Raw genomic sequence first — 57,671 nt, 5'->3', positions numbered from 1 at the left:
ATGATGATGACGTCGTGGATCGTGTCGCTCACTGTGAGATGCGTCCTTTACTGTGTGATTCTGCGGCTAAAGTCTGCGGCAGCGGTGGCCGCCGATCGAGCGGCCCTAGCTGCGCGTCAGTGTCTACCTCTGCCACCCTACCCAACCGGTGGGAAAGGCTTCAGTACGCGGGGCGTCCCGCTCGTGCCTTGGTATAACACCGTGCCGGTGTCGAGCATTCCCGTGCGCCGGTATGGCGGCGAGGTGGCGTCGATAAGCCTTGCGGCGGCTAGTTCGCCCCAGCGAGCAGATCCGCGATCTCTGCCGGGTCGCTGTAGAGCTGCTGCAGCTTGGTGCGGGCCCGTGCCCGCCGCGACTTCACCGTGCCCACGGCTACGCCCTGGTACTCGGCCACCCACTCCACGGTGTAGCCGGCGATATCGATGAGATAGAGCGCCTCCCGCTGTTCTGGGGAGAGCGTCCGCATGATCGCCTGCAGCGCCAGCCGCGAGAGCTCGCTGATGAAGGGATCGTGGCTGTGCCGGTAGGCAATGGCACGGGAATGGGTGTCATCGTCCATCACCGCCAGCTCGTGGCGCTGGTGTGGGCGCCGATTGGTGAAGTCATAGCCGGTATTCGACACCAGCTTGTGCAGCCAGGTGGACAGAGTGGCCTCGGCGCGAAAGGTGTGCATCCGCTGCGAGGCCTTGAGCAAGGCTTCTTGGACGATATCCCAGGCGTCGTGCTCGGTGCGGCTATAGCGGCGGGCGGTGAGAAAGAGCGTGGTGTGGTGCTGTCGCACGATGTGGCGAAAAGCCTTCTCATCCCCGGCCAGATGCTGGCTCACCAGCTCCACGTCGGCGCGGCCGGTCTCCCCCCGTGTGCGATGTGTGGACTGAATATCGGTTGGCATCGGTGTGTTCATGATCTTCTCCCCCAGATGAACGATGAACAGTAGAAGCGGTTAGATTCTTAGCGCGCGGTGCTGCGCGCAGATGTAGTGTGCGAAAAATAGATAGCTAAGCAAAAGGTCCGGTGCACACCGTGATGTGCACCGGACCTATATAGGGGGATAGAGCTGAGCTAGAGGGTTATATCTTGGGCTAAGGGTAGCCTCTACCGCGGCGTGACGATGCTACTCTGCACTTTTCTCCTTCACGGTATCCACGATCCCCTTGACGCGGATTTCCTGGATATCTGCGGGCTTCGGAGACTGCGCGCTGCCCGAGGGCATCGGTAGCCGCTCGATCCACACCACCATGCCGCGATAATAGGTGGGATCCTCGTTCGTTGTGAGCTTCGGGAGCGTCACCACCGTGGAGCCCGTGCGCAGCACCGCGCGGCCGAGTTCGGTGAGCTGATCGCGGGAGTCCACCTCATCGGAGTCCGCGGTGAATCCCAGGATGCTCACGGTGGTGCCACCGGTCTCGGCGAGGAACTCCACCTCCGCCGGGGAGGCCGGCTGGGCGAAGTCGATCTTTAAGCCCACCCCATTTTTGATCTCCTCGCCCTCGCCAAACTGGGCGCGATAATCATCGGTGCGCCAGCGGGTGGACACATCGCCGTCGATCACCAGCTCCGCCAGCTGCGGATTATCCGGCCACTCGGCGGGGCGGGTCGCGGGATCGCCCGGCTCCCATTCCTCGGCGCGGGTGAGCTTCACCTTGGTGGCTTTGAGCACCTTCTCCGGTGCGCCAGAAATGGAGTCCGAGTTCACTGGGCTATCGGCGCGGTTGCCGCCGACAATGCCGAGCAGATAGACGCTGGAGGCCGCCACCAGCACCACCAAGCCCACCGTGGCGATAGAGACCAGGGTGAGGCCGGCGCGGGTATATCCCTTGGAGCCGAAGCCCGGCGAGGAGGTGGGATCGGGCGCGGCATCCGCGGCCACCTCGAGGTAGTGTTCGGGATGATCCGAGCCCATACCGAACTCGTAGAGGTCAGCGGCCATCACCCGGGGGTTCACCGTGTCGGCATCATAGAGCTGAGAGGTGAGATACTTCAGATCCCGGCCGGCGCCCTCATCCTCCACGAGCTGCTCCACGGCCTTGGCAATATAGCGCAGATCTTGGCCATAATCGTTGCTCTCCAACACCGCTGGGAAGGCGAGCACGGCTCGGCCATCGGTGTTTACACGGATGCGATCAAAGTGGTCGAAGCCAAGCGAGATACCGGTCTCCTCGGCCGTGGCGGCGGCGTCGAGAAGCGAACTCATGGCATAGGCCACCGCGCGTGGATTGGCGCCGGTGAAACGCTGGCGCTGAGAGCCGGACTGGGCGCCGATGGTGAGCGAGTTCAAGGCGGTGCCCTCCACCCAGTCCGCCACCACGAGGCAGCCCGCGCGATAGGGCAACACGTGGATATTATCGGCGATCGCCGGATGGTTGAGCTCCGCGAGGGCACGGGTGGTGCGGGTGACCTCAGCGGCGCGCTGGGCGGCCGTGGCGGGGCTGACAGGAGCCGCGGGGATCTGCATGCCTTGGGTGTCCACGAACACGAGCGCCACCTGCTGGCCGGTGCGTTGATCGCGGGCGTGCCAGAAGCGAGCGCCCGGGACGCGACCATAATCCCGCAGGAGGCGGTAGCGGCCATTGGCCACAGCGGCACCCGGGACCAGGCGCGGGATGCGCACCTCGCCGGCCGACATCGGCGGCGGCACCGGGGAGGCAGTAAAGTGCTCCACGGTGACCAGCTGGGTGGATAGCTCGGCGGTGGTGGCGGCGGGCAGCCCCTCGTTCGCCGAGTCCTCCTCGTCCGCCTGCGGGGCGCGGAGCATGCGGTTGAGCACCGGCACCCGGCTGAGCTGGCGGGCGAAGGCACTGACCTCGGGCAGTCCCGAGCGGGAGAGCACGATGGCGGTGACGATGAGGAATACGGTGCCGGTGATCGCGGTGCGTAGCATGATCACCACCGAGGAGGCCGCGCCGAAGAAGGTCAGCTGCAGCAGCCAGTCCATAACGAGGCCCACGCCGGCGCCCACCAGCGAGGCACCAATCACCCACAAGGTGGAGGTCATGATTTCCTTGCCGCGCAGCGATCCCAGTTTGCGGCGCAGGAGGAACACACCGATCACCGCGCCGCTGACAAAACCAAAGCCATTGGCGGCGCCGAGCAGAATCACCACGCGCGAGGAGGAGGTAGCCACAAAGGGGGCGGCCGCCGAGAGCAGGATCTTCACCGTGGTGATACCTGCGATGATGAAGGTGGGTGTCCACGCCTCCTCGCGGGCATAGAACACGCGCAGGTGCAGCAGCACCAAGGCGTAGGGAATGAGGGTAAAGGCTGAGAAGCTCAGGGTCCAACCCAAGATATCGGCCTCGGAGGGAGTGAATTGGCCATAAGCGAAGAGCGCATTGGCGATGTTGGTGCCAAAGGCCATGAAGAACACGATCACCGGGATCAAGGCGGCGAAGGTGAGCTTGGAGGCCCACGTGAGATCCCGCACCACGGCCTGATCATCGCCCTCGGCGGCGTTGCGCGACAGCCGCGGCATGATAGCGGTCAAGAGGGTGACACCGATGACGCCATAGGGCACCTGCAGCAGCAGCCAGGCCTGCTGATAAATCAGCGGGGCGCGGGCATCGGCATTGGAGGCGATGCGGGTGGTCACGATGTAGCCCAGCTGCGAAATGGCCACATAGATAACGATGGCGATGGCCATCCCAGCGAACTCTTTGAGCCGATCATCGATGCCCCAGAGCGGGCGCAGATCGATGCCCTTTTTCCGCAGCGGCGGTACCAGCAGTAGCGCCTGCACCACCACACCCATGGTGGTGCCCAGACCCAGCAGCAGCACGTGCGGGTCTGTCACCGAGGCCTGTTCGGCGGGATCCAGCGCCCCCGGCACCATCCAGTAGAGGGCGAAGGTGGCCAGACACACCACGTTGTTCCACACCGGCGCCCACGCCCCTGGACGAAACACGCCCTTGGTGTTGAGCACCGCCATGAACAGCGAGAAGATGCCGTAGAAGAGAATCTGCGGCAGCACCAAATAGGCGAAAGAGGTGGCCTGAATGATATTGACCTTGCCCTCATCGTCAATGGTGAGTCGCGTCAGCAAGGGCGCGGTGAGCACCGCGAGCGTGGTGACGACGATGAGCAGCGTCAGCGCCAAGGTGAACAGCCGCCGAATGAAGGCCGCTCCCCTATCCGGATCTTCCTTCTCGGCGCGCACCAGCACCGGCACCACCAAGGAGGTGAGCACGGCGCCGAGCACAATCTCGGTAACGAGATTGGGCAGCGTATTGGCCACGGTGAAGGCCGAGCCCACCGCCGAGCCGAGGGTGGCGCCGATGGCGAGGTTGCGGAGAAAGCCGGTGATACGGCTAATCAGGGTGGCAATGGCCATGGAGCCGCCGGCGCGCACCACATCGGAGTCGCTGGTGGTTCCCTGCTCCTCCTCCTTGGTGGCCACCGGGGAGGACGTTCCGGCCGCGGTGACGGGCTCCTGCTGCGCCTCATAGAGCGCCTGGGCCGGTTCGGCGGCCAGCTGCGAGTGATCGCTGTGCTGGCTCTCCAGCCGCTGCTTCCGCTTTTCCTGAACGCTAGGTCTGGATTCGGGGAGCGGCGCGGGCGGCGCCGGCGGTACGATGCGGCCGCGTAAGCCGGGCCGCTGGCCCGCTGCTGGCGTGTGCTTGTCTGTCACTTCTCAACCACGTTTCGTCTTCTAGCTGTCCCTCGATCGGCGCGAGGAGCGGCTCTCATCCCCCGGTGTTCTCGGCGGCGGGGTTCGTCTCGGTCTGCGTTGTCTGCTGCGGGGTGGCCCAGGCGGGTCATCCCCGGGACTCGGCCCTGGGTGGTGGTGAGCATGACGACGCGGCAGATGCTGGGTGCGTCGCGCCGCCTCCTGGCGGCCCCGCCTATCCACGTCCCTGCGGTGGTGGCGCTGCTGGTTGTCGGTGCTGGCGGCCTCAGCGCGGGCCATGGCCCGCGCCGCCGCGGTACGCGGCTGGCGCGCCGATCGGGCGCGGCGACGCTTATTCGTGCGCAGCGCTATCAGCCCCACGAGCATCACCAAGAGCACTCCAGCGAGCCAGCGGTTGATGGTGGTGCCGCGGGTCTGCACCGAGATATCCACGGGATTACTGATCAAGGTGTCAGTGGGGGTGAGCAGGAAGAGTTCGAGATCCGTGCGCTGGTCATCGTCGGGGATCATGGCCGTCAGTTCCGTGGTGATGGAACCCTTGGCGGGGATGCGCAGCTGCGTGGGCAGCTCTAATCTCACATTCTCTGGAGCGGAATAGCCGATATGGGAATCCACCGGCAGCGGCAGGCCATTGCGGGCCACGATCAACAGCGGCGAGGAGTTGCTGGTGCGGGTGTAGACGTTGCCCGGCGGCAGCAGGGCCACGGCATCGCGCAATTCCATGAGCATCGCCCGGTTGCCCGTGATGCCGCGATCTGCGCGCTCGGTGGCGGCGGTATGGCGGCGCAGAGTATCGCGTTCGGTGCGGCTCAAGGCGCGCAGAATGCCTTGGCGTAGCGGCGCAGAAAAACCATAGGGGGTGAGCGCGATATTGGGATCGCGCACCATGAGGCGAGTGACCTCGTCGGTATAGCGCAGCTGCTGGCTGGTGGTGATGATCTCGCGGTCGCTCATTGCCGCCGGATCCACCACCTCCCGTGCCCCGGTCGGGGCGGCGGCGGTAGCCAGATAGTCCGTGATAGCCATGGGCGCGCTGATCCGCGCATTGAGCACAAACTGGGCGCTATCCAAGAGGCTATCGGCATCATTGCTGCTCAACTGCGCCGGAGGGAGCACCAGCAGCGGCTCTCCCGCCTGATAGGCGTTCATTGCGGCGAGCTCGAGGGCGGCCGCGGCGCTCTGGCGGCGGGCTGGGGTGGAGTCCAGGGTGTAATCGAAGCGGTAGCGCGGATCCGAATAGGCCGTGGTGACTGGGGCGCTGCCCATACGCGCCACGAGCGTGGCCAGGCCAGAGTTATAGCCCACCGGATGGATCCGCTCCCCCGCGGGTGCCGCGGTGGAATCTGCGAGCAGCACCTCGGCGCGGCCCAGAGTGGGATCGGGGATCTGCTCTTCCTGCGGAGCCTCGTCTTGGGTGAGCACATCTGGGGCTTCGTCATAGACATTCTGCTGGCCGCCCTGCCGCCGCTGCCGCACCCACGCCTCGTCGGGAGTGAGTCCTGAGGAGGCGGTGTGGATCACGCTCTCGGCGCGATCCGTCATATAGCCGGCAGTGGGGATCACCACCGAGCTAGTTACCGGCCGGTCGAGGATCTCCTCCACCGTCAGCCGGCCGCGGGTGACGGCCTCGCGGGCCAGCCACTGATTACCGGTGGACGCCACCGCATTGAGGTCGGCATTCGCCCAGGGCAGCGCCACCACGCAGTGATTCTCGGCGGCGCGGTGGAGCTTCGCGATCCACTCCCCCGCCACCACGGGGCTCGAACCCGCTGCAGACAGGCTCTCCTCGGAGGGGGTATCCCAACGGTCCCGCAGCCGCGCCGCCGGCGCCACCGGAGAGGGCCTGCTATCGGAGACGCGATACCCATCGCTCATGCGATCCACCGCGGCGAGCAGCTGCGGATCCACCGCCAGGCAGGTGGCATCCTGCAGCGCCGCATTGTTCGAGGTGCGCTCGATATAGGTATCGAGGAGCTGATCGAGGCGCCCACCCGAGACGATCGTGGAGGCTAGCTCATCATCACGCAGATACAAGGTCGGCTGGGCGGGAGCCTCCCCCGTTTCGCCCGGGGTGATGTCTGTGGAGGCGGTAATCGGCAGCAGCATGGTCAGGCCACTCGGCGGGGCCGGCTCCTCTGCATCAGGAGGAGACTGTTCCTGCGGGGCGGCGTCGACAAGCGCCGAGGCAGGGCTGAGCGGATCGGTGGGCACAAGAAAACGTTCCGTGGTGGAACTCGCCCCCGCTGGCCCCGTGGCCCCCACCCAGATCAGGAAGGGATAGACGCCGGGCCGGATCCGATCCGCGCTGGCGCCCGGGGGGACGGTGAGCGTGAGTTCGCGCTTCTCGCCGGCGTCGATGCGCAGATCCTCCTCCCCGGTGAGGGAATAAGGATAGGCCTCAAGGCCCACCGTCATCATGGTGGCGGCGTGCTCGGGGTCAGTCGTGGCGTCTCCTCGATAGAGTGTGAGCGAGACGTCCGAGATCGAGGTATCCGCGGTATTGGTGATGCTCACCCGCACCCGAAAAGGGCGCGTGGGATCCCAATGGGACTGCTCCAGCGGGGAGATCTCCACCCGCAGCGGCGAGGCCTTATCCTCGGCGCGAATATAGGGATTGACCCATTGTTGCGCTACCTGGGGATCGCTCGGGTCGAGCACCACCGGAAAAGCCGCAGCCTGCGGGGCAAGGGCGGGCGGCGTCGTGGCGGCCACCGCTGCTACCACCACAGACGCGGCTAGACGACGCGTACGACTCACCGTGGTGTTGTCCTTCCCTCGGCGTGCATGCGCACCGCGCATTCCCGCATCAGAGAATGGGCCGTGCGCGCCAATTTGCGCTCATCGGCATAGGCCAAGCGTTCGATCAGAGAATTCGCTGGTACCCACGATACCTCGGTGACCTCGGGGTCATCATCGTTTAAATCCCCGTCCACATAGGCCAAAAGATGATGGTGCACCGTCTTATGGATGCGCGTGCCATCGGAGACAAACCAATAATCAATCACCCCTAGCTCGCCCAAAACCTCGCCCTTGATGCCGGTTTCCTCCCACACCTCGCGTTCCGCAGTGGCGGTATGGGCCTCGCCATTTTCCACATGGCCCTTCGGCATCGACCACAACAGACGGCCGCGGCGATCCACGCGGCCAATCAACGCCACATAGATACGGGACAGATCCACTGCTCCGTTCTCATCCACGGCCTCCGCCAGACCGGAGGCCACCAAGCCGCCCGCCGAGGTTTCAATAGAGGTGGGCATGGAGTGCTGTCCGCCTCGGCCCTTATCGCCGCGACGCGGGCGGTGCGCATTCTGCGGGCGCTGGTTTTTGCCCCGCTTCTGCTTCTTCTGGCCCTGCGCGCCACCGCGCCCCCCGCGCTTGGCGGACGTGCCGCGCCGTCGCCGCGAGGAGCCCTCGCCGGACTGGGTGGATGCCTCGCCCTCGTTCTCTGAGGTGTGGGGGCGGGAGTTGCGGTGGGCATTCTGCCGTCCCCCACGGCCGCCGCGCTGGCGCCGGCGTCGCCGCCCGCCCTCCGAGCCGGAGCGCGCAGAATTCGAACGCGAGGAACCGGAAGCCTCGGAGTTAGCCTCGCTACCTGCATCGGCAGGGGGCGGGGTGTGCGCTGGGGTGTGGGTGCGGCGCCGCGATCGACGGGTGGAGGCACCACGAGACCGGCCCCTCGTCGTGCTGGGGCTCGTGTTTCCGCTGGAACCGGAGCCTGCAGTGCTGCTAGACTCGCTTGTTCGCTGCGCCGAATTTTCGGCGTTGCTGCTCGTGGTACTCATTCCCTTGATCGTATCGTGACCAGCCGCCGGTTGGTACTTCGACATCACGAGTAGACTCATCACACATATACGGTGACGCCAGGAGGGGGTCGCCGCACTGTGCAAGGAATCGGAGGAGATTCATGTCCGATGCACTGCCGGGATTTAACCGGCTGCGCGAAATTGGCCACAGATTTGCAGATCTTGCAGCGCTTTTCGACGCTCACCAGCACCCGCTGTACCTCGTAGGCGGCAGTGTTCGTGACGCTTTTCTCGACCGCGGTGGCATGGACTATGACTTCACCACCTCGGCGCGCCCGGAGCTGATCATGCAGATACTGCAGTCCTATGCCCCGGCGGTATGGGACACCGGTATCGAATTCGGCACCGTGTCTGCAGAGAAAGACGACGCGCAGATCGAGATCACTACCTTCCGTAGTGATACTTACGATGGCAGCTCCCGCAACCCGGAGGTGCGCTTCGGCGATAGCCTTGAGGGCGATCTGGTGCGCCGCGACTTTAAGGTCAATGCCATGGCCGTGCGCATCACCCCCGAGGGGGACGTGGAGCTGCACGACCCCATGGAGGGGTTGAGCGACCTCCAAGCGGGGCTGCTCGATACCCCAGCCACCCCGGAGCAGTCCTTCCACGATGATCCGCTGCGTATGCTGCGCGCCGCCCGTTTCGTCTCCCAGCTGGAGTGCACCGTGGCGCCGCGAGTACAGCAGGCGATGACGGAGATGAGCGGCGAAATTACGCGCATCACCGCCGAGCGGGTGCAGATGGAGATGAGCAAACTCATGCTCGGCCGCGCCCCATGGGCCGGTATCGACGTGATGGTCGAGAGCGGACTGGCCGATCATGTGCTCCCCGAGGTTCCCGCGCTGCGTCTTACCCAGGACGAGCACAAACAGCACAAGGACGTCTACGTCCACTCGAAGCGGGTACTGCGTAATGTCACAGAGCACGAGGGCGATGACGGCCCCGACCTAGTGCTGCGCTGGGCGGCGCTCATGCACGATATCGGCAAGCCCGCGACCCGCGAGTTCCACGAGGGCGGTGCCGTGAGCTTCCACCAGCACGAGGTCGTGGGAGCGAAGATGGTGCGCCAGCGCCTGCGCGCCCTGAAGTATCCCAAGCAGGTGGTCAAGGACGTATCGCAGCTGGTGTTTTTGCACATGCGCTTCTATGGCTACAGCGATGCGCCGTGGTCCGACTCCGGGGTGCGTCGCTATGCCAATGACGCCGGTGAACTGCTGCCGCAGCTCAATAAGCTGGTGCGCTCGGATTGCACCACCCGCAATAAGCGCAAGTCCCAGCGGCTCAAGCGGGCCTATGATGAGCTGGAACAGCGCATCGCTGATCTCGCCGAGAAGGAAAACCTAGCCGCCGTCCGCCCGGATCTCAACGGCAACGACATCATGGAGATTCTCGAGCTCCCGCCCGGACCCGAGGTGGGCCGTGCGTGGTCATACTTGAAGGAGCTCCGATTGGATCAGGGCCCCATGGAGCGCGACGACGCCATCGCGGCACTACGCTCGTGGTGGCAGGAACAGAACTAAAGGACACACCGCCATGGAACAGTATTTCGGAGATAATCTCTTCAGCGCTATGGAACGCAATCCCATCGAGGTGGGCGCCGTGCTGGTGCAAGATCACGAATCTGAGTTTGGGCCGCATAAGCGCGATGCTCTGCTCGTGATCGAATACTCCGAACAACGCACGATGGCGCTGAGCTTGACAATGCCCTCCGAGATGGCGGTGGCTAATGTGCTGCCGGAGTGGTCCGATCTGCTCTGCACTCCCCCAGTGTTCTATGTCGGCGGCGCAACTAGCCCAGAAGGGGCCCTAGCCGTGGCCGTGCTCCGGCCTGGCGTGAAGGCCGAGAAGGGCGATTTCTGGGATGTGCTCAGCAATCGCATCGTGGTACTCAATCTGCAGCATCCGCCGGAGGCCTTTGAACCCTATGTGGAAAGCGTGCGCTTTGTCGCCGGGCACAAGGTGTGGGAACCCGGTGAACTCAAGAAGGAGATCCAGCTCGGTCATTGGTTTGTCGCTCCAGCACTCCCCTCTGATGTCACTGCGGGACGTATGGTGGATGTTTGGGGCGATATCCTCAAGCGCCAAGACTTCCCGATGTCGGTATTTAGTACCTTCACCTCGGAGTACGAAGAGAATTAAAAAGGCCCGGATGTTTCACGTGAAACATCCGGGTTTTTCTTGTCTCGGAGTGGCTGCTCCGCGGCTACGAGGATCAGCGCTGCGACCAGTACTCCTCGAACTCTGCGGCAGTGAGCGGGCTGGCGACGATGTCTTCGAAGTTCCCATAGAGATTCGGGTGCGGTACCACCGGGTTCGGCGGAGCGTCCATGCCTTCAAGGGCGAAGCTACCCTCGGCGGTGAGCACGGCGGAGCCGGTGATCTCGTGGGTGCGATGGGAGCTATCCGCTGGGCCCTTGAGCTCGAGGACGCGCAGCATGCGGCACTGCTGGGTGTCGATCTCCTCCAGTTCCGCGACATGAGTGATCGCTTGGGCCTCGATGGCCATGCTGATGCGCACGTAGAGCGTCTGCGCGTCGCTGCCGCTCGGCTGTGGGCTGTGTCGGCTTTGCGAGCTCTGCGGGTGGGACATGGGGTGGAAACCTCCTCGATACGGGTGTGCGGACGGGGTTCTTAGCTGCTGTGCTGCCGAGTGCTCTCGGCGCTCTCGCCGCTGTCGCTCTCCTGCGAGCGGGCATAGCGGGCGGCCAGCCAGGAGCACATCATGAGCTGCACCTGATGGAAGATCATGAGCGGAACGATGAGCAAGCTTACTTCCACGGGGCCGAAGATCACAGCACCCATGGGTAGGCCCGTGGCAAGGGACTTCTTGGTGCCGCAGAACTGAATGGCCTTTTGATCCTGGGGATCAAAGCCGAGGCGCGCAGCGACCCAACGGGTAAGCCACAGCATGAAGGCCACCAGCACGATGGAGAAGCCGATGAGAAAGAGGATCTCCCCCACGTCCACGGTGTCCCAGATGCCGGAGACCATGCCCGCGGAGAAGGCCGAGTACACCACCATGGTGATGGAGCCGCGGTCGACGATCTTGGTGCCTGTGGCGGCGGCCCAGCGGCCGGTCCAACGCCGCGTGAGCTGTCCCGCCACGAAGGGCAGGAGAAGCTGCACGGCGATTTTGATGAATACCTCCGGCCCCACGGTGATGCCTGTGCCCTGGGCCATGATGAGCATGACCAAAAGCGGGGTGAGGACCACGCCCAGCAGATTGGAGAGCGAGGCGCTGACGATCGCCCCAGCGACGTTGCCGCGGGCAATAGAGGTAAAGGCCACCGAGGACTGCACTGTGGAGGGCGTGAGCGTGAGATAGACGATGCCCAGATAGAGCCCGGTCGACAGTATCGCCTTGAGCGGGGTGAGGGCGATTCCGATGAGCGGAAAGACCACGAAGGTAAAGGCGAGGATCGTCAGGTGCAGCCGCCAGTGCTTCAATCCAGCCAGTGCTTCTCGCGGCGAGAGCCGCGCACCATAGAGGTAGAAGAGCAGGGCGATGGCGAGCTGAGTGGCCACGGAAAAGGCATCGGCAAACCACCCGCGGGCGGGTAGGACGATCGCCACAATGACCGCGCACAGAATGAGTACGATCAAAGGGTCTGGTGGTCGCAGAGTGAATCTCGAGCGCATGCCCTTCAGCTTAGTGCTGCCACCTCAGCCGTGGGGGCCGCTGTGCCGGGAGCTAGGAAGCAGGATGTCGTGGGGAGCACCAAGAAAATAAAACCCCTGTACACGCCGGCTTGGTGCGGTCAGCCTTTGGGAGTGCCTACTATTGGTTGCCCCGATAGATGAGGGCTGGAACCTTTGGAATCGCCCGTCCTCGGGGCTTTCCAGTGGCATATGCGGGGCCACAGAGTTTTGTCACGTTATGAATAGCGCCCCTGTGCGTAGTATGCCCCAATTATAGCCCCTCGGGGCCGAAAAGAGCTAGAGGGGAGTGCCGTAGCACTCCCCTCCCCTAGCGTGAACTGCTTAGAAATTCTTGGCGGTGGCCGCCTTCATGCGGGAGACAAACTCGCCGAGTTCCTTCTTCAGTGCCTCGAGATCCGTGATGCGGCGCGGCTCGGGGTGCTCGCCCTCGCAGTACTTCTCGATGATGGCAGCAATGGCGGAGCCGGTGATCGCCCCGGCGGCGCCGGCGGAAATGGCGTCCGAGACGTGCTCGGGGGTGGAGATGCCGAAACCCAAGAGCGAAGGAGCGCCGCCGAAGCGTTGAATATTCTTCACGATCTCCGGCAGGCCCCCGGTTTGAGATTCGGACTCGGCACCCGTTACGCCGAGGCGAGAGACGGTGTAGATATAGCCCTTGGACACAGCGGCGACGCGTTCCAGGGTCTCCTCATTCACATTCGGCGGTGCGATGAACACCGGATCCACCTGGTGCTGCTTGGCGGCGGCGATGAAGGGGGCGGACTCGCGCACCGGGATATCCGGAATAAGCACGGAATCGGCTCCCGCCTCGTGGATCTGGGAGTAGAAACTATCCAGACCAAGAGAAAACGCCACATTGCCATAGCAGAGCAGGCCCATGGGAATCTCGGGATAGCGGGCGCGGATGCGGCGAATGATATCGAGCGAGGCGGCGAAGTCCATGCCGGCGTCGAAAGCGCGGATATCGGCGGCCTGGATGGTGGGGCCATCGGCCACCGGATCGGAGAAGGGCACGCCCAGCTCGAGGGCATCGGCGCCGTTCTCGATGAGGGTGGTGATCAGCTCCACGTTGGTATCGGGGTCAGGATCGCCAAGCATGATGAAGGGGACGAAGGCACCCTCGCGCCGTTCATCCAAGCTGGCGAAGAGATCGTCATAGCGGGACATGCTTAGTTCTCCTTCAGGGTGTACTCGGGGTGCTCGGCCAGGGTGCGGCGCACATAGTCAATATCCTTATCGCCGCGGCCGGAGAGGGATACCAGAATGGTGATCTCCTCGTTGTTCTCGGCGGCGAGGGCGGCGCGCTTCAGGGCATAGGCCAGGGCGTGGGAGGACTCCAGCGCCGGCAGAATACCCTCATAGCGGGTCAGCAGCTGGAAGGCCTCGAGCGCCTCGGCGTCAGTGATGCCCACATAGGTGGCACGGCCGGAATGAGACAGGTGGGCGTGCTGAGGGCCGACGCCCGGATAGTCTAGGCCAGCAGAGATGGAATAGGACTCCTCTACCTGGCCCTCAGCGGTGCGCATGAGATAGGACTTCGCGCCGTGGAGAATACCGATGCGACCAGCGTTGATGGGAGCGCCACTCTTGCCGGAATCCAGACCGAAGCCGGCGGGCTCGGTGCCCACGAGCTCCACCGAGTCCTCCTCGATGAAGTCGGCGAAGATACCAATGGCATTGGAGCCGCCGCCCACGCAGGCGGTCACCACATCCGGCATACCGCCGATGCGTTCCTCCATCTGCTTCTTGGCCTCGGTGGAGATGACGCGGTGAAATTCGCGGACGATCGTTGGGAAGGGATGGGGGCCGGCGGCGGTGCCGAGCAGATAGTGGGTGTCCTCGAAGGATTCCGTCCAATCGCGGAGCGCCTCGTTCACGGCGTCCTTCAGGGTGCCGGAACCAGAGTTCACGCTCACCACCTTGGCGCCCATCATTTCCATGCGGTAGACGTTCGGCTGCTGGCGCTCGACGTCCTTGGAGCCCATATAGATCACGCACTCGAGATCCAGCAGGGCGCAGGCGAGAGCAGTGGCGGTGCCGTGCTGGCCGGCGCCGGTCTCTGCGATCACGCGGTGCTTGCCCATGCGCTTGGCCAGCAGGGCCTGCCCGATCACCTGGTTGGTTTTATGAGCGCCGCCGTGCACCAAATCCTCTCGCTTAAGGAAGATGCGCGCATGGCCCTTGCCCTGTCCCTCGAGGGGCAGGTTGGAGCATTCGGTAATCGGTGTCGGCCGGCCGAGATAATCCCGGAAATAGGTTGCTAACTCCTCCATGAACGCCGGATCCTCCATGGCGTCCACGAAGGCCCGCTCGAGCTGATCTAGGGCGGGAATAAGCAGTTCCGGGACATATTGCCCGCCGAACTCGCCGAAATACGCGGGAAGGATGGTCTCCCGCTCTGTGTTCTGGGTGGTCTCTGTCATCGTTGATCGTGTCCTTGGTCGGTGATATCGGGGTGTTCTGCGGCCTCGCCCTGAGGGGCGGGAGGGGCAAAGTGGAAGTCCTTGATGGCGGCGAAGGCGCGGCGGATAGCGGCACTATTCTTTCGATACTGCCACGTTTCCCCGGCCGCGGAGCCATACTCCACGCCGCTATTGAGATCGACGCCGACGCAACCGGTGCCCAGCGCCTCGTCGATATTCTCTGGGGATACTCCGCCTGCGATGAGGGCGCGGTTTTTGACGTTATCGGGGATGGTGGCCCAGTCGAAGCTCTCGCCGGTGCCTCCTTCGCCATTGTCCAGCACGAGCTTATCCACCAGTCCCCCGCTGGCATGCGCCTCGGCCATCCGTGCCCCGTGCTCGGAGCTCATAGAGATAGCCCGCCACACCTGGACCTCGGGGCCGACTTCAGCGCGCACGGCGGAGATCAGCTGCTTCTCCCCCTCCCAGGTATCGGAGAGCGGCGCATGGATCTGTACGGCGTAGACGCCACTATCGGCATAGTCCCGATAGCCGGAGCGCTGGCGCGAGACCGCCACATAGCGCAACCCGGGCTCCGCGGCCATGATGGCCGCCGATGTTTCACGTGAAACATAGCGGGGCGAGGCGTGCTCGAAGATCAGCCCGCCGTAGACGGCGCCGGCCGCACAGGCGGCTTGGGCGGCCGCTGGGGAACTCAGCCCGCAGACCTTATTCTCGCCGTAGATGAGGGCGCGGGCGGCCGCGTCGATATCGGGCTGTGAGGTGAGTTGCGAGCCCACTAGGAAGCCATTGACCACCCCGCCCAGCTTCTCCACGGTGACATGGTCCTTAATACCCGATTCGGCTAGCAGCACCGCGTCTGTGGGGGCCAGAGGAGCCAATTCGGTCGAGCGGGAGAGGTCGATGCTGAGATCGTGGAGATTACGGTGGTTCACGCCAATAATGCGGGCACCTAAGGAGGTGGCGCGGGCCATCTCCTCCTCGTCGAGCACCTCAGTGAGCACATCGAGGCCGAGCCGTGCGGCCAGCGAGGAGAGTTGCCGGTACTCGGCGTCGTCAAGCACAGAGAGCATGAGCAGGATGGCGTCGGCCCCGAAATAGCGGGCGGCCACTACCTGCACTTCATCGATGATGAAGTCCTTGCACAGCACGGGGAGATGGGTGCTGGAGGCCACGGTGGCGAGATGGTCATAGTCGCCGCCGAAGCGATCGGGCTCGCAGAGCACGGAGATGGCCGCGGCATAGCGCGAATAGATCCGCGCGATATCGGCGGGATGATAGGACTCGCGAATCAGGCCCAGGGAGGGCGAGGAGGACTTGCACTCGAGGATAAAGCGGTGCGAGCCCTGCAGTGCGTTGTAGAGCGAGCGCTGCGAGGTGGGAAGAGACGCCGCCTCTACCCCACCAATGCGCGCGCGGATATCCGCGAGGTGGCCACGGCGGGCGCTGACGATCTCCTCCAAAATCGTGGGCAGCGAAGAGGACTTACTTGTCGTCATGGTCACTCCCTTCATAGGTGGCGAGCCAGTCCTGGACGGCGCCGCTAGAGATGACCTCCTTGGCGCGGGCGGTGCCCGCGGCGATGCTCTCGGCCGCGCCGTGGAGATAGAACATGGCGCCGGCGTTCACTGCGACGGCATCCACATGGGCCGCCGGGGCAGTACTGGCGAAGACAGCCCGCAGCATCTCGGCGTTCTCTGCGGCGTCGCCGCCGGTAATCTCGGAGAGCTCGTGGGTGGCAATGCCCATCTCTTCCGGGTTGAGGCGATAGTGCGAGATTTCGCCGTCCTTGAGCTCCCAGAAATCCGTGGGCCCGTGGACCGCTAGCTCATCGGTGCCGCTGCCATGCACCACGAGGGCGCGCTCGCGGCCCAGCTCGCGCATCACGCGGGCGATGGTATCGCCCAGGCGTGGCTGTGCGATACCCATGATCTGCAGCTTTGGGCGTGCTGGGGAGAGCAAGGGGCCGAGAATATTGAAGAGGGTGGGAATACCCAGCGCCTTACGCACGGGCTGCACGTGTGCGACGGCGGGGTGATAGGCCGGTGCGAAGAGGAAGGTGAACTTCGACTCCTCATAGCAGCGCACGGCGCTATCGACGTCCTGCTGCACCGGAATGGAGAGCGCCTCCAGCACATCGGCAGAGCCGGACTTCGAGCTCACCGAGCGGTTGCCACACTTGACGACGCCGCAGCCGCCCGCTGCACAGACCAAGGAGGCGGCGGTGGAGATATTAATGGTGTTCTTGCCGTCACCACCGGTACCGGCGGTGTCCAGAAGGCCCGCGCCCGTGAGCGGGAAGGGGCGGGCGGCGGCGAGGAAGGCCTGGGCCGCGCCGGCAATATCCTCAAAGGTCTCACCACGGGTGCGGATGGCCACCAAGAGGGCGGCCATATGGACGTCATCGTAGTCGCCCTCGGTGAGCGGCTCGAAGACCGCGCGGGCCTCCTCCACCGTGGGGTGAGGATTATCCAGATAATTTTTCAGAAGATCGACTGCGGCTGGGTTAGCCATGATGAGTGCCTTTCGTTTCACGTGAAACAATGCGGGGAGGATGGGCAGGGGTACTGCCCTCCATTATGGGAGCAAGATGTCGATGGCGCGCTGGATGATGTGCGGCCCAGAGGGACTGAGAATGGACTCGGGGTGGAATTGCAGGCCGATGGCGTCGGTACGATCCTCCGCGCCACGGATAATGCCCGCCATGATGACATCACCGCTGTCCGAAGGGCAGGTGCCGAGGCTCTCGATGCGCTCGGGAACATCAACGCAGCCGAGTGAGTGATAACGCGCCACCGGCACGTGGTCGCCGGCGCCGGTGCTGCGGTCCGGATGTGGGTCCACGCTCAAGCCAGCGAAGAGCGCGGAGCGCGCCCCCGCCTCGCTGAGCACCATGTCACTCATGCGGCCGTGCACGGGCCCGCAGGGGGCCACCACTCCCCCACAGTGCTCGATGAGCGCCTGGAAGCCGAGGCAAATCCCGAGCATCGGGGTGGAGCCCAGTTCGGCGGCAATGAGCTGAGTCATGGTGCCCGCCTCGGAGGGATAGCTGGGGCCGGGAGAGAGCACGAGCAGATCCGGCTGGAGAGCCTGGACCTCGGCGACGGGGGTGGTATTGCGCACCACCGTGATGCGATGCTCGGTAGCGGCAATGGCGTCCACCAGGTTGTAGACGAAAGAGTCGAAATTATCGATAACAACAATGTGGCTCATGCTCGTTCCACCTTCAATTCCTGCGCTGCGGCAGCCGCGATGGCGTCCAGCACCGCATAGGCCTTGTGTACGGTTTCATCGGCTTCGGATTGCGGCACCGAGTCGCGGACGACGCCGGCACCGGCCTGCACATGGGCGCGGCCATGGCGGACGAAGGCGGAACGGATGACGATGCAATTATCCATATCGCCATTGCCCGCCAGATAGCCCACGGCGCCGCCATAGCTGCCGCGACGGATCCCCTCAGCCTTCCGCAAGAGCTCCACCGCCTTGATCTTCGGGGCGCCGGTGAGCGTGCCCATATTCATGCAGGCGCGGTAGGCGTCCAGCGGATCGAAGTCCTGGGCCAAGGTGGCGCTGACGATACTGACCAAGTGCATCACCCGGGAGTAGCGGTCCACCTGCATGAGGCGATCCACCGCGCGGGTGCCCGGTACCGCCACGCGGGCAAGATCATTGCGCGCGAGATCCACGAGCATCGCATGCTCGGCCGTTTCCTTGTCATCGGTGCGCAGCAGAAGTTCATTGCGGGTATCGAGCTCCCGATTCAGGCTGCCATCGGGATTGAGCCCGCGTGGCTGCGTGCCCGCGGCAGGATAGATCTGCAGCGTCCGACTCTCGGCGGTGTACTTGAGGTTGGACTCCGGCGAAGCGCCGAAGAGCTCATAGGCGCTCTCCCCTGCCTCATCGTCCGCGCCCGCAGCCGCCGCGCCGTGGATATAGAACATATAGGGGCTGGGATTGGACACTCGGAGCTGACGATAGGCGGCGAAGGCATCGGGGCAGTCCACGCTGAAGGTGCGGGCGGGCACCACCTGGTAGATATCGCCTTCGTAGATATTGCCCTTGAGCGTGCGCACGACATCGCGGAATTGCTCATCGCTGAGGTTGATTTCTGCGTGCAATGTTTCACGTGAAACATCCCCCGTGTACTCCGCGTCGGCGGCGGGGTTGGCGGGCGCGGAGTGGGCGTCGATAAGCACCGAAATGCGCTCGAGCTCCGCGGCGTCTGCCTCGCGGGAGGAGGCGAGGGTACTCACCCGCGCGAGCGAGGCTTCCTCGGAGCGGTGGTCGATGTCCAGCAGCGTTTCGGCGAGGATGAACTGATAGTCCGGGTAGGTATTGGGCCCCTCCTCCACCTCGGGAAGCTCCTCGAAGGTGGCGAGGTAGTCGAAGGCAAAGCCGCCCGCTAGGAAGGGCAAGAGACCATCGTGGACGCCGGCCTCCTGCTGCAGCAGCCGCAGGGGCAGCACCGTGCTCGGAGCGAGGAGACGCTCCTTCTCGTCCATGGCCGTCGAGGGCGGGAAATGGAAGCGGAGGCGATCCCCGGGGAGACGGTACTCGGCCAGACGGGATGCTAGCAGCTCTGCCAGCGGCTCGCCAGAGGCGCTGAGGATATCTACCTGGACATCATGGCCAGTACAGGTCAGCCGCAGCGAGGCGCTGAGGATCGCGAGAGATTTCACGCCGCGCTTGGACTCAATATCGACCGATTCCAGCAGAACCGAGTCTGCAGGGGTGTCCGTGCCATCAAGACAGAGGGCGCGATATACCTCGGAGGCATCGCGGTGATAACGCACTGGGCGGCGCAGCACTGCGGGCTCATAGTGCGGCGGGGTGGTGAGTGTCATCGTGCTCTTTTCTTCTGAAGCCTGGGTTGATTGGTGGGGCCACCTCCCCCGTGGCGTCGAGCCCGCGCCCTCTCAGGCAACAAAAAAGGCTCGCCGCGCCGGGGAGCGAGCGAGCCTAGTGAAAAGACGTTGGAATGCCGAATTCGTGGCTCGCCCTAGCTGGCGCGCCACCACCACGAGTGGGTGCTGGAAGTGAATTCGTGCAACAACATGGCAGCTACTTTAGCAGTAGTCTCTCTGCCGCTAGGAAGATGGGTGCTAGATGGGGGTAGAGCCCCTAGGAGCGTTCCGATCGGGGCAGGAGGCCGGCGCGTACACCATTGAGAATAATGAGTACCTCGGCCGCCTCGTGGATGGTTACTACCTCCGCCAGCCCCAGCACGCCGGTGATCGCCAGCGGCGGCAACGCCACCACAATAGCCAGCGCCAGGGCTAGGTTCGTGATCATGATGCGGTGCGCTCGGGCGAGGTGCCGCAGCGCCGGGGGAAGCAACGTGAGGCTATGGCCGACGAAGGTGATATCGGCGCTTCGGCGGGCAATATCGGTGCCCGTGGCCCCCATGGCGATGCCAATGCGGGCGGCCGCAAGAGCCGGTGCATCATTGATGCCATCGCCCACCATCATCCAGTGCCGGGAATCTACCGCGGCATGCTTATCGGAGGGGCTGAGATCGCCCCGCACATCGGCAATACCCGCCGAGTGGGCAATGGCCTCGGCCGCCTCCTGGCGGTCGCCACTGAGCATCACCGTGCGCAGACCTTGGGCCTCGAGGGCGCGGACTGCCTCCGGCGCCTCCTCTCGCAGGGAATCGGCGAGTTCGATAATGCCGAGGGTCTCTCCCTCGCGGCGCACCTCCACCACGCTGGCGCCGCTGACCGTGGCGGTGACATCACGTGCACGGCCCACGTAGATCTCCGTGCCATCGACGATGCCGTGCAGGCCCTCGCCGGGGGTCTCGCGCACATCCGTGGTCGGAGCGGGACTGATCTCCTGCTGCGCGGCCGCCTGCACGATGGCTCGGGCCAAGGGGTGCTCGCTGTGGTGCTCAATCGCGGCGGCGATGGCGAGTACTTGCTGAGACTCCGTACCGGGGGCGGCGTCGATGTGCACCACCTGGGGCCGACCCTGGGTGAGGGTGCCGGTTTTATCGAAGGCGACGGTGGTGATGCCATGGAAACGTTCGACGGTGGCGGCGTCCCGCACCGCACAGCCCATGCGGCTCGCCCGGCCCAGCGCGGCCAGAATGGTGATGGGCACGCAGATCGCGAGGGCGCAGGGCGAAGCCGCCACGAGCACCGTCAAGGCGCGCGGGATCCAGAGCCCAGGATCGCCGAAGATGCTGCCAATAACGCCCGTGGCGAGCGCCAGCAGCAGCACTCCAGGCACGAGCACGCCCGCAATACGGTCAGCAAGCCGCCCCGCAGCGCCCTTGCGGTCCTGGGCGGTGGTGGTCAGCTCCACGATGCTGGAGAGCGTATTCTTCGCGCCGGGAGAGGTCGCTTCCACTTCGAGGGAGCCATCGAGGGCGATAGAGCCGGCAATGACCTCCTCCCCTACCTCAGCCATCACGGGCATGGGCTCGCCGGTAATGGCGGAGACATCCATGTGCGAGCGGCCGGTGTGGACCACGCCATCGGTGGGCACGCGCTGCCCAGGTTTCACGTGAAACATTTCGCCGACGCCGAGCTCGCGGACGGGCACACGCCCGCGCTCGAGGGTCTCCACAGTCTCGGGTAGGAGTTTATCTATCGATTCCAGATCATCCCGCGCTTTATCCAGGGAGCGATCCTCGATGGCCTCAACCAGCGAATAGAGGAAGGCGAGGGTGGCTGCTTCTCCGGGGAAGCCGAGGAGAATCGCGCCGATAGCGGAGATCGTCATCAACAGCGCGACGCCCAGGCGGGCGCGGCCGCGGTTCTTAACGAAGGTTTTTAGCGCCCCGGGCACGAAGGTGGCTCCACCCAAGGCGATGCCGAGATAGTAGAACCAGGGGTGCACGAGGAAGCCAAGGATCATGGCGATTCCCGAACCAAGGGCTAATTGAATCTGACGATCGCGGTACCACGGGCCCTCGGTGTTCTCTCGCACCTCGCCGGATTCGCATGAGCAACATGCGCTACTCATGGCTAGCCCCCGTCTCTACGAGGCAGGTCTCGCTCTCGTGCACGGTGAGTACCACCTGCGAGAGCTCGAGGAGTGCATGCTGCAATTGTGGACTGCTGATCTCATAACGCACTTTGCGGCCTTCGTGCTGGGCGCGAATGACCCCACAATCACTCAGGCAGTTGAGGTGATTAGAGACATTGGATCGTCCCGTTCCCAGCCGCTCGGCTAGCTCTGCGGGATAGTGGACGCCATCCATCATGGCAAGAAGAAGCGCTCGCCGAGTATCGCTGGCGAGCGCTGTGCCGATGCGCTTGAGTGCGTCGTTATGTGTTTCTTGGAAGCTCATGCCCCCGATAGTACACCAAGGAATGAACTATAGACGCTGACCTTTAGGTCTCGTCCTGATTCTGAGAGCGGCGCAGCGCCGAACGCAGCTTATCGACGTCCACCTCGGGCTGCGGAGTTGCAGGCCCCGAGGCGTCCGCCTGGGCGGCAGCGGCGTCGGAAATCTTGCGGTTGGCGTCGATAATGGCCACTGTTTTGGCGCCGAGGGCGGCGCCGATGCCCAGCAGCGCGGCACTGGCTACGACAGCGGCGAGAACAAGCAGCCACATCCACCCCTGGGCGGAAAAGGCCAGCAGGGCGCCGATGCCCATGGCGAGGCCGGCGACCAGCCACACGGGGCCGGCCACCTTGTGGGCGGCGTTCCACATCTCCCGCGAGGTGCGGACCTCGGGTACGCGGATGCCGATGACGCCATTGCCGGGCAGGTGCTGTGTCCATGCCAGGGCGCCGAGGACGAGAAGGGCAAGGGTGAGAATAAGCAAAATGATGCCGAGGACAGCCATGAATGACACTCTAAGCCATGGGTGGCGGGCGCGCGAAAAGCTCGGCGGCAATCATTCGCTGCCAGGGTGGAGCACTACCCTCCCCGTGCGGGTGGTTGTCGGCTGTCTCTCAGCCGCAGATCGGGGAGCAAGGGTGGTAGGACGCCGTTGGTGCGGTAGATTGAGGCCTACGCACAGGCGTCTCCATTGTGTGGACGCGTGGTGTCTGGGCATCTGGACTATTCACCGTTCTGGCGCGGCCTGCGGGTATCTTGCGCCGAATCGCAACGCTCTGACCAGCGAGAATAGCTCAGATGCGGAGAAACCGCCACAACGGTTTCTGTCGGTGCGCAAGGTTAGTGAAATAACGTCACGTTACGAAAAAGAAAGTGGATTCTCATGAACACTGGACAGGCCACGATGGCCGCCCCGGAGAAAAAGAAAGGAGGCTTCCTCGGCTCGCTGCTGATGTGGATCATCGTCGCGATCGTCCTCGGTAGCGCTCTGAGTCTCGTGCTTCCCGATTGGCTGGCACGCATCTTCGTCACCTTCAACGGGCTCTTCGGAAACTTCCTCGGCTTCTTCATTCCCATTCTCATCTTCGCGCTCATCGCCCCCGCCATCGCGGGCATCGGACGCGGCGCGGGTAAGTGGCTCCTCGTGACCACCGCCATCGCCTATGCATCGACGGTGCTCTCCGGGTTCGCCGCCTATGGACTGAGCCGCGGGCTCTATCCCTCGCTGCTCTCCTCCGAGGCGCTGGGTGATGCCGTGGACATTGACGCCGGCGCCCTCGCCCCCTACTTCGAGGTAGAAATGCCGCCGTTGATGAATATCATGACGGCGCTTCTCTTGGCCTTCATCTTTGGCATCGGTATGACGGTGGTCAAGGCCGATACCGCCTATACGCTGGCGAAGGAGGTGGAAGAGATTGTGCAGCTCACCATTCGTAAGTTCGTGATTCCGCTGCTGCCCATCTTCATTTTCGGCATGTTCCTCTCCATGGGCAAGAACGGCAATATGCAAAAGACCATGACGATGTTCGCCGTCGTGCTCATCCTGGCAATCGTGGCCACCTTGGTGTTGTTGCTGGTGCAATTCCTCATCGCGGGCGCTATCGCCGGCCGTAACCCGGTGCGTGCGTGGAAGACGATGCTGCCTGCCTATTTCACCGCGCTGGGTACCTCCTCCTCGGCTGCCACCATCCCAGTCACCTACTCCTGCGCGCAGAAGAATGGTGTCTCCGCCAATGTGGCTGGCTTCGTGGTGCCGCTCTGCGCCACCATCCACCTCTCGGGCTCGATGATGAAGATCTCGCTCTTCGCCTTTGCCATCATGTTCATGGCGGGCACACCGGTGAGTCCCGCACTTGCCTTCGGCTTCGTGCTCATGCTGGGTATCACCATGATCGCAGCGCCCGGCGTGCCTGGTGGCGCCATCATGGCCGCGTCCACCCTGCTGAGCTCCATGCTCGGCTTCACCGATGATCAGGTGGCGCTGATGATCGCCGCCTATATCGCCATCGATTCCTTCGGCACCGCATGTAATGTCACCGGCGATGGTGCCATCGCCATGATCGTCAATAAGCTCTCCGGCGGTCGTGGTGCAGAGAGGAAAACTGAACTAGAGGACGCGTAATAGCGCACTCCCCTGCCGCCCAGACCGTCCATTCGGACAGGTTCTGGGCGGTTTAGTGTATGTGGAGTCAGTAAATAAACGCGCGGCATTCTCGGGCGCAATGTTTCACGTGAAACATTCATCGCCCACTCCCCCATCCCCACAGGCACGCCCGGCGTGGATGGTTGTGTGAAAGCGGCGAGACGCACCGGCTACACTATGACGCATGACTAACCCGAGCGATGTACCCGCATATCGATACCGTGCCGGCCTTGCGGCCGACATTGAAAGCAAGTGGCAGAAGTACTGGGCCGATCACGGCACCTTCAATGCGCCCAACCCTGTAGGCGAGTTGGCCGAGGAGGGTGGCCAGAATCTTCCTGAGGACAAGCTCTTCGTGCAGGACATGTTCCCCTACCCCTCGGGCGTGGGCGTGCATGTGGGCCACCCGCTGGGCTATATCGCCACCGATGCGTTTGCTCGCTTTCACCGCAAGCTGGGCAAGAACGTGCTACACGCCTTTGGCTATGACGCCTTCGGCCTGCCGGCCGAGCAGTACGCGGTGCAAACTGGCACGCACCCGCGCACGACCACCGAGGCCAATATTAAGAACATGTCCCGCCAGATCGGCCGACTCGGCCTGGGGCACGATACGCGCCGCAGCTTCGCTACCACGGACACGGACTTCTACCGCTGGACCCAGTGGATCTTCCTCACGATCTACGATTCCTGGTTCGATGAGCGGAGCAATAAGGCGCGCCGTATCGACGAGCTGATTCCTTTGCTCGAGTCCGGCGAGATCGCCACCCCCGAGCGCTATGGCCGCCCCTTTGCGGAGTTGAATGACGTCGAGCGGGCCGAGGTGATCGACGAGTTCCGTTTGGTCTATCGCTCGAACTCCACGGTCAATTGGTGCCCCGGCTTGGGCACGGTGCTGGCCAATGAGGAGGTCACCGCCGAGGGGCGCTCGGAACGGGGTAATTTCCCAGTGTTCCGTAAGAATCTACAGCAGTGGATGATGCGCATTACTGCCTATTCGGATCGCCTGATCGACGATTTGGATCTGCTGGATTGGCCGGAGAAGGTGAAGTCCATGCAGCGGAACTGGATCGGCCGCTCCCGCGGTGCCGAGGTGGACTTCCGCGCCGCCGGCCACACCATCACTGTGTTTACCACCCGCCCGGATACCCTCTTCGGCGCAAGCTATATGGTGCTCGCCCCCGAGCACGAGCTGGTGGACGAATTGCTCACCCACGCGCCCGAGAGCTATGAAGGCGTGGACGAGCGCTGGACCTTTGGTGCCGCCAGCCCTGCAGAGGCCGTGGCCGCCTATCGCTCCTCGATTGCCGCCAAGTCCGATCTGGAACGCCAGGAGAACAAGGACAAGACCGGTGTGTACGTGGGCGTGCAGGCCGTGAACCCGGTCTCCGGTGAAGAGATTCCGGTGTTTATTGGTGATTATGTGCTCACCGGCTATGGCACTGGGGCCATCATGTCCGTTCCGGCACACGATGACCGCGACTATGAATTCGCCCAAGCCTTCGGTCTGCCCATTCGGGAGGTGGTGGCCGGTGGCGATATTTCCACGGCCGCCTTCACCGAGCCGGGCATCGCGGTGAACTCCGCCAATGAGGAAGGCCTGGACATCAACGGCCTAGGCAAGGAAGAGGCCGTCGCCACCACTATCGCCTGGCTGGAGCAGAAGGGCTATGGCCGCGAGAAGATCCAGTACAAGCTGCGCGACTGGCTCTTTGCCCGCCAGCGCTACTGGGGCGAGCCTTTCCCCATCGTCTATGACGATCAGGGTGTGGCCCACGCCCTGCCGGAGGAGATGCTGCCCATCGAGCTGCCGGAGGTGGAGGACTATAAGCCGGTGTCCTTTGACCCGGACGATGCCGATTCCTCCCCGCACCCGCCGCTGGCGAAGGCCACCGACTGGGTGAATGTGGAGTTGGATCTGGGCGATGGCCTGCAGACCTACACCCGCGATACCAATGTGATGCCCCAGTGGGCCGGTTCCTCTTGGTACCAGCTGCGCTATATTGATCCGAAGAACGAGGAGCAGTTCTGCAATATTGAGAACGAGCGCTACTGGACTGGCCCCCGCGAGGGCGCCCCGGGCGGCGGCGTGGATCTCTATGTGGGCGGCGTCGAGCACGCCGTGCTGCACCTGCTCTATTCCCGCTTCTGGCATAAGGTGCTCTTCGATCTCGGCTATGTGAGCTCCTGCGAGCCCTATCACCGCCTCTATAACCAAGGCTATATTCAGGCCTATGCCTACACCGATTCCCGTGGCGTGTACGTACCCGCCGCCGAGGTAGAGGAGAAGGATGGCGAGTTCTTCTACCAGGGCGAGAAGGTGACGCAGGAGTACGGCAAGATGGGCAAGTCCCTGAAGAACTCCGTCTCCCCGGACGATATGTGTGATGAGTACGGTGCCGATACCCTGCGCGTCTACGAGATGTCCATGGGCCCGCTGGATACGTCCCGCCCCTGGGCTACGAAGGATGTGGTGGGCGCCCACCGCTTCCTGCAGCGCCTATGGCGACTGGTGGTGGAGGAGTCCACGGGTGAGTGCACCGTCTCCGAGCAGGAGCTTGACGACGCCACCCTCAAGGCTCTGCACCGCACGGTGGCGGGCGTGCGTGAGGACTATGAGAACCTGCGCATGAACACCGTGGTGGCGAAGCTCATCGAGTACGTGAACTTCCTGACTAAGCACTACTCCTCCACCGCTACCCCGCGGGCGGCCGTGGAGCCGGCGGTGTCGATGCTCGCCCCGATCGCCCCGCATATCGCGGAGGAGCTGTGGAGCATCCTGGGCCACGAGGAGAGCATCACCTATGAGCCCTTCCCCACTTGGGATGAGGCCTGGCTGCAGGACGATACCGTGGAGCTGCCGGTGCAGGTCAATGGCAAGGTTCGCGGCCGTATCCAGGCCCCGGTGGACGCCGATCGCGAGGCGCTGGTGGAGTTGGCCACAGCCGATGAGAAGGTGGCTGCGCATCTTGAAGGGAAGACTGTGGTGAAGCAGATCGTGATCCCGGGCAAGATGATCAACCTCGTGGTCAAATAACCTCGCCTGTGAACTACGCTGGGTGTACCTCTGACGGGCCACCCAGGAAGGCTCCCATGACAGTCTATGAATCGAGCACTCAGGGGGCCCAGGCCGTCCAGCCCGCACGTCCCAGTGGCCCCTGCCCTGGGCTCGTGTGGGCTGCGTTGGTTTGTCAGCTGCTCACCATCATCGCTGCGACCTTATTGAAAAGCGTCTTTGTTATCGGCCACCTGTGGCGGCGCGAGGCGCACCGCCATCGTGGCGTGGAGCTCTTGCCACTGGATGATTTCTGGAATGCCCAGTCCGTCGTGGGCTCGCTTCTCAACGTGGCGGGCAATGTGGCGCTTTTCGCCCCGCTCGGCTTTGTGCTGGTGTTGCTGCTGCGTGGCCGCCCCCATCCGCTACGCACGGCCACGCTGCTCAGCCTCGCGCTGAGCTTGGGCATTGAGCTCGCCCAGTATGCCTTCCGTCTAGGCTATAGCGATATCGATGATCTGCTCTATAACACCGTAGGCGCTGGCCTAGGGGCTTGGCTGGCCACCGTCTCGCCGCCGGTCGTGCAGCGCCTCGCTGTGGCGGTGTGCCTGCTCTTTATGCTCACCCTCATGCTGCTATACGGGCTCGGATCACGCCTCGGTAGCCCAGATGCGGTGGTGGCGAGCCTCGGCTGCTGGGCGCACTAACCTCGCTAGCTGGGGCGCTGCTGCTCTCAGGCCCAGTGTTGTACTATTAGGCACTCAGCTTTAGGTCGCGTCCGAGCGCGAGCCGAGGAAAAGAGAGGGAGCAGGTGAGCGAGAAGCCACGCCGGAGGGGACGACCCGGCAATAGCCGCGCGGATATCATTAGCGCCGCTGAGGAGCAGTTTCACCAACGCGGTATTGCGGAGACATCCATCAGCCAGATCTCGCACGCACTGAATATCACCAAGTCCGCGGTGTATCACCACGTGGCATCCAAGGGCGAGCTCATCGCTGCTGTGGCCGAGCGCGCCCAGCACACCTGCGCCAGCATTATCACCCTCGCCAAGGAGGGCGAGGATGATGGCTTGGACATTCTCAAGAACATGGTGTGGGAACTCACTGTGGCCCTCGCCGAGGATCGCGGCAGCCTCCGGCTCGCCGTGGCGGCCAGCGGCTCCGACAAGCTGAGCGCACCCCTGCGGCAGGTGCGGCAGCAGCTACGCCAGGAACTCATCACGCATATCGACGCCGCCCGCGCCGCCCAGCGCCTCAGCTCCGCGCTGGAGCCGGGCGTGATCGCGGAGCTCATCATCACCAGCTGCGTGACCACCGCGGCCTGCTATGAAGGCGAGCCCGAGGACGCCGCCGATATGGCGTTGAGCTACGTATTCCAGGGTTTACGCGCCTAATCGAGGCCCGCGGCGATGGCCTCAGCGATGCGATCGATCACCGCGGAATCCGTGGCCTCGCCGCTGATAGTGACTGTCTCTCTCTGCCTTATCCCCAGTCCCATCACCATGAGCGCTGAGGCGGCATCGGCGTCGTTGATCGCGATTTCTCCTTCGGCCGTGGCGGCCATCTCGGCGATGAACGCGGCGGGCCGGGCGTGCAGCCCAGCCTCGTCGGCCACGACAGCCGTGCGGCTATAGCCAGCGGTGGTATCCGCCGCGGCCTCCGGCTCGGCTGCCGCCGTGTCCTCCTGCGTGGGGGTACGGAAGCCATAGATAGCGTTGCGGGCCGCTGCCACCACCCCGCGTAGATCCACGCCTTGTTGGGCGGCCACGGCGGCTGCAATACCGCCCTCCACCAAGGGCGCATCCACGAAGCAGATGGGCTCATCCTCATGGAACTCGAGCAGCATCTCCACGGTCATGGTGGCCGAGCCGAGATCCGTGAGGATCAGCACCTCGCGGTCGGCGTCGCGAAGCTGGGTGACGGCCGCCTCGATGAGATCATAGGAGGTACCAATACCCCCCTCGGCGGTGCCGCCCGCGGCGCGGATATCCACCTCGGAGGCCATTTGCTGCGCCAGCTCACGCAGCCCCTCGGCCAGCTGGGCCGAATGTGAGACAAAGACGAGACCGACGGCCATGAGCTATTTGCCTTCCTGTGTGGCTGCGGCGGCCGCAGCGAGGAAGTAGGAGGAGGAGGTGGCGCCGGGATCCTTGTGCCCCTCGGAGCGCTCTCCCAGATAGGAGGCGCGGCCCTTGGTGGCCTTCATGGGGATGGTAGCTTCTGCGCCCGCGGCGGCCGCGTCGGCGGCAGCCTGCAGTGCTGCGGCGGCATCGGCGCCCTCAGTGGCGGCGGCACGCGCGGCGGCCGCAGCCGGGGCCCACGCATCCACCATGGTCTTCTCCCCTTCCTCGGCCTTGCCGCGGGCCTGGATACCGGCGACGGCGGCCTCATACATCTCGGCGACGGCGGTGGCGTCGATCTGCTCCGGTGCCACCTTGGCCAGGCGCATGAAGGCGGTGCCGAGCAGCGGGCCCGAGGCGCCGCCCACGGTCGAGATCAGCGTGGCAGCCACCGTCTTGAATACCGCGGCGGGAGTGTCTGGGGTGGATTGCTTCAGCGTGGCGGATACCGCGCCGAAGCCACGGTCGAGGTTCTCGCCATGATCGGCGTCACCGATGGCGCGGTCGAGATCGGTCAGTTCCACGCGGTGAGCGGCGGCCTCGGCCACGCAGCGGTCGATCCACGCGAGAGCCCAATCGAGAGAGAGTTCAGCCATTATTCTCAAGCCTCCTTAGTGAGTAAAAGCGGGGGTGTGGGCGGGAGCGTCATAGAGCGCCAGCAGCTGCTCATCAACACGCATGAGCGAGATGGAAAAGCCCTGCATATCGAGGCTGGTGACGTAGTTCCCCACGAGCGAGCGGGAAATAGTGACGTTCTGTTCAGTAAGGCGTTCTGCGAGACGGCGGTAGACAATATAGAGCTCCGAGAGCGGCGTGCCACCCATGCCGTTGACCAGTGCAATCACCTTCTCACCGGCGGCGAGGGAGAGATCGGCGAGGATCGGATCCAGCACCGCGTCGCTGAGTTCATCGGCGCTGCCGAAGGTGGTGGTACGGCGGCCGGGCTCGCCATGAATGCCCACGCCGAGTTCCACATCGCCCTCCGCGAGCTCGAAGGAGGGCTGATCGGCATGCGGTACGTGGCAGGGGCTGAGGGCCACACCCATGGAGCGCACCTGGTTCACGCAGGTTTCGGCGATGGCGACCACCTCGTCCAAGCTATCGCCGCGCTCGGCTGCGGCGCCGGTGATCTTTTCCACCAGCAGGGTGCCGGCCACACCGCGTCGACCAGCGGTGTAGAGCGAATCCTCCACCGCGACGTCATCATTAATCAGCACCTGCCGCACCTCGATATCATCAAGCTCTGCGAGCTCGGCGGCGGTATCGAAATTGAGCACATCGCCGGTGTAGTTCTTTACTAGGTAGACCACCCCAGCGCCGCGGTTGGCTTCCACGGTGGCGGCCTGGATGGGATCCGGGGTGGGCGAGGTAAACACCGCGCCGGGCACGGCGGCATCCAGCATGCCGGTGCCGACGAATCCGGCGTGGAGCGGCTCATGCCCAGAGCCGCCGCCGGAGATCAGACCGACCTTGCCCTCCTCCTTGCGCGTGGCGGCGGAGCGGGACACAAATAGCGGTTCGGTGTGCATCTGCACGTGGTCGGAGTGTGCTGCGGCGAATCCGGCGATGGACTCGGCGACGTAATCATGGGGATCGTTCATCAATTTCTTCATGTGACACCCTCCCTGTGGGGCTCGACGGTGAAAGTAGTGACGCGAGTAGGTAGCCCTGTCATCCCCCAGCGTAGCGGAATCTGCCGCGCCGACACCGCCGCCGTTTTTCGCCCCTCTTTATGGGGTGACCTGCATTGCTCCCCTACTCTACGGGAGCGTAGAATTACTCCGCTGTGCCGCCGCTTAGCTCTGGCAGGAAGGGCACCAAAATAGGTTGCGCCCCTCCACGGGTCGGCTCGCCACGGGCCCGCCGCACACCAGGCAATCCTGATCGGCGCGACGGTAAACATAGACCTCGCCGCCGTGCGCATCCTCTCGCGCGGGGCGCCGCATGGCCTCGGGGGTGTGGGCGGGCAGCACGGTGTCGATCCAGCCCTTCTCTTCCCCATCGCGCATGAGCTGGCAGAGATCCTGCGCAATGGCGTCCCGCTGCGCCGCCGTGAGCTCTCGGCCCGGGGTGAAAGGATCGATTCCCTGCCGGAAGAGCACCTCGGCGCGGTAGATATTGCCCACCCCGGCATAGTATTTCTGGTCCATCAAGAGCGAGGCGATACTGCGGCGCGAGCGGGCGACGCGGCCGGCAAGCTCCTCCCAGTCCGAGTCCGCGCGCAAGGGATCTGCCCCCAGCCGGGCGATCGCCGCCGCCTGCTCCTCGGCGGTGATGAGTCGGCACCACTGGGGGCCGCGGAGCGTGGCGGCGATGTCCTCGTTCGCGATGCGCAGCCGAATCTGGCCCCAGTCGGCCTCGGGGGATTCGAAGTGGAACTTGCCGATGAGTCCGAGGTGAATATGCACGATCGAGTCCGGCTGCGGGGTATCGATGTGGATAAAGAGGTGTTTGCCCCAGGCATCTGCGTGGTCGAATCGGTGGCCGTCGAGCTGTGCCGCGGCGGTGGCAAAGCGCCCCTGCGGCGAGCTGACCTGTACTCTCCGCTCGGCGAAATGCTGGTTGAGCTGATGGGCGAGACGGTGAATCACATGACCTTCGGGCATGGTGTTCTAGTCTAGGCCGCTCCGCGGGGTGCAGTGGCTTCCGCGCGGCAGCGGGCGCCGACTGTGGCGCATGGGCCATACTAAAGGGCATGTCAGCAGCTTCGCGTTCCACCGACTCCTCCCCCACCGCAGCACCGATGCACCTCTCTCAGCGCGGCGAGGTGGCACCTTTTATCGTGATGGATATTCTCGCCCGAGCCCTCCAGCGCCGCCAGACACACGGCGATGCGCTGCTATTATGCGTGGGCCAGCCCTCGACCCCGGCACCTAGCCCCGTGCTGGAGCAGGCCGAGTCGGTGGTGCGCCAGGATATCCTCGGCTACACAGCGGCCAGCGGCACGTCCGAGCTTAAAGAGGCCATCGCCGCCTACTATCAGCGCCGCTATGGGGTGTCGGTGGATCCGGAATGTATTCTCATCACCACCGGCTCCTCGGGCGGGTTTACCTCGCTCTTTCTCGCCGTCTGCGATCCCGGCGATGAGGTGGTGCTGGCCCGCCCGGGCTATCCCGCCTATCGGAATGTGCTCTCCGCGCTCGGGGTACGCATGGTGGAGATCGACGTTACCGATGCCGAACACGCCTTTCAGCTGCGCGTTGAGGATCTGCAGGCCCTGCCGCGGCTGCCGCGGGCGGTGATTGTGACCTCGCCCTCCAACCCCAGTGGCACGGTGATCGATCCGGCAGAGTTGCGTCGTCTAGCGCAGTGGTGCGATACGCACGGCGTGGTACTGATCTCCGACGAGATCTACCACGGCATCAGCTATGGTGCCGAGTGCCGTAGCGCCGCCGAGTTTTCTGAACGAGCGGTCATCGTGGGCAGCGTGAGTAAGTATTTCTCCATGACTGGCTGGCGGGTTGGATGGCTCATCGTGCCGCCGGAGCTGGTGGGAGCGCTCGATCGCCTCCACGCCAATTTCACGGTCTGTCCGCCGGCGATCTCGCAGCAGGCCGCCCTGCGCGCGTTTGACGACGCCGCCCTGGAGGAACTCGACGCGCATGTGCAGCGCTATGCCCGCAATCGGGAGATCCTCATGGAGCGACTGCCCGCGCTGGGCTTGGAGAATATCGCGCCCGCGGATGGCGCCTTCTACTGCTATGTGGATGTCTCCTCGATCACCGAGGACTCCTTTCGCTTCGCCCATGAGCTGCTCGACGCCACGGGGGTGGCGGTGGCGCCCGGGGTGGATTTCGACATCGTGCACGGGCACCGCTGGATTCGGCTGAGCTATGCCTGCGATACGGCCGATGTGGTGGCCGCTTGCGATCGCCTGGAGGCCTATATTCGACGCTAAAAACTATCGACAAACAGAAATTAAAATAACTTCTCACCAGCGCGTTTAATGCTCCTTTATGCAATTGTTCCCCAACGGCGGTAGTATCTCAGGGTAACCGTAGCGGCGGCCGTCAGAGAGAATGCAGGCCGCCACAGGGCCTCACTCCGACCGCTGCCACTACGTCAGTTGCCGCCCCCTTTACGCTCTTATCTCAAGTGAGGTTGCTCTATGCTTTCACCCGCCATTGGCTTCGACCGATCCGCGTACATCCAGATGCAATCTGAGCACATTAAGGAGCGCCGGGAGAGTCTCGGCGGACGCCTCTACCTAGAGATGGGAGGCAAGCTCTTCGACGATATGCACGCCTCCCGTGTGCTGCCGGGCTTTACTCCCGACAATAAGATCGCGATGCTCGAGAACATCAAGGACGATGTCGAGATCATGGTCTGCATCAACGCCAAGGATCTGGAACGCGGTAAAATGCGCGCCGACCTTGGCATTTCTTATGAGGATGATGTGCTGCGCTTGGTGGATGTTTTCCGCGCCCGTGGTTTCCTCGTGGATAACGTGGTGATGACCCAGTGCGAGGAGGGCAATAAGCACGCCACCGCCTTCCAGGAGAAGCTCACCCGCTTGGGCCTGAAGGTCACCCGCCACTTCGTGATCGAGGGCTACCCAGCTGATACCGAGCACATCGTCTCCGAGAATGGCCTCGGCCGCAACGAGTACGCGGACACTAGCCGCGATCTCATTATCGTCACCGCGCCCGGCCCCGGCTCGGGCAAGCTGGCCACCTGCCTCTCGCAGATCTACCACGAGCACGTGCGCGGCATTGACGTGGGCTATGCCAAGTTCGAGACCTTCCCCATCTGGAATATCCCGCTGGATCACCCGGTGAACGCTGCCTATGAGGCCGCCACCGCCGATCTGGATGATGTGAACATGATCGACCCCTTCCACCTGGCGGCCTATGGCAGCCAGGCGGTGAACTACAACCGCGATGTGGAAGTATTCCCGCTGCTCAAGCACCTGCTGGAGAAGATTTCCGGGCACTCCCCCTATGAGTCCCCCACCGACATGGGCGTGAACATGGTGGGTAATTGCATCAGCGATGATGAGGTGTGCCGCGAGGCCGCCAAGCAGGAGATCATCCGGCGCTACTACAAGGCGCTGGTAGAGGAGAAGAAGAATCAGAAGGCGCCGCTGGAATCCGGCCGCATTCGCCTGCTCATGGGCAAGCAGGGCATTCACGAAACTGATCGCCCCGTGATCGAGCCGGCGCGCGCCATCGCAGAGGAGACCGGCCAGCCTGGTAGCGCCATCAAGCTCAATGATGGCGAGATCATTACCGGCAAGACCTCCGCTTTGCTCGGTTGCTCGGCGGCCATGCTGCTCAACGCGCTGAAGTATCTGGCCGGTATCGAGCCGGATGTGGACTTGCTGGCGCCGAGCTCCATCAAGCCCATCCAGACCCTCAAGATCGAGCAGCTGGGCAGCAGCAACCCGCGGCTGCACACCGATGAGGTGCTCATCGCCCTGAGCGTTTCGGCGGATCATGACCCCAATGCCCGCCGCGCCCTAGAGGAGCTGCACAACCTGCGTGGCCTCGACGTGCACACCACCACCATTCTCGGCTCGGTGGATGAGGGGATCTTCCGCAACCTAGATATCCAGGTGACCTCCGATCCGGTGTATCAGAAGAAGCTGCTCTTCCGGAAGTAACACCGAATGCGCAGAAGGCGGTTCGTGTGGCGCTAGATGTGCGCCCGGACCGCCTTTTCGCCCGTGGCGGCCGCTTGGCCCAAGGTGATGGGCTCGAGCTCGCGGTTATGATCCCATACCGTGTCTGCCTCCCCAGCTGGGTAGGAGGTCACGGTATCGGTGGCCGGTTCGTAGGTGACCAAGGCCAAGAGATCCGAGGAGGTTTGTTCACATACCGCCCAGCTATAGCAGGTATTGTTCATCCAGCCATCCTCGGCCTCATCATTGGACTGAATCGCTGGGGTGGGCGTGATCGAGCGCAGCGTGGGGCCATCATCGAGGGTGGTTTGGTTGTGCAGGGCCCGCAGATAGAAACGACCGGCATTGATATCAAAAGGTTCCATAGCCCCTCATTCTAGAACACTGTTCACCGCCTCCCTGCCCTCCTGCGCCGCACGCAGCGGTGGTTAGGAACTGGCTGCCGCGCCGGAATAGGATCAAGATATGCTCTCGAAGATCCTGCTCTACTACAAGTTCCAGCCCATCGCCGACCCCAAGGCCGTGATGCTGTGGCAGCGCGACCTCTGCGAGTCCCTCGGACTGCGCGGCCGCATTCTGATCTCCGAGCACGGCATCAACGGCACCGTCGGCGGGCCGATGGATGCCTGCAAGAAATATGCCCGTAAAACCCGCGAATACTTCAAGCCCATGGAGTTCAAATGGTCCGAGGGTGGAGCCGAGGATTTCCCGAAGCTCTCCGTGAAGGTTCGCGATGAGATCGTGTCCTTTGGCGCGCCGGGCGAGCTGAAAGTGAATGAAGACGGTGTGATCGGCGGCGGCGTGCACCTCAAGCCCGAAGAAGTGAATGAGCTAGTGGAGCGGCGCGGCGAGGAGGTGGTGTTCTTCGACGGGCGCAATGCCATGGAGGCGCAGATCGGCAAGTTTAAAAACGCCGTGGTACCCGATGTCTCCACTACCCACGACTTCATCGCGGAGCTCGAGTCCGGCAAATATGACTGGATGAAGGATAAGCCGGTGGTCTCCTATTGCACCGGCGGTATTCGCTGCGAGGTGCTGTCCAGCCTGATGAAAAATCGGGGCTTCGAGGAGGTCTATCAGATCGATGGCGGCATCGTCCGCTATGGCGAAAAATACGGTAACGCCGGGCTCTGGGAAGGCTCGCTCTACGTCTTCGATAAGCGCATGCACATGGAGTTCGAGGGCGGCGAGTTCACCCAACTGGGGCACTGTGCCCACTGTGGTGCGGCCACGAATGACTTTCACAACTGCCGCAACCAAGCCTGCCGCAAGCAGACGCTCATGTGCGCGGACTGCGCGGATTCCGTGGGGCACTGCGGCGATGCGAGCTGTGCCGAGATCACTGCCGCCGCTAGTGGTGACCGTTAACGAACATCCAGCCGAAGCCCGTCATCCACGCCAAGGAGGCGGGGATGAGCACCCAGATGATGGCGAGCCACGGCCGCCACGCCCCATAGCGGGCCCAGGTGCGATAGGTGATCCAAAAAGCGCCGAAAGTGCCGGCTAGGGCCACGCCGAGGGGCACCAGCGAGAATAGAATCTCGTAGTCACGGCTGCAGATCCACGTCGAGAGCCCGGCCTCGCAGATCGGTCCGCCGTGGGCGCGGGAGATGAGCGCGATCACCAGCCCAGTGAGGACGGTGAGCAGGGGTATCGTCAGCGCATAGGCAATGGCCCTGCGTGAGGAGCGGCGGCTGTGCTCGAACCACGCCAAGGGGTCGCGCTCGAATTCCTCACGGGAGGGGCCGCGGGGCGTGGTGGAGACCCGATCCACGGTGGGATCGAAATACTGTCCCTCGGGCAGGCCGGCGGCGGGCGTGGGGCCCGCCGCAGACTCCGGCCGCGGCGGGCGTGGATCGTCCTCAGACTCGGATTGCATGGCTTCTCACCCCTATAGCTCTGCCTTGTCGTGCTTCTCGGGCCGTGTATCCAGCCCTTTCTTCGCCACCCTACTCGCTGCTCCGCATCGTGGGTAGACCCCAGCATGCGGCGCTGCGGCGCTAGTGAGGGCGGGGACGCAGCACCAGCTCGGTGGGTTGGGCATCCATCGGTGTGGTGATCACCTGCACCACCGAGCGCGCCACGGTCTCGGCGGTCAGGAATTGATGCGGATCATAGCTGCCGCCCTCATAGGTCACGATGGCGCGCTGCATCTGCGTATCGATGCGGCCTGGGTGGATCGAGGAGACGCGGATGCCGGGCTCTTCCTCGCGCAGCCCATCGCACCAAGCGCGGGCGGCAAACTTGGCGGCGGCATAGCTGCCCCATTCGGGCTTGACCCGAAAACCGGCCCCCGAGTTGAGATACACCATGGTGCCTTGGGCGGCGCGCAGGGCGGGGAGCAGATGATTCGTCAGCGCCACCGGGCCGTGCAGATTGACGTTGAAGGAATCCTGCCATTCCTGGCTGCTGGCGTCCTCGATGCGGTTGAGCTGGCAGTAGCCGGCGCAGTGGATGAGCGCATCGAGGCTGTGGATATCGGGCACGGCCGAGAGATCGGGCTCGGGGGAATCGAAATTAAGGCGGAACCAGCTGGCCTGGGAGACGGCGGCCCGGGTCTTGTCCGTGGCGGGTGACTCGCTGCGATAGTGGGCATAGACCACCCAGCCGGCGTCGATAAGCTGCTCGGCGATCTCGCGCCCCACTCCCCCACTGGCGCCGGTAACGAGTGCTGTGCGCATATGTGCGTGTCTCCTATGCGTAGTCTGTGCCCCACACGGGGCGGGTTTAGGTCGTGGTCGGGTAGATCATCACCGGTACGCGCGCGTGTTTGAGCACGGCCGAGGTATGAGAGCCCATGAACACCCGCGCGATGGGATTGCTATCTTCGGAGCCCACCACGAGCAGATCTGATTTCTTCCACTTCACCGCGTCCATGGCCTCGGACCAGCCGCTGCCGGTAGCGAGTTCCGTTTCCACCTGCAGCTCGGGGTGATGCTTGACGACGCTATCTCGCGCCCGATCAAGATTGGCCAGCGCATGTTCGCGGGCGTCATCAGCCAGCACAGACTCGAGCTTGCTATTTGTGGACTTCAACGCATTGCCCACTCGATCGGGCACGAAAGCCACGATCCGCAGCGGGACGGAGTAAATCTCGGCTACCGCGGCAGCATGATCGAAGACGGCGGCGCTGCCGGCCTCCTCGGTGAGCGCGCAGGAGACTCGGTTCACGCCCTTCTTGCCCAGCTTCACCTCGCGCGGGATCAGGCCCAGGGGATAAGGGGAGGCGTGCAGCAGCGCATCGGCGGTGGTGCCGGCCAAATATCGCCCCTTGGGGGCGGCTTGGGCGGGGCCCAGCAGAATGATGTCGGCGTGGAAGTCCTTGGCGGCCTGGGTGAGCAGGTGCGGCTCGGAGGAGCCATCGGCAAAGACGGCGAGCTTGCTATCGAAGCAGTCTTTGTCCACGCCGGCGTCGAGCAGCGCAGCGGTCACCACCTCGCGGCTGGCCTCCTCCTGCTTCTTCAACCACTTCTTGTACTTGCCCCCCAGTTTGGATAGGGAAGTTTGTGGCCAGGGGCGGGTAAAGGCCGAGATGGCGCGGACGGTGATGGGCCCAGAGCGGTGTAGCCATGCGACGGCATCGAGAATTTCGTTATTGGCGGCGTCGGGCTGCCACGCTATCAATACGCGGAGGCGAGAATCGGGCATAGGTGTCTATGCATGAGCGGCGAGGGCGGGGCCGAGCGCTGCTCATGCGCTCAACTTTCATCTGGGCGGACAAAGGAACGGGGGCGGGCACGCTCCGAGGCTAGTTACTTATCGCCGTTGCGGGTTTGGGCGGTATAGCGCTCGGCGAGGCGATTGATAATCGGGACGATCTCTTCGATAGCGGCGATCTCCTCATCCTCGAGAGTGCTAAACATATCAGCCAGCTGGGCGATACGTTCCTCGCCGACGCGCTCGAGTTCGACAGCGCCTTGCTCGGTCAGCTGCACGCGCACGCCGCGGCGGTCATTATTATCGCGGACGCGCTCCACCAGGCCGCGGGATTCGAGCTGGTGCAAGGCATTAGAGGCGGTGGGCATGCGAATGCCCTCCCGCTTGGCTAGTTCGCTGATACGCGCCGCTCCATCGGACTTCAGGCGAGACAGGATTGTCAGCTGCGGTCCGGTGAGATCGGAGCGCTCTGCAAGCCGGAAATAGGTGACGTACAGCTGCGTGAGCGCGGGCCGTGCATTCCGGGCGAGTTCAAAATAAGGTTGCGCGTTCATAGTCCATATTCTATGGCGCGAAACAGTACTGTCCTAAAAATTGTTTAGGTGAAAAAGTATTTCGGCAGGTGGGTGTGCTGCGGCGGGGGTAGGTGACTGTCCGCGGGCGGCAGGAGAATACAGTGCGGCCACGGACGGATACCACAGGGGGTCGTCCGTGGCCGTGGCCACCAGGGCGCTGCGTTCGCGCCCGCGGAGGGGGTTTAGTCGCCGGCGATGAAGCTTTCGAGGCGGGCGCGGGCCTCGTCGTCGCCGAGCTGCTTCGGCGGGGACTTCATCAGATAGGAGGAGGCGGCGTCGATCGGGCCGCCAATGCCGCGGTCGAGGGCAATCTTCGCCGCGCGCAGAGCGTCAATAATAATGCCCGCGGAGTTCGGGGAGTCCCAGACCTCGAGCTTGTACTCGAGGTTCAGCGGCACCTCGCCGAAGGCCTTGCCCTCGAGGCGCACATAGGCCCATTTGCGGTCATCCAACCAGCCCACATAGTCGGAGGGGCCGATGTGCACGTTGCGATCATCCACCTTGCCCGCCAAGGGGGAGGTCTTCAGGTTGGAGGTGACGGCCTGGGTCTTGGAGATCTTCTTGGACTCCAGGCGCTCGCGCTCGAGCATGTTCTTGAAGTCCATGTTGCCGCCGACGTTGAGCTGCATGGTGCGCTCGAGGCGCACGCCGCGATCCTCGAAGAGCTTGGCCATCACGCGGTGGGTGATGGTCGCGCCCACCTGGGACTTGATGTCATCGCCCACAATCGGCACCCCGGCGGCACGGAACTTCTCGGCCCACTCGGGATCGGAGGCGATGAACACCGGCAGGGCGTTGACGAAGGCACAGCCGGCGTCGATTGCGGCCTGGGCGTAGAACTTATCGGCCTCCTCGCTACCCACGGGCAGATAACTGACCACCACATCCACCTGGGCGTCCTTGAGGGCCTGCACCACATCCACCGGCTCCTCTTCGGACTCGGTGATGGTCTGCTGATAGTAGCGGCCGAGGCCGTCGTGCGTGGGGCCGCGCTGGACCTTCACGCCGAGATGCGGCAGCTGCGCAATCTGGATGGTGCAGTTCTCGGATGCGCGGGTGGCCTCGGAGAGATCGAGCCCCACCTTGGCGGCATCCACATCGAAGGCTGCGGCGAATGTGACGTCCTTGACGTGATAGTCGCCGAAGCGCACGTGCATCAGGCCGGGAACATCGTCGCTATCGCGGGCGTCCTTATAAAACTCGACGCCTTCGATCAGCGAGGTGGCGCAGTTGCCAACTCCGACGATGGCAACACGGATTTCTCCGCTCATGGGCAAACTCCTTCAAACAAACTTGTACCGCCGCGACACCTCCCACGGGTGGGGGCGCGCACCGCGGCGGGCGAGCACGCCCGCAGTCGTGGGGCTCACTCCTGAGGACGCGCAACAATCGTGATTCCTCAGAATCTAGCCCGCGTTTTTGGTCAAGCGCAGGGGCTCAATCGATACAGAACCGCAGTGAACCGATTAAGTTGTGAGCACAGACACAGTATTATCGCCGCGGGCGCCACTGCCGTGGGGATAGCTAGACTGGCCGCGTGGTTGAATATCGCAATATCGTGAGTCACGAGTGGCACCGTCGCCACACCTTGCGCCTCTATAGCCAAGGGGCGGTCACGCGCGCCGAGATCTGCGAGTGCGATTTCTTGCTACGAACGGCCGCCGAGTTTCATGGCTCGCGCTCAGCGCGGGACTGCCCAGTATGTTCCTCTCAGAACATGCGGGACGTGCTGTGGATTTATGGCGATGAGGTGGGCCGGGCAGCCGGTTCCGCCCGCAGCGAGGAAGAGATCGCGCAGCTGGTCTCCGCTGGCAAGCTTTTCGACGTTCACCGCGTGGAGGTCTGTCCTGATTGTCATTGGAATCACCTGTTGGCGACAATGGTTGTTTCCCCTCGTACCCGCTATGCTTAACCGATTAGTTAGTTTGTTTGGGCAGGTCGCCGGCCGTCGCTCGCCCGAACGCCGCAATTTCACCCATGGAGATTGGAAGCAACAGTCGTGACTGAACACACCGTGACCGTAGAAGAGAGCGAGGAGAAGACCCGTAACCCGTGGGTCTGGCGCTCGATCCTCATCGCAGTGGTGTTAATTATCCTCGCTCCCTTCGTGGCATTCATGATCGCCTATCTGCTTGTGGATGTTCCGAAGGCCGACCAGCTTGTGAATAAGCAGGTGACGGAGATTTATGCCGGGGATGATGAGACGCAGCTAGCGCGCATCGTGCCCCCGGAAGGTAACCGTGTGGTGGTGCCGCTCTCGGAGATTCCGGAGTCCATGAAGGACGCCACTCTGGCTGCCGAGGACCGCGAGTTTTATACCAACCCCGGCTTTTCCATCACCGGCTTCGGTCGCGCGATTATCGGCCAGCTCACTGGTGACGGCTCCAAGGGCGGCGGTTCCACCATCACGCAGCAGTACGTGAAGATCGCCGTGGTGGGCAATGAGCGTTCCTATGAGCGCAAGCTCAAGGAGCTCGTCTACTCCGCCAAGATGGCCAATGAGTGGTCCAAGGAGCAGGTGTTGGAGTCCTATCTGAACACCATCTACTTGGGCCGCAATGCCTATGGTGTGGCCGCGGCCTCCCAGGCCTATTTCGCCAAGGACTTCACGGACCTCACGCCCGAAGAGTCCGCGCTCTTGGCCGCCGCCATCCAGCGCCCCTCCACCCTCGATCCCTGGAATAACCGGGCCGAGGCGGAGCAGCGCTGGAACTACGTGATGGACGGCATGGTCGAGATCGGTGCCATGAGCCCCGGGGCGCGCGCGGAGGCGCGCTTCCCAGAGGTGATTGACCCCGCCACCGTGCAGTCCAATACCGAGGCCACCGGCACCAATGGTTTGATCAAGGATCGCGTGCTCGCCGAGCTCGAAGGCGTGGGCATCAGCGAACAGGATGTGCAGACCCGCGGCCTGCGGGTGACCACCACCATCGATACCGACGCCCAGAATGCGGCCCAGGCGGCGGTGGAGAACAACATGCAGGGCGAGCCGGAGAACCTGCGCACCGCGGTGGTCTCCATCAACCCCAAGACCGGTGGTGTCTCCGCCTACTATGGCGGCGACGACCCGGCCGGCTGGGACTATGCCATTGCCCCGCTGCAGACCGGTTCGACCTTCAAGATCTTCGCCCTCGCGGCGGCCTTGGAGCAGGGCATTCCGCTCTCCCAGTACTACAGCTCCGCCCCGGTACAGACCGGTGATGTCACGGTGACTAACTCTGAGGGGCAAAGCTGCGGTACCTGTACCATCGCTCAGGCGCTGAAGCAGTCGCTGAATACCTCCTTCATCCGCCTCCAGGATGATCTGAAGAATGGCCCCGATGACACCGCCGCCATGGCGCATCGCTTGGGCGTGGCGGAGTCCCTGCCGGGGCTCCCGCACACCCTGAAGGAGGAGAATGGTCATAGCCAGCTGGGTGTGGTTCTGGGCCAGTACCAGTCCCGCCCCTTCGACTTGGCTGTCGCCTTGGCCACCCTCGCCAATGAGGGCGTGTACAACAAGACGCACTTCGTGCAGAAGGTTGTGACCAATGATGGCGAGGTGCTCTATGAGCACGAGGGTGAAAGCGAGCGCATCGTGGACGAGGAAGTGGCGAACTCCGTGATCCAGGCGATGAAGCCGATCGCCGCCTATTCCCGCGGCCACGCCCTGAATGGCCGGGAGTCCGCCGCCAAGACCGGTACCGCCCAGCTGGGTGATACGGGTCAGAACAAGGATGCGTGGATGATTGGTGCCACCCCGCAGCTCTCCACCGCTGTGTGGGTGGGCACCGATGATGGCCAGCCGCTGCTGAACCTCTATGGTGGCAAGATCTGGGGCTCCGGCCTGCCCAGCGATATCTGGAAGTCCACCATGGATGCCGCGCTGGCGAATGCCGACTACGAGAGCTTCCCGGTTCCGACCTCCAATCTGGGTTATGTGGCTCCGCCCGCACCGCCGGCGCCCGCCACCCCGGTGGCTCCGCCCGAGACCACCAGTACCGAGCCGACGGAGTCCTCGGAGCCGGCTGAGCCCGCCGAGCCGGCCCTGCCGGAGGTCCCGGATGTGCCGCTGCCGGCCCCGGCTCCCCCGGCGGAGCCGGAGCAACCGGCGCAGCCCGCACTCCCGAACTTGGGTGATCTGCTACCGGGCTAGCACGGCGCTTATCGACGCTTCCTCTTCTCCCGATCCCCGCTCCCCCACATACGCAGCCACGCTGCACTTGGGAGCGGGGATTCGTGCATCTGGCGGCTAAGCTAAGAGCCATGAGTTCCACCACCATCATGATCCTCACGATGGCGAGCGTGTTCATTGGCGCTTGCTGCTTCGGCGGCGGCTATGCTGCCAAGTCCTATGGCAAGAGCACCAAAGCCGTGGTCTCTTGGATTATCGCCGCCTTCTTCTTCGTGCTCCTTGTCCCCCTCATCTTTGCTGTGTTTATGGCTACCGGCTTCATTGGCGATGCCGCCATGAACTAGGTTGCGGCTGGGCCGCTAGGGTGCGTGGGCAGCGAGTGGGCGTCGATAAGCGGCGGCCGCCGCAGGGTACGCAATTGAAAGAGAGCAGGTAGATGGTGTATCTTGAAAAGGTTGCTTGACGCAACGACCCTCCTGCCACGTCCACGATGGGCGCGGCCGAACCACAATTACTAGACCATAGGAGGTGATGAGGTCCGTGCGTCAATACGAACTCATGATCATTCTCGATCCCTCGCAGGATGAACGCACCGTAGCCCCGTCCCTAGATAAGTTCCTTGAGACTGTTCGCAAGGAAAACGGCACCGTTGACAAGGTGGACATTCGCCCGAAGCGTCGTCTGGCATATCCGATCAACAAGAAGGAAGAGGGCATCTACGTGGTCCTTAACCTGACCTGTGAGTCGGAGACTGTCGTCGAGCTCGACCGCAAGCTGAACCTCAGCGACACGGTTCTGCGCACCAAGGTGCTGCGCACCGATCGCTAATCAGGAACACTGGTAGTAACACCAACCAACGAACTCCTAAGGAGTCCTGAGACCATGGCACAAGGCGATACCCCTATCACGATTGTTGGCAACCTCGTTGCCGACCCTGAACTGCGTTTTACCCCTTCGGGTGCCGCAGTGGCCAACTTCCGTGTGGCCTCCACTCCGCGACGCTATAACTCGCAGACCGGCCAGTGGGAGGACGGCGAGGCACTGTTCTTGCAGTGCAACGTGTGGCGCCAGGCGGCGGAGAACGTAGCCGAGTCGCTGACTAAAGGTATGCGCGTCATCGTTAATGGTCGGCTCCGCCAGCGCACCTTCGACACCCGCGAGGGAGAGCGCCGCACCGTCTTCGAAGTCGAAGTCGATGAGGTGGGCCCCTCGCTGAAGTACGCTACGGCCTCCGTGAACCGCGTGCAGCGCGGCCAGGGTGGTCAAGGCGGCCAAGGCGGTGGCTTTGGTGGCGCTAACTCTGGCGGTGGCCAAGGTGGATTTGGTGGCGGCCAAGGCGGTGGAAACCGCGGTCAAAGCCAAGGTGGTTTTGGTGGCTATCAGCAACAGTCGCAGAACGACGTCCACAACGATGACCCGTGGAACTCGGCACCCCCTGCGGGTGGGTTCCAGGGCGATGACGACGACCCGCCATTCTGATAGGCGAGTCCGATGCGCCCGCTCGCGGGTGTTGGGACTTCATGCGAATACACAACCACTTTTCATTCTTTTCATAAGCGAAAGGCAGGGATCATGAAGCTGATCCTTACGGCTGCCGTAGAGAACCTCGGTGTCCCCGGTGACATCGTCGAGGTAAAGGACGGCTACGGACGTAACTACCTGCTTCCCCGCGGTATGGCCATTGTGGCAACCCGTGGTGCAGAGAAGCAGATCGAAGACATCAAGCGTGTGCGCTCCGAGCGCCAGATCCAGAGCCTGGATCATGCACGCGAGGTCAAGGAGCAGATCGAGGCCCTTGACAACATCACTGTGACCATGCGTACCTCCAGCAAGGGCAAGCTCTTCGGCTCTGTCCAGGCTGGCGACATCGTTAGGGCGATCGAGGCCGCTGGCGGCCCCAAGATCGAGAAGCAGACCATCACCGTGCCGAAGGGTCTCGTCAAGAGCACCGGCGGCTACCAGGTGATTGCTCAGCTGCACGATGACATCAGTGCAAAGGTGAACTTCAAGGTCGTCGCCGCGTAATCTACGCGCACTAGACGGCGGGTCTCACGTATAGAGGAGACCCCAACGACAACAGCGCACCAGGGCCTCTGGTGGGGACACACTCCCCGCTAGGGGCCCTTGGTGTATCTCGGGGCAGGGGGTGCTCACAAAGGCGCTGCGGGGGCCGGTGCGGCTCGCTTAGCCGGAAGCGGGCACGGGCAGGGCTGTGGTGCATCTCTCGCCCGCAGTGCCTCTCTAGGGCGAGTTGGTGTGGGGAGATCTATCGACACTGATGCGTGTGTGATGCATGGGTGGTGTACGCCTATCGGCAGAGTTATGCACAATCCACAGCCATGTCTGTGGACAAGTGCGATAGCGCTGTGCATAACCTGTGCATGAGAGGTCCATAAGCCCCGCGGCGAGGGGGTAACTGGCCCCTCGAGAGGGGGTGCTTGGCGGGTGCGAAGGTGACGATCCGGTGACGTCGATGCTGGGTGCCACTAGCGAACTACCGTCTGAGCAGGACGGATATATAAAACCGCAGGTAAACGCCAGCTAAGCGCTAGGTGAGCAGGAGTTTTAGCTGCTATGGACCTCGCGTACACAGAGTTATCCACAGACCCCTGTGCATAACCTCCGTGCAGAGTGTGAAGAATCCCTCCCCCGCAGCCCAGAACGCGGGGCGTTATCCACAGCGGCGGCCACCAATGTGGAGCGGCTGGGCGCCGAGCGCATTGCTTCCCCGCTGCTGTGGGTGGACCTCCTCTGCCCTAGGGGGACGGCGCGCTCAGGGGTGGATAGAATCGAGGTCTGGCGTCTCCCGCATCCGCGGGATGCGCCCAGGCTGAAAAGTGGCGACAGTGAAGGAGCTGAGAGACGTGGCAGGTAGCGCGAACTTTGATGACAACGCCTTCCCGCCGGACCCCGCCGAGGGCGGGGCCGGGCAGGATGCCAGCTACTCCCCCAGTCCAGCTCGGCCGGAGGGTTTCCCCGCCGAGGCGATCAGTGATTTCCCCCCGGCGCCCGAGTTTGCGCCCAGTAGCTTTGATGACTCGGCCCCGAGCTATAACCACGCCGGGCCTAATCAGGGTCGATTCGCCCCGCAGCGCAGCGCGGGTCGGGGGCGCTTCGATGACGCCACCCCGCGGGACTATGCCCGGCAATTGCCGCATGACCGCGAGGCGGAGCAGGGCGTGCTGGGGGCGATGCTCATTGCGCCGACGGTGGTCACCGACATCGTCGAGGAGCTCAACCCTGAGGACTTTTATGCGCCGCAGCATCAGCTGATCTATCGCGCCATTTTGGATCTCTACGCGGACAATAAACAGATCGACACCTTCATCGTGCGCGATCGTTTGCACCGCCACGGCGATCTGGAGCGGGCGGGAGGCCCCTCCTATCTGGTCACCCTCGCCGAGGTTGTGCCCACCCCTGCCAACGCCCCCTACTACGCGGAGATCGTCTCTGAGAAGGCCGTGCTGCGGCGTTTGGTCTCGGCGGGCACGCGCATCGTCCAGCTGGGCTATGAGGCGGCCGGCGATACCGAGATCGAAGTCATGATCGATCTGGCGCAGCAGGAGGTATTCCAGATTGCGCAGAAGAAGACCGTCACCGATTATGCTGTGCTGGATGATCTGCTGCAGCCGGTGATGGATGAGCTGGATGAGATCGCCCAAAACGGCGGGCTGTCCACTGGCGTGCCCACTGGGTTTATTGATCTCGACCGCATCACCAATGGTTTGCACGCCGGCCAGATGATCATTGTGGCGGCTCGTCCTGGTGTGGGTAAATCCACCATCGCCCTGGACTTCATGCGCTCCTGTTCGATCAAGCACAATATGGCCTCGGTGCTCTTCTCGCTCGAGATGTCCAAGTCCGAGATCGTCATGCGTCTGCTCTCTGCCGAGGCCGAGGTGAAGCTCTCCGATATGCGCTCCGGCACCATGTCCGATGATGACTGGGCGCGTATCGCGCAGCGGGCCGGGGAACTCAGCGAGGCACCGCTATTTATCGATGACTCCCCGAACCTGACGATGATGGAGATCCGCTCGAAGGCCCGCCAGCTCAAGGACAAGCATGATCTGCAATTGATCGTGGTGGACTACCTGCAGCTGATGAGCTCCGGCAAGAAGGTGGAGTCCCGCCAGCAAGAGGTGTCCGAATTTTCCCGCCAGCTTAAATTGTTGGCCAAGGAGCTAGAGGTGCCGCTGGTTGCGGTGGCGCAGCTCAACCGTGGCCCCGAGTCGCGCACGGATAAGCGCCCCCAGCTGGCGGATCTGCGTGAATCCGGCTCCTTGGAGCAGGACGCCGATATGGTGATGTTGCTGTATCGCCCCGACTCCCAGGACCTCGAGGATGTGCGCGCCGGCGAGGCGGACATCATCTTGGCGAAGCACCGTGGTGGCCCCATCGGCACCGTCGAGGTGGCCCACCAGCTGCACTACTCGCGCTTCAAGGACTTGGCCCGCGCCTAAAAAGCGGGCGGCGCCGCCTAGCGTTCTTCGCGGGCGGCGATCACACTATCGATGGCTTCCGACAGCGGCTGATAGTGGTTGAGCAGCCGCTCCACGGCCTCCTCGCCATTGCCCTCGGCGATGGCATCCACGATGCCTTGGTGGGCGGTGGCAAGCGGCTGGCTGCTGGGATCCGACTCGAACACGGGGTGCTCGCCGAAGCGCTCCGCTACGGCCTCGAGCAGCGAGAAATACACATTCAGGATGGCGTCGTTAAGCTGCTTCAGCGTGCGCGAGCGCAGCGGGGCGAATAGCTGGTTGTGGAAGCGATAATCCAAGTCCACGGTCGAAGAGCCGGCGCGCTCGGCCGCGGCCATCTCCTCCACGGTGCCCTGCAATTGCGCGATCAGCGTCTGCTTCGCGGCGTCGTCCTCGGCCACATATTTCATCACGATGGGCAGGAAGGCCACCTCGAGGCCGCGGCGCAGCGTAATGATGTCCTTGGCCTCGTTGCCGCCGGAATTGAGCGAGAGCATGCCCTGGAAGATCAACGCCGGAGTCAGCGGAGCCAGAGGATTGCCGGCGACAAAGGTGCCGGTGCCGCGGCGCACCTCCACCATGCCCACGGCCTCCATCACCTTGATGGCCTCGCGAATGGAGTTACGGGAACAGCCAAGGATGCGCTGGAGTTCCGGCTCGGGCGGAATGGGGTCGCCATTGACCAGCCCAGCATTCAGAATATAGCGCGCGATCTCCTGTACCAGCTGATCCGAGCGGGTGGTGGGCTGGTGGCCCATGCGGCCGAAATAGGCGTTGTCGGTAGTCACTGTGTGTCCTCGTTGTCGTCCCGGAAGTTACACAGCACACACTGTCTCGGCGGTCTGTTTCTGCGGCACGCGACCGCATATAAAACCGGTGACAAGGCTGATGCGGAACTCCGGTGCAGTTTCTCGGTTGTCGAACAGTCTACAAAATCGACATCAGCCCAGAGTTAGTGCGCCACCCACAGCAACGACTCGGAGGTAGGTGAGCCTAGTCTCGCGACCCCGCAGCCGCCGCACCGGGGTTGAGGAAGCTCGAGCGGAAACGCCGCAGCCGCAGCGAGTTAGTCACCACAAACACGCTCGACAGGCTCATCGCCAATCCCGCGAGCATCGGATTCAGCAGACCCAAGGCGGCCACGGGGATGAGCACGATGTTGTAGATAAACGCCCAGAACAGATTTCCTTGGATCACCCGCAGCGTCGCGCGCGATAGCTGCAGCGCATCAACGGTAGCGCGCAGATCTGAGTGCATGAGGGTGATATCGGCGGCCTCGATGGCCACATCCGTGCCCCCACCCATGGCGATGCCCAGATCCGCCTCGGTGAGGGCGGCGGCGTCATTGATGCCATCGCCAACCATCGCCACGGTGCGCCCCTGCTCGGCGAGCGCCGCGACGTGGCGCACCTTATCCTCCGGCAGCACCTCGGCGATCACGTTCTCCTCCGCGACGCCCACCTGGCGGGCCACATGGCGCGCCGCCTGCTGGTTATCGCCGCTGAGTATCCACGGCTGCAGCCCTAGGTCCTTGAGCTGGCTGATGGCGGCAGTCGCCTCCTCCCGAGGCGCATCGGATACGGCAATCACGCCCACGGGCGCCTCGTCGACGCGCACCAGCACCACGGTGGCGCCGGTCTCGCGCATCTGGCTCACCACCTCGGGCAGGTCCGCCGCTCCTGGCTTGACGACGCTCACCCGCTGCCCCTCCACCACGGCGCTGACCCCCTGTCCCGCGGTGGCGAGAAACTCGCTGGCGGCAGGCACGGTGATCCCGCGCTCGGCGGCGGCATGGCAGATCGCGCGCCCCACTGGGTGCTCGCTGCCCGACTCGGCTGCCGCGGCACGAGCCACAAGCTCCTCCTCCGAGACCCCGGTGGCGTAGAGGCCGCTTAAGGACATCTGCCCCGTGGTGATCGTGCCCGTTTTATCGAGCACGATGGTGTCGGCGTGGCGGGTCGATTCCAGCACCTCGGGGCCCTTAATCAGGATGCCCAGCCGGGCGCCGGTGCCCGTGCCTACGAGCAATGCTGTCGGAGTAGCCAGCCCCAGCGCGCAGGGGCAGGCGATGATGAGCACCGCTACTGCGGCCGCAAAGGCGTCGGCCACCGAGCCATCCCGCAGCAGCAGGTGGGCGCCGAGGGTGAGCAAGGCGACGGTGATCACCACGGGCACAAATACCTGGGAGATCCGATCCACCAGCCGCTGCACAGGCGCCTTGCGGGCCTGAGCGTCGCTCACCAGCCGGCCTATCTGGGCCAAGGTGGTATCCGCGCCCACCCGGGTGGCCTCCACGATCAACCGGCCCGTGGTGTTGAGGGTGGCGCCGGTGACCGTCGCGCCGGGATCGACCTCGATGGGCATGGACTCGCCGGTGAGCATGGATTCATCCACCGCGGAATGCCCCTCGACCACCCGCCCATCGGTGGGGATCTTCTCTCCGGGGCGCACGACGCAGTGATCGCCCACCGCCACCTGGGCGCTGGGAATACGCACCTCTCGCCCATCGCGCAGCACCGCGGCTTCTCTCGCGCCCAGGTTGAGCAATTCCGTAAGCGCCTGGGAGCTGCGCCCCTTCGCCCGCTCCTCGAACCAGCGCCCGAGCAGCAAAAACACGATCACCATGGAGGCGGTTTCCAGATAAATCTGATCCATGCCCGCAGCGGCGTGCGCGGAGAGGCTCATATGCATGTGCATTCCTGGCTGCCCTGCCGAGCCGAGGAAAAGCGAGTACAGCGACCACAGGAACGCCGCCGTCGTGCCCATGGAGATGAGCGTGTCCATGGTGAAGGCGCCGTGGCGCGCATTGCGCACGCAGGCGCGGTGGAAGGGCCAGCCGCCCCACACATACACCGGGGCGGCAAGAGTGAGCGCGGCCCACTGCCAGTACTGGAATTGCAGGGCCGGCACCATGGACAGCAGCATCACCGGCAGCGCCAATAACGCGGAAACGATCACCCGCTGCTTCAGCTCTGCCTGATAGCGGGCGTGCTCCTGCTCCGCCCGCGCGGGGGCGTCAGCGGCCGCCTCCGATGCCGGTGCGGCGGCATCGACAGGCGCAGCGGTGGAGTCGCTCATGATGAAGGCGTCATAGCCGGTGGTGCGCACCACGTCGAGAAAGTCCGCGGTGGAATGCAGCGCCGGGTCGAAGGCGATGCGTGCGGTCTCGGTGGCGAAATTCACCGTCGCCTGCGTGCCCTCGAGCTTGTTCAGCTTGCGCTCCACCCGCGAGGAGCAGGACGTGCAGGTCATGCCCGTTACTCCTAGATCGACATGCTCCATTGCGGTGCTGTCCTGCATATATTCTCCTTCTCTTCCCTCGTGGGGCCCATGCTACCTCTATACCCCTAGGGGGTATAGAGGTGAGTGAAAAAGACCACTCACCTGCACGAGATGAGTGGCGGAGCCGAGACTAGTCCTCGACGACAACCTCGTAGCCGGCCTCTTCGATCGCGGCGGTCACACCCTCATCGGTGAAGCCATGGCCGGTGACGCGGACAATGCCCCGCTCAACATCAACATCGACACCCTGGGTGCCGGCAACAAACTCCAGCTCCTGCTCCACTGCCTTGGCGCAGTGCTCGCAGGTCATACCCTTTACCTTGTAGTTCTTCATGCCCATGTTTACTCTCAATTCCTTAGCAAATCATCGCGCGGCGTCCGCATGCGCCGCGGCTGGTCATACGTGCGGTACGGCTCTCTGGCGCCGCAGAGCGGCCCCGCTCGGGGCCCGCGTGGCGCGGCGTACACCCACCGATACTAACCCCTCCCCGATCCCGCGTGCCGCAGCCACCCCAGTGTCCGCGTGTGGCCCACGTCAGCTGCGCGTCACGGGCTCGCGAGAGGGTGCAGAACCACGCTGCGGAATGAACCCCGCTCCGGCGGCGTTGCACCCCCATGTAGCCTTGAAACCACGGTCTACGTATACCAACAGATAATGAAGGAGATTGGCCACCATGGCAACCATCGAATTGAATGAGAACAACTTCCAGGACACGGTTACCGGCGAGGGCATTGTGCTCGTGGATTGCTGGGCCGCATGGTGTGGCCCCTGCCGCGCCTTCAAACCCACCTTTGAGAAGGCTTCCGAGGAACACACGGACGCCACGTTCGGCACCTTGGATACCGAGAACAACCAGGGCCTTGCCGCTGCACTAGAGATTCAGTCCATCCCGACCTTGATGATTTTCCGCGATGGCATTCTGGTCTACCGCGAGGCCGGCGCCCTGCCGCCCGCCGCACTGGAGGACCTCATCACCCAGGTAAAGGGGCTGGACATGGATGAGGTGCGCAAGCAGGTCGAGCAGGCGCAGAACGAGCAGGGCTAAGACTGACTATGCGGCGCAGCCACCCAGCGCACTCTGGTGCTCTGGGTGATGCGCGCCCCATCCCCACCTTCTGGGCGCTGTGGAGCGCTCGGATCGTGGGGATTTTCTCTACACTGAAGCTACAACTGCGGTTGCGCAGGCACAGCGTGCGCTGCCGTCTCTCGTGACCGCCACCAAGCAGAAAAGGTAAGGACACTGATCTAGATGGCTAATCCACTGAGTAAGGGCTGGAAGTACCTCATGGCCTCCTTCGACAATGCGATCGATGAGAACGCCGATCCGCAGGTACAGATCAATCAGGCTGAGGAGGCGGCGAAGAAGCAGCATCGCGAGATCGCCGAGCATGCGGCCTCCATCATTGGCCAGCAGCGCCAGTTGGAGATGAAGCTCAACCGCCTCGTGGAGGACCAAAAGAAACTCGATGAGCAGTCGCGCACCGCGGTGCGGGCCGCTGATAACGCCCGCGCTCAGGGCGATGAGCGGGCCGGGGCGGAATATGACGCCACCGCCGAGGTGATCGTGAGCCAGCTGGTGGCGGTAGAGAACCAGATCGAGGATGTGCGCAGTCAATACGAGCAGGCGGTGCAGGCGGCAGACCAGGCCAAGGCCACCGCGAAGCAGTCGGAGGCGCGCCTGCAGGAGCAGCTCAGTGAGCTGACCCAGCTGCGCGGCCAGGCCGAGCACGTGGAGATGCAGGAGGCGAATGCCAAGGCCGTGGATTCCATGGGGCAGTTCTCCCAGGACGATTCCGTGCCCACCCTCGATAGCGTGCGCGAGAAGATCGAGAGCCGCTACGCCACCGCGCTCGGGGCGCAGGAACTCACGGTGAACACCGTGAATACCCAGATGCAGGAGATCCAGGCTGCCGGCCGCGATATGGCCGCCCAGTCGCGGCTGGAGAAGATTCGTTCCGAGATGCAGGGCGAGCTGAGCGCCGCGCAGGATTCTCCCGCCGAGCTCTCCCGCGGTAGCGAGCCCGAGGACGCCGAAGAGGTTACACCCGAGAACCCCACGGCGGATTCTGAGCAGGATTCCGACCGCTAGCTGCGGCGATAGCCCTAAGCCTGGGCGCGTACAACGAGCCGCCACCGTCGATCCCCCGCGCGGGATCCGGTGGCGGCTCGTGTATGTCTCTGCGGCGCGTGGGCGCCCACAGCCGGTGTTAGAAGTCGCGTCCGCTCAAATTGATGAGCACGCCGCGAATACCCGAGTGGAAACCATCGCGCAGACTGACGCGCTGCGATTCAGTGAGCGTGTATTCATGCAGGGTTTCGCAGGCGAATTGCAGCAGCGGCCGATCAATCTCCGGGGGCAGGCCACCGCCGGAGAGCATATGCGCTTGGTCGCGCTGCTCGGAGGAGGCGGCATTATCAAACCACCACGAGGCGTATTGCTGGCCCACGTCGAAGGGGGTCTGGAAGCCTGCGGAGGCCCATACCTCATTTGGCAGGGGAACATAGCGCGAGCGCAGCTTGCGGCGGCGCGCCATCATGGAGGGCTTGGGCGTCGGTTTCGGCGTGGGCTTCGGCACGGGGCCGCTTGTCGACGCCGCGCTCCGGCGATTCTCCGCGTCGGTGGAGCTCTCCCCTGCCGCCTCGGACTTCGTGTCTGGGCTGCTCTCCGGCCCCCGCTTCTCGCTAGCTGGCTGCTGCTGGTTCTGGGCGATATCTGCAGGGGTGGGTTGCGGCACTGGCTCGGGGGTATCCCCCGAGAGGTGTGCTGGGGTGAGCTCCGCCGCGGCATTCGGAGTGGAGAGTGTGGCGGGCGCATCGCCGCATCGTTCCGTGGTGGATGTGGCGGCCTGCTCTGGCTCGGTGGACTCCGCGCTGGAATAGGGGCGGTCATCATCGGTTTCGGCGGGCTCACCCGGCCGGGTCAACAGTGGCGAGTCGCTGCGATTGCGCTGTTGTTCGCTGGAGTCTGCAGAGCTCTCGGGGGTTGCCGGCTGCTCGGGATGGGCTGAGCGCTCAGGCGCGTCCTGCTTCTCAGCCGGGGTATCCACCGGCGTTGCTGCACTCTCGCTCATGCTATCGCCGGCGGCTGGGGCCTGCTCGGAGCTGCCCGTCGCAGAGGAGGAGTCACAGGGGGACGAAGGGCGCGGCTGTGCGCGGTTGCCATGGCTGAGCGTGGTGCCCGGCACCGAGCAGGGCGAGGTATCGTCCAAGGGTTCGGCATCGCCGATGGGCTTGGAGCGAACCTGCGGGGGCAGTGGGCCTTCCAGGACCTGCAATTGCATGCACTCTGCGAAATCCTCGCGGGGATCCAAAATGGTGGTGGTATCGCAGGCGTGGCGCAGTGCGGAGGACATGGAGTCCCAGCCGAAGCCGTAGAGGTGCACCCGCACGCCCGCCATTGAGGCCTCTTGGACGCCCGGGATCATGTCCGCATCGCCGGAGACCAGCACCATGTCCGTACAGGTGCCGCGCACTCCGGCGAGAACCATGTCCGCGACGAGCCGGGTGTCCACGGCCTTTTGGGTGCGGCGCTCGCCCCATTCGATGAGCTGGCCGGCGCGGAGCAGCACGCCATCGCAGGTGCGCAAGGCTCGTTGATAGCGGTGAGGGCCGGAATCAGGAAGGCCGTCGTACCACAGCTGGCGGTGAATCGGCTGGCCCAGCTGGTCCTGGATCATCTGACCCAGGACCGCTACCACCTCGGGAAGATCAATCTCTAACTGGGCGCGGGCCCCGGTTTCCCATGAGTTATAAAAGCTGGCTAGAAGGTAGGAAGTGTCTACAAATACCTGTGTACGAGGCAACATGGCTAATGGTTGTCATCCGTTTCTCATTAATAATCATCTGTATAAAAACGGGGGTAAAGATGCACCCTCCGTGTGCCTTATAGTGTGCCCTATGTGCACCCCTCGCGTCGAAAAGGCACATCTCCTCCTCCCCCCAATCTTTCTGTGACCAGCACTTCGGGTGGACTCACGCGGCGGCAGGGTGGACGGTCGCGATGAGGTGTGTCCAGCTGCGTATGTCGGTAGGCCTTGCCACCAGGGTTGGTTAGTTATATGGTTAGTTACACAAGTAACCAACCAATGAGCCTGCGGGGTGGCGTCGATAAGCCTCCGCCCCACAGGCCGCGTGTGTGAGAAGGAGGAGGCATGGATGAAGCCACTGCTCCCCTCTTCCGGCAGATTGCCACCCTCGTTGAGGATTCCATTGTGGAGGGCTCTCTCGCTCCTGGGGAGCGTGCCCCGTCCACCAATGAGTTGGCGGAATTTCATTCCATTAACCCGGCAACTGCCCGAAAGGGGCTCGCGTTGCTTGTCGATATCCGCGTCCTAGAGAAGCGCCGCGGCATCGGGATGTTCGTTACGGACGATGCCCGCGAGCTGATCCTCGCCCGGCGGCGCGAGGAATTCGCCGCGAGTTTTCTCGCGCCGCTTATTGATGAAGCCGTCAAGCTGGGTATTGCCCGCGCTGAATTACACACCCTGATTGATCGAGTTGCAGAAAGTAGAGGCCTCTACCAATGAGCATCGCCCATACACACAACCTGTCTAAGTCCTATGGCTCGCACTCCGTTCTCCGCGGCGTGACCATCGACCTGCAGCCCGGTTCGCTTTATGGTCTGCTCGGGCGCAACGGCACCGGTAAGTCCACGCTGCTCACCATCCTTGCGGGCCAAAACAAAGCCAGCGCAGGTGAGTTGAGCGTCTTCGATAGTGCGCCCTTCGATAATTCCGCCGTGATGGATCGCTGTGTCTATGCCGGGATCGATAACCCCTACCCCGGGCCGTGGAGTGTGAACACGATTCTCGACCTCGCTGCTCGCCGCTACCCGCGTTTCGATCGAGCTCGGGCCACAGAGATGACCGCGCAGTTCGGGCTCGCGCCGCACGCATCCTATTCGGATCTCTCCCGCGGCCAGCGCTCCATGGTGGGCGCCATCGTCGGGCTCTGTGCGCGCGCCGAGCTGACCTTGCTGGATGAACCCTATTTGGGCCTCGACGCCCAGAACCGCGAACTCTTCTACTCATTCCTGCGTGAGGAGCAGCAACTCCACCCGCGCACCATCGTGATGGCCACGCATCAGCTCGAAGAGCTCGCCCTCGTGATCGATGAAGCGCTCGTGCTCTCCCCCACGGGTGAATTTGTGGGGCAACTCCCCGTCGAAGATATCGACGATGCCTACCGCTTTGTCACCGTCCCGCGGGCCGATAGTGACGCTCTTGTGCGGGCGCTGGGTTCCGGAATCCTCAGCCGCCGCGATGGCCGCACCCATAGCCGCTTCATGGTCACCGCCGCATCTGTGGAGGCAGCGGACCTACAGGGGCGCAGCGTGCGCATCGATACCCCGAGCTTGGCCGATGTGTTCCAGGCACTGACAGAAACCCCCATCCCCACCCACTAACTCCACTCCACCGACACGTATATAAGGAGGCAGACATGACAGCCACACACTTTGTGCGCCCGCTGCGTTCCAGCGTGCGCATGAACGCGAAGTGGATCGACATTCTCCCCATGCTGGGCTTAGGCCTTGTGGGTTTGACCAGCTACTTCATGGCTCCACCAGCGCAAGCGGTGATGAGTGCGCTCCTCGTGCTCGTCGCTTATGCCGCTCTCCGCAATAAAGTGGTGTTCGGAGCGTGGGCCCTGGGAGTTAATCACGCGGGAAGAATGCGCCTGGTCGCCGGGCCGTTGATGCTGGCGATCCTGGCGCAGCTACCAGCCTGCATCATCGTGGCTGGGGCATTATTCGCAGAGAGTCCGCGCTGGTGGTGGAATGGTTTTCTCGGGCTTGCCCTCTGTGCTCTCGCCATCTATGTCCTCGAAGCGCTGTGGTTCCAACGCGCGCACGATCGGCCGGAACTGGCGCGGGCGATGGAACCCAAGGTGTGGGCCACTCGCCCCACCCTAGTGCTCATGCGTGCCTGCAAGGGGCTGCCGTTGCCGGTACAGCTGACACTCCCGCCACTGCTTGTCTTCTTCGTGATCGCTCAGATTATCGCCCTAGGCTCGCAGGCATGGGAGTGGACGGAACCGCAGCCGCTGATGGGAATGGTCGCGATCGTGCTCAGCCTCGGAGGGTTGATTGTTGCCCAAGAACCCGGTTCCCTCGGAACATGGCAGAGCTTCGGGCTCACGCGCAAACAGTGGTTCGGCACCTGCCTGAGCGCCATGGTGCTCTATGCGCTTATAGCCGCAGGGTGCTCGAAACTGCTTGCCGCTCTTATTAGCTATGACACCTCCGTCATGAGCTATCCCACCCTTGCGTTGCGGGCATTGGCCTTCATGCTCGTCTACCTTGCGCTCTATACCTTCGCTAAGCCCACTGTGGCGATCTTTGGAATTCCAGCGACAGTGATCCTCGCTACCTCCGTCATGCAGATCGCCGAGTACTACGGTATCGACATACTGCTCAGCCTGGTCATCCTCGTGGTGGCCGTGGTCGTGGCGATGGTCAACATCTTCCTCCGCGGAACACAGACCGCCATACGGTGCGGGGTGTATCGCTAGCGAGGGCTAGGTACTTCTACCCGGGTGTGTGGTCGGGTGCGTGCTTGGGGGTGGTCCGGACGCGTGCTCGGCGGCGGCTGTGGGCGGCCTAGGTGAGACGCGGCCGCATACGAACCACGTTGCATGGTTATGAACATCAGAAAAACAGTTGGTGACCTGCAGGTTTGTGTTGTTATAGAGTGCTGTGTAGTGTTTATCGAGTCGCTGCGGCACGGACGAGCGAAAAGCTTCCGTTCGAGCAGTAGCGAGTGTTGTTTGAGAACTCGATAGTGTGCCAGCTTTGTTTTGTTGATGTGTGCTGCTTTTGTTGTGGTGTGCGTGTTTGGTTGTGTGTGGATCAGGTGCCCTTGTGATTGGGGTTTGTTTGGTCGCATGT

51 protein-coding genes (1 of these 51 running past the window's edge) are annotated in these 57,671 nt (G+C 63.5%); 21 read left to right on the top strand and 30 right to left on the bottom strand.

The features are described from left to right. From trxB to GBB11_RS09260, 5 genes are all read right to left on the bottom strand, one after another. Window positions 1-32, bottom strand: partial view of a thioredoxin-disulfide reductase gene (gene trxB / locus GBB11_RS09280; protein WP_151549751.1) — the 5' portion only. 910 nt of this gene lie to the left of the window's left edge; only the first 32 of its 942 coding nucleotides appear in the window; it begins with the start codon at window positions 30-32; its stop codon lies off the left edge, out of view. A 236-nt stretch (window positions 33-268) separates the two neighbouring features. Further along, complete coding sequence (locus tag GBB11_RS09275; protein WP_225979223.1) at window positions 269-904, bottom strand: sigma-70 family RNA polymerase sigma factor; 636 nt, start codon at window positions 902-904, stop codon at window positions 269-271. Window positions 905-1,114: 210 nt separating this feature from the next. Beyond that, a complete protein-coding gene (gene murJ, locus GBB11_RS09270) occupies window positions 1,115-4,624 on the bottom strand; it encodes a murein biosynthesis integral membrane protein MurJ (protein ID WP_151549750.1) in 3,510 nt (1,169 codons plus the stop codon). 21 nt (window positions 4,625-4,645) lie between these two features. Further along, window positions 4,646-7,381: a hypothetical protein gene (locus tag GBB11_RS09265; RefSeq protein ID WP_151549749.1), complete on the bottom strand. Its 2,736-nt coding sequence runs from the start codon at window positions 7,379-7,381 to the stop codon at window positions 4,646-4,648. Continuing rightward, on the bottom strand, window positions 7,378-8,406 hold the full coding sequence (locus tag GBB11_RS09260; protein WP_151549748.1) for an NUDIX hydrolase: 1,029 nt from the start codon (window positions 8,404-8,406) through the stop codon (window positions 7,378-7,380). Before GBB11_RS09260 ends, GBB11_RS09265 begins: the two co-directional genes overlap by 4 nt. Window positions 8,407-8,528: 122 nt before the next feature. Between GBB11_RS09260 and GBB11_RS09255 the strand changes: the two genes are divergently transcribed. Continuing rightward, a complete protein-coding gene (locus GBB11_RS09255; protein ID WP_151549747.1) occupies window positions 8,529-9,947 on the top strand; it encodes a CCA tRNA nucleotidyltransferase in 1,419 nt (472 codons plus the stop codon). A gap of 13 nt (window positions 9,948-9,960) precedes the next feature. Further along, entirely contained in the window at window positions 9,961-10,566 is a 606-nt protein-coding gene (locus GBB11_RS09250; protein ID WP_151549746.1) for a YqgE/AlgH family protein, read from the top strand. A 73-nt stretch (window positions 10,567-10,639) separates the two neighbouring features. Here the strand turns inward: GBB11_RS09250 and GBB11_RS09245 are convergent, their stop codons facing one another. The 11 genes from GBB11_RS09245 to GBB11_RS09195 all read right to left on the bottom strand — a co-directional run bounded on the left by GBB11_RS09245 (window position 10,640) and on the right by GBB11_RS09195 (window position 22,309). Further along, window positions 10,640-11,017 carry a hypothetical protein gene (locus GBB11_RS09245; protein ID WP_151549745.1) on the bottom strand — a complete coding sequence of 126 codons (378 nt, stop codon included), beginning with the start codon at window positions 11,015-11,017 and terminating at the stop codon, window positions 10,640-10,642. Between the two features lie 41 nt (window positions 11,018-11,058). Further along, window positions 11,059-12,066, bottom strand: coding sequence for a bile acid:sodium symporter family protein (locus tag GBB11_RS09240; protein ID WP_151549744.1), 1,008 nt, complete (start codon window positions 12,064-12,066; stop codon window positions 11,059-11,061). Window positions 12,067-12,408: 342 nt separating this feature from the next. Further along, a complete protein-coding gene (gene trpA, locus GBB11_RS09235) occupies window positions 12,409-13,254 on the bottom strand; it encodes a tryptophan synthase subunit alpha (RefSeq protein ID WP_151549743.1) in 846 nt (281 codons plus the stop codon). A gap of 2 nt (window positions 13,255-13,256) precedes the next feature. Beyond that, window positions 13,257-14,510, bottom strand: coding sequence for a tryptophan synthase subunit beta (gene trpB, locus GBB11_RS09230; protein ID WP_151549742.1), 1,254 nt, complete (start codon window positions 14,508-14,510; stop codon window positions 13,257-13,259). Further along, window positions 14,507-16,009, bottom strand: a complete 1,503-nt coding sequence (gene trpCF, locus GBB11_RS09225; RefSeq protein WP_151549741.1) for a bifunctional indole-3-glycerol-phosphate synthase TrpC/phosphoribosylanthranilate isomerase TrpF — start codon at window positions 16,007-16,009, stop codon at window positions 14,507-14,509. Before trpCF ends, trpB begins: the two co-directional genes overlap by 4 nt. Continuing rightward, the gene (gene trpD, locus GBB11_RS09220) at window positions 15,996-17,024 is read right to left on the bottom strand and encodes an anthranilate phosphoribosyltransferase (RefSeq protein ID WP_151549740.1); all 1,029 of its coding nucleotides are present in this window, start codon (window positions 17,022-17,024) and stop codon (window positions 15,996-15,998) included. Before trpD ends, trpCF begins: the two co-directional genes overlap by 14 nt. A 63-nt stretch (window positions 17,025-17,087) precedes the next feature. After that, window positions 17,088-17,723 (bottom strand): gamma-glutamyl-gamma-aminobutyrate hydrolase family protein, encoded by a 636-nt coding sequence (locus GBB11_RS09215; protein WP_151549739.1) that lies wholly within the window; start codon window positions 17,721-17,723, stop codon window positions 17,088-17,090. Then, on the bottom strand, window positions 17,720-19,354 hold the full coding sequence (locus GBB11_RS09210) for an anthranilate synthase component 1 (protein ID WP_151549738.1): 1,635 nt from the start codon (window positions 19,352-19,354) through the stop codon (window positions 17,720-17,722). The genes GBB11_RS09215 and GBB11_RS09210 overlap by 4 nt, the downstream gene beginning before the upstream one ends. Before the next feature lie 277 nt (window positions 19,355-19,631). Beyond that, window positions 19,632-21,479, bottom strand: coding sequence for a cation-translocating P-type ATPase (locus GBB11_RS09205; protein ID WP_151549737.1), 1,848 nt, complete (start codon window positions 21,477-21,479; stop codon window positions 19,632-19,634). Then, the gene (locus tag GBB11_RS09200) at window positions 21,472-21,807 is read right to left on the bottom strand and encodes a helix-turn-helix transcriptional regulator (protein WP_151549736.1); all 336 of its coding nucleotides are present in this window, start codon (window positions 21,805-21,807) and stop codon (window positions 21,472-21,474) included. The genes GBB11_RS09205 and GBB11_RS09200 overlap by 8 nt, the downstream gene beginning before the upstream one ends. A gap of 43 nt (window positions 21,808-21,850) precedes the next feature. Further along, complete coding sequence (locus GBB11_RS09195) at window positions 21,851-22,309, bottom strand: SdpI family protein (RefSeq protein ID WP_151549735.1); 459 nt, start codon at window positions 22,307-22,309, stop codon at window positions 21,851-21,853. A 378-nt stretch (window positions 22,310-22,687) separates the two neighbouring features. Here GBB11_RS09195 and GBB11_RS09190 point away from each other — a divergent pair, with 378 nt between their 5' ends. From GBB11_RS09190 to GBB11_RS09175, 4 genes are all read left to right on the top strand, one after another. Continuing rightward, a complete protein-coding gene (locus GBB11_RS09190; protein WP_151549734.1) occupies window positions 22,688-23,926 on the top strand; it encodes a dicarboxylate/amino acid:cation symporter in 1,239 nt (412 codons plus the stop codon). Window positions 23,927-24,131: 205 nt separating this feature from the next. Then, window positions 24,132-26,981 carry a leucine--tRNA ligase gene (gene leuS, locus GBB11_RS09185; protein ID WP_151549733.1) on the top strand — a complete coding sequence of 950 codons (2,850 nt, stop codon included), beginning with the start codon at window positions 24,132-24,134 and terminating at the stop codon, window positions 26,979-26,981. 56 nt (window positions 26,982-27,037) lie between these two features. Beyond that, window positions 27,038-27,646, top strand: a complete 609-nt coding sequence (locus tag GBB11_RS09180) for a VanZ family protein (protein ID WP_151549732.1) — start codon at window positions 27,038-27,040, stop codon at window positions 27,644-27,646. A 104-nt stretch (window positions 27,647-27,750) separates the two neighbouring features. Then, entirely contained in the window at window positions 27,751-28,332 is a 582-nt protein-coding gene (locus GBB11_RS09175) for a TetR/AcrR family transcriptional regulator (RefSeq protein WP_151549731.1), read from the top strand. Here GBB11_RS09175 and dhaM read toward each other — a convergent pair. From dhaM to GBB11_RS09155, 4 genes are all read right to left on the bottom strand, one after another. Further along, a complete protein-coding gene (gene dhaM / locus GBB11_RS09170) occupies window positions 28,329-29,015 on the bottom strand; it encodes a dihydroxyacetone kinase phosphoryl donor subunit DhaM (RefSeq protein WP_151549730.1) in 687 nt (228 codons plus the stop codon). The two genes, GBB11_RS09175 and dhaM, sit on opposite strands and share 4 nt — an antisense overlap. Before the next feature lie 3 nt (window positions 29,016-29,018). After that, window positions 29,019-29,654, bottom strand: a complete 636-nt coding sequence (gene dhaL / locus GBB11_RS09165; protein ID WP_151549729.1) for a dihydroxyacetone kinase subunit DhaL — start codon at window positions 29,652-29,654, stop codon at window positions 29,019-29,021. Window positions 29,655-29,669: 15 nt separating this feature from the next. Further along, complete coding sequence (gene dhaK / locus GBB11_RS09160; RefSeq protein ID WP_151549728.1) at window positions 29,670-30,671, bottom strand: dihydroxyacetone kinase subunit DhaK; 1,002 nt, start codon at window positions 30,669-30,671, stop codon at window positions 29,670-29,672. Between the two features lie 183 nt (window positions 30,672-30,854). Continuing rightward, complete coding sequence (locus GBB11_RS09155) at window positions 30,855-31,664, bottom strand: Fpg/Nei family DNA glycosylase (RefSeq protein WP_151549727.1); 810 nt, start codon at window positions 31,662-31,664, stop codon at window positions 30,855-30,857. A gap of 89 nt (window positions 31,665-31,753) precedes the next feature. Between GBB11_RS09155 and GBB11_RS09150 the strand changes: the two genes are divergently transcribed. Then, window positions 31,754-32,956, top strand: coding sequence for a pyridoxal phosphate-dependent aminotransferase (locus GBB11_RS09150; RefSeq protein ID WP_370513516.1), 1,203 nt, complete (start codon window positions 31,754-31,756; stop codon window positions 32,954-32,956). Between the two features lie 210 nt (window positions 32,957-33,166). After that, the gene (locus tag GBB11_RS09145) at window positions 33,167-34,660 is read left to right on the top strand and encodes a DUF1846 domain-containing protein (protein ID WP_151549726.1); all 1,494 of its coding nucleotides are present in this window, start codon (window positions 33,167-33,169) and stop codon (window positions 34,658-34,660) included. Window positions 34,661-34,692: 32 nt separating this feature from the next. On the opposite strand, the gene GBB11_RS09140 is transcribed toward GBB11_RS09145, so the two are convergent. Continuing rightward, window positions 34,693-35,043, bottom strand: a complete 351-nt coding sequence (locus GBB11_RS09140; RefSeq protein WP_151549725.1) for a hypothetical protein — start codon at window positions 35,041-35,043, stop codon at window positions 34,693-34,695. Window positions 35,044-35,143: 100 nt separating this feature from the next. On the opposite strand from GBB11_RS09140, the gene GBB11_RS09135 reads away from it, so the two are divergent. Continuing rightward, on the top strand, window positions 35,144-36,046 hold the full coding sequence (locus tag GBB11_RS09135) for a rhodanese-related sulfurtransferase (protein ID WP_151549724.1): 903 nt from the start codon (window positions 35,144-35,146) through the stop codon (window positions 36,044-36,046). Here GBB11_RS09135 and GBB11_RS09130 read toward each other — a convergent pair. The 5 genes from GBB11_RS09130 to GBB11_RS09110 all read right to left on the bottom strand — a co-directional run bounded on the left by GBB11_RS09130 (window position 36,030) and on the right by GBB11_RS09110 (window position 40,181). After that, a complete protein-coding gene (locus GBB11_RS09130) occupies window positions 36,030-36,557 on the bottom strand; it encodes a DUF4133 domain-containing protein (RefSeq protein ID WP_225979221.1) in 528 nt (175 codons plus the stop codon). The two genes, GBB11_RS09135 and GBB11_RS09130, sit on opposite strands and share 17 nt — an antisense overlap. A gap of 121 nt (window positions 36,558-36,678) precedes the next feature. Continuing rightward, complete coding sequence (locus GBB11_RS09125) at window positions 36,679-37,359, bottom strand: SDR family oxidoreductase (protein WP_151549723.1); 681 nt, start codon at window positions 37,357-37,359, stop codon at window positions 36,679-36,681. 46 nt (window positions 37,360-37,405) lie between these two features. Then, a complete protein-coding gene (locus tag GBB11_RS09120) occupies window positions 37,406-38,326 on the bottom strand; it encodes a universal stress protein (protein ID WP_151549722.1) in 921 nt (306 codons plus the stop codon). Window positions 38,327-38,430: 104 nt separating this feature from the next. Continuing rightward, on the bottom strand, window positions 38,431-38,889 hold the full coding sequence (locus GBB11_RS09115; protein WP_151529714.1) for a MarR family transcriptional regulator: 459 nt from the start codon (window positions 38,887-38,889) through the stop codon (window positions 38,431-38,433). A gap of 203 nt (window positions 38,890-39,092) precedes the next feature. Beyond that, window positions 39,093-40,181 carry an inositol-3-phosphate synthase gene (locus GBB11_RS09110; RefSeq protein ID WP_151549721.1) on the bottom strand — a complete coding sequence of 363 codons (1,089 nt, stop codon included), beginning with the start codon at window positions 40,179-40,181 and terminating at the stop codon, window positions 39,093-39,095. 266 nt (window positions 40,182-40,447) lie between these two features. Between GBB11_RS09110 and GBB11_RS09105 the strand changes: the two genes are divergently transcribed. From GBB11_RS09105 to dnaB, 7 genes are all read left to right on the top strand, one after another. Further along, entirely contained in the window at window positions 40,448-40,822 is a 375-nt protein-coding gene (locus tag GBB11_RS09105) for a DUF5318 family protein (protein ID WP_151549720.1), read from the top strand. 87 nt (window positions 40,823-40,909) lie between these two features. After that, window positions 40,910-43,045 carry a transglycosylase domain-containing protein gene (locus GBB11_RS09100; RefSeq protein WP_151549719.1) on the top strand — a complete coding sequence of 712 codons (2,136 nt, stop codon included), beginning with the start codon at window positions 40,910-40,912 and terminating at the stop codon, window positions 43,043-43,045. A 110-nt stretch (window positions 43,046-43,155) separates the two neighbouring features. Beyond that, window positions 43,156-43,368 carry a hypothetical protein gene (locus GBB11_RS09095; protein ID WP_225979219.1) on the top strand — a complete coding sequence of 71 codons (213 nt, stop codon included), beginning with the start codon at window positions 43,156-43,158 and terminating at the stop codon, window positions 43,366-43,368. 196 nt (window positions 43,369-43,564) lie between these two features. Then, window positions 43,565-43,852: a 30S ribosomal protein S6 gene (rpsF, locus tag GBB11_RS09090; RefSeq protein WP_192795935.1), complete on the top strand. Its 288-nt coding sequence runs from the start codon at window positions 43,565-43,567 to the stop codon at window positions 43,850-43,852. A gap of 54 nt (window positions 43,853-43,906) precedes the next feature. Further along, a complete protein-coding gene (locus GBB11_RS09085) occupies window positions 43,907-44,503 on the top strand; it encodes a single-stranded DNA-binding protein (protein WP_151549718.1) in 597 nt (198 codons plus the stop codon). A 93-nt stretch (window positions 44,504-44,596) separates the two neighbouring features. Further along, on the top strand, window positions 44,597-45,049 hold the full coding sequence (gene rplI, locus GBB11_RS09080; protein ID WP_151549717.1) for a 50S ribosomal protein L9: 453 nt from the start codon (window positions 44,597-44,599) through the stop codon (window positions 45,047-45,049). Between the two features lie 839 nt (window positions 45,050-45,888). Next, on the top strand, window positions 45,889-47,484 hold the full coding sequence (dnaB, locus tag GBB11_RS09075; protein WP_225979218.1) for a replicative DNA helicase: 1,596 nt from the start codon (window positions 45,889-45,891) through the stop codon (window positions 47,482-47,484). 17 nt (window positions 47,485-47,501) lie between these two features. On the opposite strand, the gene GBB11_RS09070 is transcribed toward dnaB, so the two are convergent. The 3 genes from GBB11_RS09070 to GBB11_RS09060 all read right to left on the bottom strand — a co-directional run bounded on the left by GBB11_RS09070 (window position 47,502) and on the right by GBB11_RS09060 (window position 51,124). Then, a complete protein-coding gene (locus GBB11_RS09070; RefSeq protein WP_151549715.1) occupies window positions 47,502-48,290 on the bottom strand; it encodes a FadR/GntR family transcriptional regulator in 789 nt (262 codons plus the stop codon). Between the two features lie 205 nt (window positions 48,291-48,495). Beyond that, window positions 48,496-50,802, bottom strand: coding sequence for a cation-translocating P-type ATPase (locus tag GBB11_RS09065; protein ID WP_151549714.1), 2,307 nt, complete (start codon window positions 50,800-50,802; stop codon window positions 48,496-48,498). A 112-nt stretch (window positions 50,803-50,914) separates the two neighbouring features. After that, window positions 50,915-51,124 carry a heavy-metal-associated domain-containing protein gene (locus GBB11_RS09060; protein ID WP_151529724.1) on the bottom strand — a complete coding sequence of 70 codons (210 nt, stop codon included), beginning with the start codon at window positions 51,122-51,124 and terminating at the stop codon, window positions 50,915-50,917. Between the two features lie 334 nt (window positions 51,125-51,458). Between GBB11_RS09060 and GBB11_RS09055 the strand changes: the two genes are divergently transcribed. Both GBB11_RS09055 and GBB11_RS09050 read left to right on the top strand, forming a co-directional pair. After that, window positions 51,459-51,830, top strand: coding sequence for a co-chaperone YbbN (locus GBB11_RS09055; protein ID WP_151529725.1), 372 nt, complete (start codon window positions 51,459-51,461; stop codon window positions 51,828-51,830). A gap of 204 nt (window positions 51,831-52,034) precedes the next feature. Continuing rightward, a complete protein-coding gene (locus GBB11_RS09050) occupies window positions 52,035-52,874 on the top strand; it encodes a PspA/IM30 family protein (RefSeq protein ID WP_151549713.1) in 840 nt (279 codons plus the stop codon). Between the two features lie 118 nt (window positions 52,875-52,992). On the opposite strand, the gene GBB11_RS09045 is transcribed toward GBB11_RS09050, so the two are convergent. Continuing rightward, a complete protein-coding gene (locus GBB11_RS09045) occupies window positions 52,993-54,591 on the bottom strand; it encodes an NYN domain-containing protein (RefSeq protein ID WP_151549712.1) in 1,599 nt (532 codons plus the stop codon). Window positions 54,592-54,936: 345 nt separating this feature from the next. Between GBB11_RS09045 and GBB11_RS09040 the strand changes: the two genes are divergently transcribed. From GBB11_RS09040 to GBB11_RS09030, 3 genes are read left to right on the top strand one after another with little or no spacing between them, the layout of a single operon-like run. Further along, window positions 54,937-55,311 carry a GntR family transcriptional regulator gene (locus tag GBB11_RS09040; RefSeq protein ID WP_151549711.1) on the top strand — a complete coding sequence of 125 codons (375 nt, stop codon included), beginning with the start codon at window positions 54,937-54,939 and terminating at the stop codon, window positions 55,309-55,311. After that, the gene (locus tag GBB11_RS09035; RefSeq protein WP_151549710.1) at window positions 55,308-56,189 is read left to right on the top strand and encodes an ATP-binding cassette domain-containing protein; all 882 of its coding nucleotides are present in this window, start codon (window positions 55,308-55,310) and stop codon (window positions 56,187-56,189) included. Before GBB11_RS09040 ends, GBB11_RS09035 begins: the two co-directional genes overlap by 4 nt. A 35-nt stretch (window positions 56,190-56,224) precedes the next feature. Further along, a complete protein-coding gene (locus GBB11_RS09030; protein ID WP_151549709.1) occupies window positions 56,225-57,295 on the top strand; it encodes a hypothetical protein in 1,071 nt (356 codons plus the stop codon). Window positions 57,296-57,671 lie beyond the last annotated feature (376 nt).

The sequence above is a fragment of the Corynebacterium sp. 74A genome (assembly GCF_008930665.1).
GTDB lineage: Bacteria > Actinomycetota > Actinomycetes > Mycobacteriales > Mycobacteriaceae > Corynebacterium > Corynebacterium megadyptis.
This window is presented reverse-complemented; position numbering and strand designations above follow the sequence as displayed.

Coding starts and splice junctions, on each gene's coding strand:
- GBB11_RS09275 (WP_225979223.1), bottom strand. CDS start 904: ATGAACACACCGATGCCAACCGATATTCAGTCCACACATCGCACACGG.
- GBB11_RS09205 (WP_151549737.1), bottom strand. CDS start 21,479: ATGAGTAGCGCATGTTGCTCATGCGAATCCGGCGAGGTGCGAGAGAAC.
- trpCF (WP_151549741.1), bottom strand. CDS start 16,009: ATGACGACAAGTAAGTCCTCTTCGCTGCCCACGATTTTGGAGGAGATC.
- dhaM (WP_151549730.1), bottom strand. CDS start 29,015: ATGGCCGTCGGTCTCGTCTTTGTCTCACATTCGGCCCAGCTGGCCGAG.
- GBB11_RS09065 (WP_151549714.1), bottom strand. CDS start 50,802: ATGCAGGACAGCACCGCAATGGAGCATGTCGATCTAGGAGTAACGGGC.
- GBB11_RS09035 (WP_151549710.1), top strand. CDS start 55,308: ATGAGCATCGCCCATACACACAACCTGTCTAAGTCCTATGGCTCGCAC.
- GBB11_RS09125 (WP_151549723.1), bottom strand. CDS start 37,359: ATGCGCACAGCACTCGTTACCGGCGCCAGTGGGGGAGTGGGGCGCGAG.
- GBB11_RS09210 (WP_151549738.1), bottom strand. CDS start 19,354: ATGACACTCACCACCCCGCCGCACTATGAGCCCGCAGTGCTGCGCCGC.
- GBB11_RS09180 (WP_151549732.1), top strand. CDS start 27,038: ATGACAGTCTATGAATCGAGCACTCAGGGGGCCCAGGCCGTCCAGCCC.
- dhaL (WP_151549729.1), bottom strand. CDS start 29,654: ATGGCTGAACTCTCTCTCGATTGGGCTCTCGCGTGGATCGACCGCTGC.
- GBB11_RS09155 (WP_151549727.1), bottom strand. CDS start 31,664: ATGCCCGAAGGTCATGTGATTCACCGTCTCGCCCATCAGCTCAACCAG.
- GBB11_RS09190 (WP_151549734.1), top strand. CDS start 22,688: ATGAACACTGGACAGGCCACGATGGCCGCCCCGGAGAAAAAGAAAGGA.
- GBB11_RS09120 (WP_151549722.1), bottom strand. CDS start 38,326: ATGCCCGATTCTCGCCTCCGCGTATTGATAGCGTGGCAGCCCGACGCC.
- GBB11_RS09245 (WP_151549745.1), bottom strand. CDS start 11,017: ATGTCCCACCCGCAGAGCTCGCAAAGCCGACACAGCCCACAGCCGAGC.
- GBB11_RS09255 (WP_151549747.1), top strand. CDS start 8,529: ATGTCCGATGCACTGCCGGGATTTAACCGGCTGCGCGAAATTGGCCAC.
- GBB11_RS09215 (WP_151549739.1), bottom strand. CDS start 17,723: ATGAGCCACATTGTTGTTATCGATAATTTCGACTCTTTCGTCTACAAC.
- trpD (WP_151549740.1), bottom strand. CDS start 17,024: ATGGCTAACCCAGCCGCAGTCGATCTTCTGAAAAATTATCTGGATAAT.
- GBB11_RS09095 (WP_225979219.1), top strand. CDS start 43,156: ATGAGTTCCACCACCATCATGATCCTCACGATGGCGAGCGTGTTCATT.
- dhaK (WP_151549728.1), bottom strand. CDS start 30,671: ATGAAGAAATTGATGAACGATCCCCATGATTACGTCGCCGAGTCCATC.
- GBB11_RS09060 (WP_151529724.1), bottom strand. CDS start 51,124: ATGGGCATGAAGAACTACAAGGTAAAGGGTATGACCTGCGAGCACTGC.
- GBB11_RS09135 (WP_151549724.1), top strand. CDS start 35,144: ATGCTCTCGAAGATCCTGCTCTACTACAAGTTCCAGCCCATCGCCGAC.
- GBB11_RS09130 (WP_225979221.1), bottom strand. CDS start 36,557: ATGCAATCCGAGTCTGAGGACGATCCACGCCCGCCGCGGCCGGAGTCT.
- GBB11_RS09030 (WP_151549709.1), top strand. CDS start 56,225: ATGACAGCCACACACTTTGTGCGCCCGCTGCGTTCCAGCGTGCGCATG.
- GBB11_RS09085 (WP_151549718.1), top strand. CDS start 43,907: ATGGCACAAGGCGATACCCCTATCACGATTGTTGGCAACCTCGTTGCC.
- GBB11_RS09240 (WP_151549744.1), bottom strand. CDS start 12,066: ATGCGCTCGAGATTCACTCTGCGACCACCAGACCCTTTGATCGTACTC.
- GBB11_RS09260 (WP_151549748.1), bottom strand. CDS start 8,406: ATGAGTACCACGAGCAGCAACGCCGAAAATTCGGCGCAGCGAACAAGC.
- GBB11_RS09195 (WP_151549735.1), bottom strand. CDS start 22,309: ATGGCTGTCCTCGGCATCATTTTGCTTATTCTCACCCTTGCCCTTCTC.
- GBB11_RS09200 (WP_151549736.1), bottom strand. CDS start 21,807: ATGAGCTTCCAAGAAACACATAACGACGCACTCAAGCGCATCGGCACA.
- GBB11_RS09040 (WP_151549711.1), top strand. CDS start 54,937: ATGGATGAAGCCACTGCTCCCCTCTTCCGGCAGATTGCCACCCTCGTT.
- GBB11_RS09115 (WP_151529714.1), bottom strand. CDS start 38,889: ATGAACGCGCAACCTTATTTTGAACTCGCCCGGAATGCACGGCCCGCG.
- GBB11_RS09140 (WP_151549725.1), bottom strand. CDS start 35,043: ATGGAACCTTTTGATATCAATGCCGGTCGTTTCTATCTGCGGGCCCTG.
- GBB11_RS09045 (WP_151549712.1), bottom strand. CDS start 54,591: ATGTTGCCTCGTACACAGGTATTTGTAGACACTTCCTACCTTCTAGCC.
- GBB11_RS09250 (WP_151549746.1), top strand. CDS start 9,961: ATGGAACAGTATTTCGGAGATAATCTCTTCAGCGCTATGGAACGCAAT.
- GBB11_RS09145 (WP_151549726.1), top strand. CDS start 33,167: ATGCTTTCACCCGCCATTGGCTTCGACCGATCCGCGTACATCCAGATG.
- leuS (WP_151549733.1), top strand. CDS start 24,132: ATGACTAACCCGAGCGATGTACCCGCATATCGATACCGTGCCGGCCTT.
- trpA (WP_151549743.1), bottom strand. CDS start 13,254: ATGTCCCGCTATGACGATCTCTTCGCCAGCTTGGATGAACGGCGCGAG.
- GBB11_RS09150 (WP_370513516.1), top strand. CDS start 31,754: ATGTCAGCAGCTTCGCGTTCCACCGACTCCTCCCCCACCGCAGCACCG.
- trpB (WP_151549742.1), bottom strand. CDS start 14,510: ATGACAGAGACCACCCAGAACACAGAGCGGGAGACCATCCTTCCCGCG.
- GBB11_RS09050 (WP_151549713.1), top strand. CDS start 52,035: ATGGCTAATCCACTGAGTAAGGGCTGGAAGTACCTCATGGCCTCCTTC.
- rplI (WP_151549717.1), top strand. CDS start 44,597: ATGAAGCTGATCCTTACGGCTGCCGTAGAGAACCTCGGTGTCCCCGGT.
- GBB11_RS09110 (WP_151549721.1), bottom strand. CDS start 40,181: ATGAGCGGAGAAATCCGTGTTGCCATCGTCGGAGTTGGCAACTGCGCC.
- GBB11_RS09055 (WP_151529725.1), top strand. CDS start 51,459: ATGGCAACCATCGAATTGAATGAGAACAACTTCCAGGACACGGTTACC.